This is a genomic window from Synechococcus sp. N5 (assembly GCF_900473925.1).
Taxonomy (GTDB): domain Bacteria; phylum Cyanobacteriota; class Cyanobacteriia; order PCC-6307; family Cyanobiaceae; genus Parasynechococcus.
This window is the reverse complement of the sequence record NZ_UCNI01000009.1, coordinates 1-40,641: the sequence shown is the minus strand read 5'-3', so window position 1 is coordinate 40,641 and position 40,641 is coordinate 1. Positions and strand designations below refer to the sequence as shown.

At 61.1% G+C, this 40,641-nt stretch carries 40 protein-coding genes and 1 riboswitch; of the genes, 25 read left to right on the top strand and 15 right to left on the bottom strand.

Annotated elements, in window-relative coordinates; genetic code table 11:
• The 5 genes from DXY03_RS11925 to lysA all read right to left on the bottom strand — a co-directional run.
• Nucleotides 1-1,684 (bottom strand): hypothetical protein (locus DXY03_RS11925; protein WP_198409841.1); only part of this gene is annotated, 1,684 nt, incomplete at its 3' end.
• Nucleotides 1,685-2,049: 365 nt separating this feature from the next.
• Nucleotides 2,050-3,033 carry a biotin synthase BioB gene (gene bioB / locus DXY03_RS09970; RefSeq protein ID WP_115010283.1) on the bottom strand — a complete coding sequence of 328 codons (984 nt, stop codon included), beginning with the start codon at nt 3,031-3,033 and terminating at the stop codon, nt 2,050-2,052.
• The gene (locus DXY03_RS09965) at nt 3,030-3,812 is read right to left on the bottom strand and encodes an isoprenyl transferase (protein ID WP_115010282.1); all 783 of its coding nucleotides are present in this window, start codon (nt 3,810-3,812) and stop codon (nt 3,030-3,032) included. The genes bioB and DXY03_RS09965 overlap by 4 nt, the downstream gene beginning before the upstream one ends.
• 5 nt (nt 3,813-3,817) lie before the next feature.
• Nucleotides 3,818-4,639, bottom strand: a complete 822-nt coding sequence (gene cdaA, locus DXY03_RS09960; RefSeq protein ID WP_115010281.1) for a diadenylate cyclase CdaA — start codon at nt 4,637-4,639, stop codon at nt 3,818-3,820.
• Nucleotides 4,640-4,661: 22 nt separating this feature from the next.
• Nucleotides 4,662-6,041: a diaminopimelate decarboxylase gene (gene lysA / locus DXY03_RS09955; protein ID WP_115010280.1), complete on the bottom strand. Its 1,380-nt coding sequence runs from the start codon at nt 6,039-6,041 to the stop codon at nt 4,662-4,664.
• 3 nt (nt 6,042-6,044) lie between these two features.
• Between lysA and rimI the strand changes: the two genes are divergently transcribed.
• From rimI to DXY03_RS09930, 5 genes are all read left to right on the top strand, one after another.
• On the top strand, nt 6,045-6,560 hold the full coding sequence (gene rimI, locus DXY03_RS09950; protein WP_115010279.1) for a ribosomal protein S18-alanine N-acetyltransferase: 516 nt from the start codon (nt 6,045-6,047) through the stop codon (nt 6,558-6,560).
• 177 nt (nt 6,561-6,737) lie between these two features.
• A complete protein-coding gene (locus DXY03_RS09945) occupies nt 6,738-9,278 on the top strand; it encodes an ATP-dependent Clp protease ATP-binding subunit (RefSeq protein ID WP_115010278.1) in 2,541 nt (846 codons plus the stop codon).
• On the top strand, nt 9,278-10,378 hold the full coding sequence (locus DXY03_RS09940; protein ID WP_115010277.1) for an iron-containing alcohol dehydrogenase family protein: 1,101 nt from the start codon (nt 9,278-9,280) through the stop codon (nt 10,376-10,378). The genes DXY03_RS09945 and DXY03_RS09940 overlap by 1 nt, the downstream gene beginning before the upstream one ends.
• Complete coding sequence (locus tag DXY03_RS09935; RefSeq protein WP_115010276.1) at nt 10,375-11,241, top strand: alpha/beta fold hydrolase; 867 nt, start codon at nt 10,375-10,377, stop codon at nt 11,239-11,241. Before DXY03_RS09940 ends, DXY03_RS09935 begins: the two co-directional genes overlap by 4 nt.
• Nucleotides 11,234-11,854, top strand: coding sequence for a DUF2993 domain-containing protein (locus tag DXY03_RS09930; RefSeq protein ID WP_115010275.1), 621 nt, complete (start codon nt 11,234-11,236; stop codon nt 11,852-11,854). Before DXY03_RS09935 ends, DXY03_RS09930 begins: the two co-directional genes overlap by 8 nt.
• A gap of 6 nt (nt 11,855-11,860) precedes the next feature.
• Here DXY03_RS09930 and DXY03_RS09925 read toward each other — a convergent pair whose 3' ends face one another.
• On the bottom strand, nt 11,861-12,727 hold the full coding sequence (locus DXY03_RS09925) for a phosphatidate cytidylyltransferase (protein ID WP_115010274.1): 867 nt from the start codon (nt 12,725-12,727) through the stop codon (nt 11,861-11,863).
• Between the two features lie 84 nt (nt 12,728-12,811).
• Entirely contained in the window at nt 12,812-14,215 is a 1,404-nt protein-coding gene (locus DXY03_RS09920) for an aminotransferase class I/II-fold pyridoxal phosphate-dependent enzyme (RefSeq protein ID WP_115010273.1), read from the bottom strand.
• Nucleotides 14,216-14,265: 50 nt separating this feature from the next.
• On the opposite strand from DXY03_RS09920, the gene DXY03_RS09915 reads away from it, so the two are divergent.
• The 6 genes from DXY03_RS09915 (at nt 14,266) to DXY03_RS09890 (ending at nt 20,066) form a co-directional block, all read left to right on the top strand.
• The gene (locus DXY03_RS09915; protein ID WP_115010272.1) at nt 14,266-15,915 is read left to right on the top strand and encodes an AarF/ABC1/UbiB kinase family protein; all 1,650 of its coding nucleotides are present in this window, start codon (nt 14,266-14,268) and stop codon (nt 15,913-15,915) included.
• 71 nt (nt 15,916-15,986) lie between these two features.
• The gene (locus DXY03_RS09910) at nt 15,987-16,406 is read left to right on the top strand and encodes a hypothetical protein (protein ID WP_006850033.1); all 420 of its coding nucleotides are present in this window, start codon (nt 15,987-15,989) and stop codon (nt 16,404-16,406) included.
• Between the two features lie 121 nt (nt 16,407-16,527).
• Nucleotides 16,528-17,256, top strand: coding sequence for a response regulator transcription factor (locus tag DXY03_RS09905; protein ID WP_115010287.1), 729 nt, complete (start codon nt 16,528-16,530; stop codon nt 17,254-17,256).
• Between the two features lie 7 nt (nt 17,257-17,263).
• Nucleotides 17,264-18,406 carry a cell wall metabolism sensor histidine kinase WalK gene (locus DXY03_RS09900; protein WP_115010271.1) on the top strand — a complete coding sequence of 381 codons (1,143 nt, stop codon included), beginning with the start codon at nt 17,264-17,266 and terminating at the stop codon, nt 18,404-18,406.
• Nucleotides 18,403-19,155: a pseudouridine synthase gene (locus DXY03_RS09895; RefSeq protein WP_115010270.1), complete on the top strand. Its 753-nt coding sequence runs from the start codon at nt 18,403-18,405 to the stop codon at nt 19,153-19,155. The genes DXY03_RS09900 and DXY03_RS09895 overlap by 4 nt, the downstream gene beginning before the upstream one ends.
• A complete protein-coding gene (locus DXY03_RS09890; RefSeq protein WP_244272415.1) occupies nt 19,131-20,066 on the top strand; it encodes a helix-turn-helix domain-containing protein in 936 nt (311 codons plus the stop codon). The genes DXY03_RS09895 and DXY03_RS09890 overlap by 25 nt, the downstream gene beginning before the upstream one ends.
• Here DXY03_RS09890 and malQ read toward each other — a convergent pair.
• Complete coding sequence (malQ, locus tag DXY03_RS09885; RefSeq protein WP_115010268.1) at nt 20,000-21,568, bottom strand: 4-alpha-glucanotransferase; 1,569 nt, start codon at nt 21,566-21,568, stop codon at nt 20,000-20,002. The genes DXY03_RS09890 and malQ overlap by 67 nt on opposite strands.
• Before the next feature lie 32 nt (nt 21,569-21,600).
• Entirely contained in the window at nt 21,601-22,629 is a 1,029-nt protein-coding gene (locus DXY03_RS09880; RefSeq protein ID WP_115010267.1) for an NAD(P)-dependent oxidoreductase, read from the bottom strand.
• A 79-nt stretch (nt 22,630-22,708) separates the two neighbouring features.
• Here DXY03_RS09880 and DXY03_RS09875 point away from each other — a divergent pair, with 79 nt between their 5' ends.
• A complete protein-coding gene (locus DXY03_RS09875) occupies nt 22,709-23,641 on the top strand; it encodes an LCP family protein (RefSeq protein ID WP_115010266.1) in 933 nt (310 codons plus the stop codon).
• On the opposite strand, the gene DXY03_RS09870 is transcribed toward DXY03_RS09875, so the two are convergent.
• Nucleotides 23,638-24,138: a hypothetical protein gene (locus DXY03_RS09870; protein ID WP_115010265.1), complete on the bottom strand. Its 501-nt coding sequence runs from the start codon at nt 24,136-24,138 to the stop codon at nt 23,638-23,640. The genes DXY03_RS09875 and DXY03_RS09870 overlap by 4 nt on opposite strands.
• A gap of 56 nt (nt 24,139-24,194) precedes the next feature.
• Here DXY03_RS09870 and DXY03_RS09865 point away from each other — a divergent pair, with 56 nt between their 5' ends.
• From DXY03_RS09865 to DXY03_RS09850, 4 genes are all read left to right on the top strand, one after another.
• Nucleotides 24,195-25,190: a ribose-phosphate pyrophosphokinase gene (locus DXY03_RS09865; protein ID WP_114987798.1), complete on the top strand. Its 996-nt coding sequence runs from the start codon at nt 24,195-24,197 to the stop codon at nt 25,188-25,190.
• 147 nt (nt 25,191-25,337) lie between these two features.
• Nucleotides 25,338-26,441, top strand: coding sequence for a glycoside hydrolase family 10 protein (locus tag DXY03_RS09860; RefSeq protein WP_371637739.1), 1,104 nt, complete (start codon nt 25,338-25,340; stop codon nt 26,439-26,441).
• A 38-nt stretch (nt 26,442-26,479) separates the two neighbouring features.
• Complete coding sequence (locus DXY03_RS09855) at nt 26,480-26,671, top strand: hypothetical protein (protein WP_115010263.1); 192 nt, start codon at nt 26,480-26,482, stop codon at nt 26,669-26,671.
• A gap of 188 nt (nt 26,672-26,859) precedes the next feature.
• Nucleotides 26,860-27,093 (top strand): hypothetical protein, encoded by a 234-nt coding sequence (locus DXY03_RS09850; protein WP_115010262.1) that lies wholly within the window; start codon nt 26,860-26,862, stop codon nt 27,091-27,093.
• A 198-nt stretch (nt 27,094-27,291) separates the two neighbouring features.
• Here the strand turns inward: DXY03_RS09850 and DXY03_RS09845 are convergent, their stop codons facing one another.
• Both DXY03_RS09845 and DXY03_RS09840 read right to left on the bottom strand, forming a co-directional pair.
• Entirely contained in the window at nt 27,292-28,083 is a 792-nt protein-coding gene (locus DXY03_RS09845) for a metal ABC transporter permease (protein WP_115010261.1), read from the bottom strand.
• Nucleotides 28,076-28,765 (bottom strand): metal ABC transporter ATP-binding protein, encoded by a 690-nt coding sequence (locus DXY03_RS09840; protein ID WP_115010260.1) that lies wholly within the window; start codon nt 28,763-28,765, stop codon nt 28,076-28,078. The genes DXY03_RS09845 and DXY03_RS09840 overlap by 8 nt, the downstream gene beginning before the upstream one ends.
• A 51-nt stretch (nt 28,766-28,816) precedes the next feature.
• Here DXY03_RS09840 and DXY03_RS09835 point away from each other — a divergent pair, with 51 nt between their 5' ends.
• Together DXY03_RS09835 and DXY03_RS09830 are read left to right on the top strand one after the other, a co-directional pair.
• A complete protein-coding gene (locus tag DXY03_RS09835; protein WP_244272413.1) occupies nt 28,817-29,788 on the top strand; it encodes a metal ABC transporter substrate-binding protein in 972 nt (323 codons plus the stop codon).
• 40 nt (nt 29,789-29,828) lie between these two features.
• Entirely contained in the window at nt 29,829-30,767 is a 939-nt protein-coding gene (locus DXY03_RS09830) for a hypothetical protein (protein ID WP_244272411.1), read from the top strand.
• Nucleotides 30,768-30,839: 72 nt separating this feature from the next.
• Here DXY03_RS09830 and DXY03_RS09825 read toward each other — a convergent pair whose 3' ends face one another.
• From DXY03_RS09825 to DXY03_RS09815, 3 genes are read right to left on the bottom strand one after another with little or no spacing between them, the layout of a single operon-like run.
• Nucleotides 30,840-32,162, bottom strand: coding sequence for a hypothetical protein (locus DXY03_RS09825; RefSeq protein WP_115010258.1), 1,323 nt, complete (start codon nt 32,160-32,162; stop codon nt 30,840-30,842).
• Nucleotides 32,159-32,812 carry a TIGR03943 family protein gene (locus DXY03_RS09820; RefSeq protein ID WP_115010285.1) on the bottom strand — a complete coding sequence of 218 codons (654 nt, stop codon included), beginning with the start codon at nt 32,810-32,812 and terminating at the stop codon, nt 32,159-32,161. Before DXY03_RS09820 ends, DXY03_RS09825 begins: the two co-directional genes overlap by 4 nt.
• A 13-nt stretch (nt 32,813-32,825) precedes the next feature.
• Nucleotides 32,826-33,782, bottom strand: a complete 957-nt coding sequence (locus DXY03_RS09815; protein ID WP_115010257.1) for a permease — start codon at nt 33,780-33,782, stop codon at nt 32,826-32,828.
• Nucleotides 33,783-33,901: 119 nt separating this feature from the next.
• Here DXY03_RS09815 and DXY03_RS09810 point away from each other — a divergent pair, with 119 nt between their 5' ends.
• The 7 genes from DXY03_RS09810 to DXY03_RS09780 all read left to right on the top strand — a co-directional run bounded on the left by DXY03_RS09810 (nt 33,902) and on the right by DXY03_RS09780 (nt 40,496).
• Entirely contained in the window at nt 33,902-37,555 is a 3,654-nt protein-coding gene (locus tag DXY03_RS09810; protein ID WP_115010256.1) for a hydantoinase B/oxoprolinase family protein, read from the top strand.
• Between the two features lie 25 nt (nt 37,556-37,580).
• A complete protein-coding gene (locus DXY03_RS09805) occupies nt 37,581-37,865 on the top strand; it encodes a hypothetical protein (RefSeq protein ID WP_244272409.1) in 285 nt (94 codons plus the stop codon).
• 131 nt (nt 37,866-37,996) lie between these two features.
• Nucleotides 37,997-38,302, top strand: a complete 306-nt coding sequence (locus tag DXY03_RS09800; RefSeq protein ID WP_115010254.1) for a hypothetical protein — start codon at nt 37,997-37,999, stop codon at nt 38,300-38,302.
• 81 nt (nt 38,303-38,383) lie between these two features.
• The gene (locus DXY03_RS09795; RefSeq protein WP_115010253.1) at nt 38,384-39,088 is read left to right on the top strand and encodes a 16S rRNA (uracil(1498)-N(3))-methyltransferase; all 705 of its coding nucleotides are present in this window, start codon (nt 38,384-38,386) and stop codon (nt 39,086-39,088) included.
• Nucleotides 39,089-39,122: 34 nt separating this feature from the next.
• Nucleotides 39,123-39,431, top strand: a complete 309-nt coding sequence (locus DXY03_RS09790) for a hypothetical protein (RefSeq protein WP_115010252.1) — start codon at nt 39,123-39,125, stop codon at nt 39,429-39,431.
• Nucleotides 39,428-39,676, top strand: a complete 249-nt coding sequence (locus tag DXY03_RS09785) for a hypothetical protein (protein ID WP_115010251.1) — start codon at nt 39,428-39,430, stop codon at nt 39,674-39,676. Before DXY03_RS09790 ends, DXY03_RS09785 begins: the two co-directional genes overlap by 4 nt.
• A 30-nt stretch (nt 39,677-39,706) precedes the next feature.
• A riboswitch (cobalamin riboswitch) is annotated at nt 39,707-39,856 on the top strand.
• 22 nt (nt 39,857-39,878) lie between these two features.
• Complete coding sequence (locus DXY03_RS09780; RefSeq protein WP_371637738.1) at nt 39,879-40,496, top strand: HupE/UreJ family protein; 618 nt, start codon at nt 39,879-39,881, stop codon at nt 40,494-40,496.
• The last annotated feature ends 145 nt before the right edge of the window (nt 40,497-40,641 follow it).

Below are 40,641 nucleotides of genomic sequence, written 5' to 3'. Positions count from 1 at the left end.
TAAGGGTTTCGATTTGCTGTGCCGACTTGCCTTTTCCAACTGTCAGTGATGACTCGGTGACTTGACCTGAGTATGTAAGTTCTGCTGAAGCCGCTACGGGTGCTTTATTTAGGAATTCATCAGGTAATTCGTAAGGTTTGTCTTCGATCCCTCCTCCAATATATGAATCTGACTTGACACATATTTCACTAATTGCAAGATTACTATTAACAGCTGTATCTCCTACGTCCATCACTCCAATAGCAAAGGACACCTCGCCATTTTTTACTTCATTTGATTTTAATTTATATTGAAACACTCCTGATTCGTCGCCGTAATCTCCGTTCTCTTTTATTGAGGCAAATGTTTTAGAGATACCATTAATTGTTACGAAGGCGAAGTCGTCATATGGCAGATAATCTCCCCCATCAAAGAAATACGAAAATTGAAGTAAATCACCTGGTGATGCACTTAATTTTCCGTAAATCGCTGACCCTTCAGTGGCATTAGCTTTGCCATTAATTTTGTCTAGTGTTCCATATTTTATGCCTAATGCATTTTCTACTTCAGATTGAGATGCTCCGTTGTTCGTAGATAATAGGTAATTATTTGAGGCTTCTCCGCTGGAAACATAGTAATCTCCTACCAAATTAAACGTATCTTCTGCTAGAGCATCTAAGTCCTCAGGTGGCTCAACAGGTTGTCCGATCAGGGTGTAATCAATATCATCATCTCCCGGTACTGTGTAATCATCATCAATATCATCATCTCCCGGTACTGTGTAATCATCATCAATATCATTATCTCCCGGTACTGTATAATCATCATCAGGAACTTGTTCTAGCGCGTTATCTGGATCATCAATTTCGTTATCGTCTTCTAAAGCATTGTCTGGATCATCAATGCCGTCATCGTCTCCTGGTAGTGTGTAGTCCTCATCTTGAATGTCCCCACCAGGAACTGTGTATCCTTCATCTTCTTCTGCGGACTCAAGTTTAAGCTCATAAACGGAGAACTTGTTGTCCGGATAATATTCAGACCCTGTGACTGAAATCTCTGCAGCACCAATTATTAGCTTTGCGGCAGTTATTGTTTCATAATTGGCAAGAGGTGCGTAGTCTACTTCAAAATAACCATATGTTTTTATGCTTCCAAACTCCTCTAAATCTGCTGCATTTATTGTGTAATTGCTATATCCGTTTTCGGCGGACATATAGAATCCGTTCTCTGCATAGATATTTCCTTCAGTTGTTGCCCAATCAGCAAAACCCACTGCGAAATCGAGCGCAATCCATTCTGTAGGTTCAAAATATGAATTTCCATTCTTTTTGAAGGATAGGCCTATTGTAGCAAAGTCATTTTCATAACTATCTCCGTTGCTTTCGAAGTCCCAATTGAATGAGAAAATTGTTTCACTTGCGCCTATATCGCTAAATTCAAATTCTAAAAAGCTTGCTTGATAAACGTCATCAAAATAATAATATAAACTATCCGTGTATTGATATAAATTGTCTGACAGATATGATTCGGAATTTGGAGCTAGAATTGCCTCTAGAGTATCAATGGGCTCTGTTCCGTAGGAAGGCAAATAAGTCGTGCCTTTCGAAAGCACGTATGCCTCTTCAAGAATGACATTGCCGTTTTGTTGCCACGTCGTGTAACCGGCATCGCCGTAAGCTTTGGGCTGCGAAGAAAGCGTTACCACGACAGCTTGCTAGAATGTGTGCAATATAATTATTTTACCATATTCCTATTTTTTTGCGTGTATCATCTGTGCGCGTATGCAAGCAAAATCACTGTGATCCCCCTGGCTGCAGCCTTTGTCGCCCATTTATTTATTGAACTAGTCTTTCCTATTGGGTCTATATCTGTTTTTTCATCCCTTTAATTACCCGCGTTAAATTCATGATAGGCCACGTGCCAATATTCTTATTTGTTGTTTCGGCCTTTCTTTTTTTCACCTATTTGCGCATTAATAGGTTGAAAGCTTTTCATGATTCTGTTTTTTTAGGTCAAATATTTTCATGAATTTCTCTTTCTGCGCTTTGTCAATATTTAATTATTTTTTGTTTAATCTTTTGATATGCTTATTTGGGAATCCCAGCTTGTTTTAACCCCAGCGTCATTTAGCAATTTTAAGTCTTCCTCGACGTTTGGGTTTCCAGTTGTTAGTAACACATCGCCGTAAAAAATCGAATCTGCGCCCGCCTGAAGGCAGAGTATTTGTGCCTCACGATTCATGGACTCACGACCAGCACTTAGCCGTACTCGTGCCCGGGGCATCAATATCCTCGCAGTTGCAACCATCCTCACTAACTCTAGTGATTCAAAGGGAACCTGTTCTTCCAAAGGTGTTCCCTCCACAGCAACGAGCCCGTTCACTGGAACACTCTCTGGATGAGGTTCCATGTTGGCTAGCACTTTTAGCATTGAGGCCCTGTCGCGCAATGTTTCGCCCATTCCGATAATGCCTCCGCTGCAGATATTTACGCCTGCATCTCGCACTCTTTGCAGAGTTTCAAGACGTTCTTGATACGTTCGCGTTGAAATGATTTTGTCGTAGTGCTCGGGGCTGGTGTCGATGTTGTGGTTGTAGGCCGTGAGGCCGGCTTCGGCCAAACGTTCCGCCTGCTGGCCGGTCAGCATCCCAGCGGTCACGCAGGCTTCCATCCCCATGCCGCGCACTCCCCGCACCATGTCGAGCATCGCCTCAAAGGGAGCGCCATCGCGGATCTCCCGCCAGGCCCAGCCCATGCAGAAGCGATCCGCACCGGCGTCCTTGGCGGCCCGGGCACGCTGAAGCACCGGCTCCACCTGCATCTGGGCTTCAAAGGCCGTCACGTCACTGCTGTTGTGGATCGACTGAGAGCAGTAGGCACAGTCTTCTTCGCAGCCCCCAGTTTTCACGCTCAGCAATGAGGCCAGCTGCACCCGGTAGCCCGGGTTGGCTTCCCGATGCACGGTTTGGGCCTGCCAGAGCAGCTCCATCAAGGGAAGTTCCAGCAGGGTCTGGATCTCCTCGGTGGTCCAGTCGTGGCGGATGTTGAGGGTCATGGGCGGATCGGATCAAGACCGCCGAAGCGGCGGTGGCGGCGTTGGAAATCGAGCAGGGCGGCTTTCAGTGCATCGGCATCGAAGTCAGGCCAAAGCACATCGGTGACGTGAATCTCGGCGTAGGCCAGTTGCCAGAGCAGGAAATTGCTGATCCGGTGTTCGCCGCTGGTGCGGATCAACAGATCGGGATCCTGTTCGCCAGCCGTGAACAGTTCGGCGGCGATGCTGTTCTCGTCGATGCTGTCGGGGTCTAGCTCCCCGGTAGCAGCGCGTTGGGCCAGACGCTGAGCGGCTTGCACCAGCTCCCGTCGGCCGCCGTAGTTGGTGCACACGTTGAAGTGAATGCCGTTGTTGCCCTCAGTCCGGGCCGTGGCATCGGCAATCAGCTCCTGCAGTTTCTGGGGCAGGGCCTTCAGATCGCCGAGAAATCGAATCCGCACCTCTTCGGTTTCGAGCGCCTGCAGTTCGGCCTGCAGCACCCGTTCGAACAGGGTCATCAGGAAGTTCACTTCCTCCCCTGGGCGCGACCAGTTCTCCGTGGAGAAGGCGTAGGCCGTGAGGGCTTGGATCCCCCAGTCGCTGCAGAGTCGCAGGGTGGCTTTCAGCGCTTCAACCCCAGCCCGATGCCCCATCACGCGGGGCAAACCGCGGGATTTCGCCCAGCGACCATTGCCATCCATGATCAGGGCCACGTGCTGTGGGAGCCGACCCGGGTCGAGGTCCGCAGGCAGAAGCGAACGATCGGCCGTGTCAGTGCTGGTGGCCGGAGGGCGGCTCAAGACAGCTATTCGGACGGAGCGCTACCCACCGTACGCCGTGCTGGGGGCATCGATTCGGCGGTGCTGAACAGCTCCCTGAGCAGTTCCTGAAGGCGTGAACTGGTGATCGGTCGTTCCAGCTTGCCCTGGTTCGCCAGAGACAGCGTTCCAGTTTCTTCCGACACAACTATGCAGATGCAGCGATCGAAGCGCTCCGTGATCCCGAGGGCCGCCAGATGGCGGGTGCCGAAACGGCTCACGCTGTCCCTTGACAGGGGAAGAATCACTCCCGCCGATTCGATGCGATTGCCCCGCACCAGCACGGCACCGTCGTGGAGGGGGGTGTCGGCGGCGAACAGGTTGAGCATCAGCTCGCGACTCAGCACCGCACCAATGGGGATGCCGGGATTGAGAAAGTCCTCAGGCCTCAGGTCGCTGCCCAGGTCCACCACGATCAAGGCTCCACGCCGCAACTGCGACAGCCGGCCTGCTGCCTCGGTGATCTGGCTGACGGTGCCTGCCGAAGCGCTGAACTCTTTCTGGGGATTGCCCAGCAACACGGCCAGACGGCCGGTGCCTAGAAGTTCCATCAGACGCCGCAGCTCCCCTTGCCAAAGGATGGCCAGCGAGAGCGAACAGGCCATGACGAGCGCGTCCACCAGCTTTGTGGTGAGGGGCAGGTTGGCGAAGCGCTGGACGAACCAGGCCATCGCCACCAGAAACAACCAACCCCGGAGTAGCCAGAGGGTGCGCTGCTCGTTGACGCGGGAAAAAAGCAGAAAGCCGATGGAAGAGGCAAAGAGAACGTCGAGCACAAGGCGCGGATCCACCACCGCCAACACGTTCACTCCGCTCTTCTCATCACTGCTGTCAACGTAACGCGTTGAATCGTTCTGGCAAAACGTCGTAGCGCAGCAGGTCATCCGGCTGCTCTCGCTTCTGCACCAGTTCAGCTGCCCCGTCGTGCACCAGAACGGCAGCGGGCCTCGGGATCCGGTTGTAGTTCGAACTCATCGAGGCGTTGTAGGCACCGGTGGCAAACACGGTGACTATGTCACCGCTCTCGGTGGTGGGAAGGGGCAGGTCCTTCAGCAGCACATCGCCAGATTCGCAGTGCTTGCCCACCAGGTTCACGCTTTCGTCTGGCTTGGCCAGGGGGCGATCGGCTAGGCAGCAGGTATAGAGCGACTGGTAGGTGATAGGGCGAGGGTTGTCGCTCATGCCACCGTCGATGGCCACGTAGGTGCGCACGTTCGGGATCGTTTTGCGCGAGCCCACCGAGTACAGGGTCACGCCGGCGGTCGCCACCAGGGAACGGCCCGGTTCGCACATCAACCGCGGCAGCTCGAGGCTCCGTTCCTGGCAAGCGGTGGTGACGGCTTCGGCTACCACCTGGATCCACTTCTCAATGCTCGGGGGGTCGTCCGACTCCACGTAGCGAATTCCCAGGCCGCCGCCCACGTTGAGGTCGCTCACGGGATGGCCCAGGTCACGGGCCAGTTTCAGCTTGTCGGCCATCACCGCCGCCAGATCCCGGTGGGGCTCGAGTTCAAAAATCTGGGATCCGATGTGGGCGTGCAGCCCGGTGAGTTGGGCCCAGGGCTGTCCCACCAGGCTGCGCAGCACGGATTCCACCTGGTCGGGATCGAAGCCGAACTTGCTGTCCAGGTGACCGGTGCGGATGTATTCGTGCGTGTGGCACTCGATGCCTGGGGTGAAGCGCAGCATCAGGCGAGCCGGTTCGGCTCCAGCGGGCACCAGTTCGGCGAGGCGATCGAGATCGTGCTGGTTGTCCACAACGATCGTCACCTTGTTGGCGTACGCGAGCAGCAGCTCCTCGTCGGATTTGTTATTGCCGTGCAGCACCATCCGCTCTCCGGGCATCCCACCGCGCAGTGCGGTCAGCAATTCACCGGCTGACACCGCATCCAGACCCAGCCCCTCGGAGGCCGCCAGGCTGCTCATCACCAGAGAGCTGTTGGCCTTGGAGGCGTAGATCGGCAGGGATGGCCCGGCGTAATGCTTTTCCAGGGCCTGGCGGTAGGCCCGGCACGTGGCCCGAATGGTGGCTTCATCCAGCACATACAACGGTGTGCCGTAACGCTCGGCCAGATCGCTAAGACGACACCCGCCCACAACAAGACGGTCGGTGTCGTCGAGTTCTGTGGTGATCGGGGTCAGGTTGCGATTGGGGCTCTCCGCATCCCGGTTGGCCTCGAAGGGCCGTTGACTGGTGATGGTTTGGGTCACGGAGTGGCGGCGTCGAAGGGCAATCTAGGAATCGACCCTGCAGGGGGCGAACCGACTGCGCAGATCCTGCGCCTTGACCCGTCCTGGCAGCAAGCCTGTCTGGCACTGGATCAACGGGCGCTCAACGGCCTCTGGACTGCAGAACAATGGCGGCGTGAGCTGGACGACCCCCGGCGCCTCTGCATCGGTCTTGTGCAGCCCGAAGCCCTATTGGGGGTGGCTTGCGGCTGGATGGTGGCCGATGAACTGCACATCACGGCGGTGGCTGTGGATCCCGACAGGCGTCGCAGCGGCCATGGAGGTGTGCTTTTGAAAGCACTGTTGCAACGGGCACGACAGCACGGTGCCGTGCACGCCACCCTCGAGGTGGCCAGCGACAACGTTGCCGCTCTGGCGCTTTACGCCAAAGCCGGTTTCCGCACCGCAGGCAGCCGTTCCGAGTACTACTCCGATGGTCGCGATGCCCTCATTCAGTGGTGTCGCATCCCGTCAGCGCCGTCGCCCACGTCGGCGGCTTGAAGTTGTTCGGTTTCCCGTCCCTGGGAGACAAAAAAAAGCGGTGAATCTTGTGGGATTCATTGTTATTTTTTGTGCGCTTCAGGCCAGTCTCAGACTGGAAAGTGACCGAACAAACCGAACACTCGCAGCAGTCCCTCAACCCTGATAGCTTGGTCACATCACTGCATTGGCCCAGCGATGTTTGAACGCTTCACCGAGAAGGCCATCAAGGTGATCATGCTGGCCCAGGAAGAGGCCCGCAGACTTGGTCACAACTTCGTTGGTACCGAACAAATCCTCCTCGGCCTGATTGGCGAGGGAACGGGGGTTGCCGCCAAGGTGCTCAAGTCCATGGGGGTGAACCTCAAGGATGCCCGGGTTGAAGTTGAGAAAATCATCGGCCGCGGATCCGGCTTTGTCGCTGTTGAGATCCCCTTCACACCCCGCGCCAAGCGCGTCCTGGAGCTGTCTCTGGAAGAGGCCCGCCAGCTCGGTCACAACTACATCGGCACAGAGCACCTGCTGCTCGGTTTGATCCGTGAGGGCGAAGGTGTTGCTGCCCGTGTGCTGGAGAACCTTGGCGTCGACCTGGCCAAGGTGCGTACCCAGGTGATCCGCATGCTCGGTGAAACCGCTGAGGTCTCCGCCGGCGGCGGTGGCGGCGGTGCCAAGGGATCCACAAAAACCCCCACCCTCGACGAGTTCGGCAACAACCTCACCCAGCTCGCCACCGAAGCCAAGCTCGACCCGGTGGTGGGTCGTCACAACGAAATCGATCGCGTCATCCAGATCCTGGGCCGCCGCACCAAGAACAATCCCGTTCTGATTGGCGAGCCCGGTGTCGGTAAGACCGCCATCGCTGAAGGTCTGGCCCAGCGCATCCAACAGGGCGACATCCCAGACATCCTTGAAGAAAAGCGCGTCCTGACTCTCGATATCGGTCTGTTGGTGGCCGGCACCAAGTACCGAGGTGAGTTCGAAGAGCGCCTCAAGAAGATCATGGAGGAGATCAAGGCGGCCGGAAACGTGATCCTCGTGATCGATGAGGTCCACACCCTGATCGGTGCCGGCGCTGCTGAAGGGGCGATCGACGCCGCCAACATCCTCAAGCCGGCCCTCGCCCGCGGTGAGCTGCAGTGCATCGGTGCCACCACCCTCGACGAGTACCGCAAGCACATCGAACGGGATGCCGCCCTGGAGCGCCGTTTCCAGCCGGTGAATGTGGGCGAGCCGTCCATCGACGACACCATCGAAATCTTGCGTGGCCTTCGCGAGCGTTACGAGCAGCACCACCGCCTCAAGATCACCGACGACGCCCTCGTGGCAGCCGCAACCCTCGGCGATCGCTACATCTCGGATCGTTTCCTGCCTGACAAGGCCATCGACCTGATCGATGAAGCCGGTTCCCGCGTGCGTCTGCTCAATTCGAAGCTGCCCCCCGCGGCCAAGGAAGTGGACAAGGAACTGCGTTCCGTCCAGAAGGAAAAGGAAGATGCCGTCCGCGATCAGGACTTCACCAAGGCCGGTGAACTGCGCGAGAAGGAAGTGGAACTGCGGGAGCAGATCCGCTCACTGCTTCAGGCCAACAAGGACGAGGTCAAGGCTGACCCCACTTCTGAATCCGGTGAAACAGCTGCAACCGAAGCGCCTTCTTCAGACAGCTCACCGATGGTGAACGAGGAGGACATCGCTCAGATCGTCGCCTCCTGGACCGGTGTTCCGGTGCAGAAGCTCACCGAGAGCGAGTCGGTCAAGCTGCTCAACATGGAGGAAACCCTCCACAAGCGCCTGATCGGTCAGGACGAAGCCGTCAAGGCGGTGTCCAAGGCCATCCGCCGTGCTCGGGTCGGCTTGAAGAACCCCAACCGTCCGATCGCCAGCTTCATCTTCTCCGGCCCCACCGGTGTGGGTAAAACCGAGCTCACCAAGGCTCTGGCTACCTACTTCTTCGGTAGCGAAGAGGCGATGATCCGCCTCGATATGTCGGAATTCATGGAGCGCCACACGGTCAGCAAGCTGATCGGCTCGCCTCCGGGCTATGTGGGCTTCAACGAAGGCGGTCAGCTCACCGAGGCTGTGCGTCGCCGGCCTTACACCGTGGTGCTTTTCGATGAAATCGAAAAGGCACACCCCGATGTGTTCAACCTGCTGCTGCAGCTTCTGGAAGACGGCCGTCTGACCGATTCCAAGGGCCGCACCGTCGACTTCAAAAACACCCTGATCATCATGACCTCGAACATCGGTTCGAAGGTGATTGAGAAGGGTGGCGGCGGCCTCGGCTTCGAGTTCTCCGGTGAAAGCGCGGAGGAGTCTCAGTACACCCGGATCCGTTCCCTGGTGAATGAGGAGCTCAAGCAGTACTTCCGTCCTGAATTCCTCAACCGTCTCGACGAAATCATTGTCTTCCGCCAGCTCAATCGCGACGAGGTCAAGGAGATCGCCGAGATCATGCTCAAGGAGGTCTTTGGTCGCATGGGCGAGAAGGGCATCACCCTCACCGTGTCCGATGCGTTCAAGGAGCGCCTGGTGGAGGAGGGCTACAACCCTGCCTATGGCGCACGTCCGCTACGTCGGGCTGTCATGCGTCTTCTCGAGGATTCCCTCGCCGAAGAGGTGCTGTCGGGTCGGATCAAGGACGGCGATCACGCCGAAGTTGATGTCGATGAGAACAAGAAGGTGGTGGTCCGCCACAAAGGTCAGGTGGACACGGCACCGCAACTCGCCGGTGCCAGCGTCTGATGGTTCGATCCATCTCGTCCCACTCCATTGCCCCCGCCAGCGTCCTTCGGGGGGATGGAGCCTGGGATGAGGCCTTGCCTCAGATCAAATCCCTCAGCACACGTCCGCTGGTGCTGGGTCGCAGTGCGTCCACTGCGGATCAGCGTCAGCGTTTGGTGTCGGATCTCCAGGCCCAGGGGATCCAACCCCTCAAGGCTCAGCTCCAGTTTGACTGCTGTGAGCAGGATCTCCAGAGGGTGGCTACTGAAGCCCAGGGCTGTGACGCCGTTCTGGCTGCCGGGGGCGGAAAGGTGCTGGATGCCGGAAAGTTGCTGGCCCATCGCCTTTCCCTGCCCTGCATCACCGTTCCACTGAGCGCCTCCACCTGTGCCGGATGGACGGCTCTCTCCAACATTTATTCCCCTAAGGGTGCTTTCGAGGGTGATGTGGCCCTTGATCGCTGCCCAGATCTTCTTGTCTTCGATCACGGGCTGGTGCGTCAGGCCCCACCGCGCACGCTGGCCAGTGGTGTCGCTGATGCCCTCGCCAAGTGGTACGAAGCGTCAGTGAGCAGCGGCGACAGCATCGATGGTCTGGTGCAGCAGGCCGTACAGATGGCACGGGTGCTGCGGGATCAATTGCTGATCGACAGCCTCACGGCGGTGGAGGATCCAGACAGTGAAGCCTGGGTGCGCACCGCCGAAGCCTGTGCTCTCACTGCTGGCGTGATGGGGGGACTGGGCGGTGCCCGTTGCCGCACTGTTGCGGCCCATGCCGTTCACAACGGCCTCACCCAGCTGGAGGCCTGTCACCACGTTCTGCATGGCGAGAAGGTGGGCTTCGGAATTCTTGTGCAGCTTCGCCTGGAGGAACGTCTGGGCGGCAACCGGCTTGCAGGCCAGGCACACCGCCAGCTGTTGCCGTTGCTGCGGCAGCTTGGTTTGCCCGTCAGCCTTGATGATTTGGGTCTGGCGCAGGCCAGCCTCAGTGAGTTGCAGGCGGTGTGTCGCTTCGCCTGCCGCGAGGGTTCCGATCTGCATCATTTGCCTTTCGCTGTGACGCCTGGTGCTTTGCTGGAGGCCCTTGTGGGCGCTGCCGAACTCAGCCCCAGCAGCCTTTGAAGACGCTTCTGGATCAATTGCGGCCGGCTCTGCTTGACCCGCAGGCCGAGTCCCTGGCCGCTGAGGTGGAGTGGTGGACGTTGCCGGATCTGGGTGTGGATGATCCGTTCCCGGTGGCTGTGCTCGGCCAGGGCGCACCGTTGTTGCTGCTGCATGGTTTCGACAGCAGTTTTTTCGAATACCGGCGCCTGGCTCCCCTACTGGCCGATCGCTTTCAGCTGTTCATCCCCGACTTGTTCGGTTTTGGTTTTTCGCCGCGTCCCCTGGGCCTGACCTATGGGCCAGAAGCTGTGTTGCGGCATCTCGATGCCCTGCTGCAGCGGCTTCCCATGGACGCTCCCCTGAGCCTGATCGGGGCCTCCATGGGAGGGGCCGTAGCCGTGGAGCTGGCCCGGCGTCATCCCGAGCGTGTGGCTTCTCTGCTGCTGCTGGCTCCTGCCGGTCTCACGGGGCGTCCGATGCCTGTTCCGCCCCTGTTGGATCGTTTTGGTGCCTGGTTCCTGGGGCGTCCTGGTGTGCGGCGGGGGCTGTGTCGCCAGGCTTTCGCTGATCCCGATGCGGATGTGGGTGCACCGGAAGAGCAAATCGCCTCGTTGCACCTGCAATGCCCCGGCTGGGCGGAGGCCTTGGCGGCCTTCGCCCGCAGCGGTGGTTTCGCCGGATGTGGGGACCCCCTGCCCTCCCAATCACTGCACGTGATCTGGGGTGACAACGATCGGATTCTGCGTGCTCCGCAGAAGCAGGCGCTTCAGGCCTTGTTGGATCAGCCTGTGGAGACCTTCCCCTCCTGCGGTCATCTCCCCCATATCGATCAGCCCCGCAAGGTGGCTGAGCGGTGTCAGGCGCTGTTGAACCATGGCTGATCCTGTTCTCAATGTGCTGGCAGGGGCCCTGCGCCTGTGGATTCGCAGCCAATGCGACAGCATCGGCAGCCTCGAACTGGCCCTGAATGGCTCCAGCTGGTCATTGCTGCGGGGGCGTCTGGATGGTGTGACCCTCACGGCGAGGGATGCCTGTTTCCAGGGGCTGCCCTTGCAGCATGTTGATTTGCGCAGCGGTTCGATTGCGGTGGACATGAAGCTGCTCAGTCCCGGTCAGATGCTGGCCCTGAAGCAGCCGTTCCAGGTGGCGGGCGAGGTGAGTTTCAACAGCCGTCAGCTCAACAGCGCGTTGCTGGCCGAACCCTGGCGCTGGCTCGGGGACTGGATGGCTGAACAGCTGATGGGGCTCAGCCCGTTGGGGGCGCTGCGCATTGACGTGGATCTGCTCGAGTTGCAGGTGCCCGTTGCGGCCCATCAAGACCCTGTTTGCCGTCGCTTCCGCCTCAATGCGGAGCAGGGAACACTGTGCTTCCGGCCGGAGACCGCCGATGAACCGCGCACCTTGCTGCCGATGGACCCCGCCATTCGAATCGAGCAGGTGCAGCTGGCGGGTGGACAGCTGGCCCTCAAAGGTCAGGCCAGCGTCACCCCATAGCTCTGCTTATGGGGCCAACAGTGGTTGGCACAAAGCGATCGCGTAAAAGACCACCGCTGGGGTGAACAGATAGCTGTCGATCCGGTCCAGGATCCCGCCATGGCCGGGCAGCACGTCACCGGAGTCCTTCACGCCTGCATCGCGTTTCATCATCGATTCCGTCAGGTCTCCCACCAGGGCGAACAGAGCGATCAGCGCCCCCAGCAGCAGGCCCGGCAGGCCATGCAGTGCCCAGCCCATCAGCTGGCCGCAGATCAGGCCGATCAGCATGGCCGAGATGAATCCCCCGATCGCCCCCTCGATGGTTTTCCCAGGGGAGATCGGTGAGAGGGGCCGTCGCCCGTAACGCCGTCCCACGGCCCAGGAGCCGATGTCGGTGGCCACGATCATCAGGCAGGCCGACAGAGTGATCTCCAGACCGTTGTCCAAACCGCGCAGACTCAGCCAGTGGCTGGGCAAAAAACCCAGGTAGAACAGCCCGAAGATCGATGCCGCAATGTCGGCGATGGAACCCGTCACCGGTTGCAGCAGCAGCCAACCGCAGATGGCGGCTCCAGAGAGGGGCAGAACAGCGTGGGCCACATCAGCCGGCAGCCCGCCCTGGATCGCCCACTGGGTGGTGAACAGCAGCAGTTGGCAGGCCACCAGGGTGGTTTTGGTCGCGGGGCGAATTCCCTTGAATTGCGCCATCCGGAAGAACTCCAGCAGGCCAAGGTGCACCATTCCCCCCAGGGCGGCGGTGAACCACCAGCCCCCCAGGCTCACGACAAGCAGGCCAAAGCCCCCCACACCGAGGCCACTGATCAAGCGCTTGCGCAGGGCTGCTCGGGCTGCTGGTGCTTGGTTCTGATCGAGGACAACCTCACGGATCACGCTGATTGGAGGCGTCCTGGATTCACAGTATCAATCGCTGTTGGTCGTGATCTCGAGGCTTGCGGGCACCTCTGCCGTCCCAGATCAGCCCCCGCTCACCACAGTTAGTGCGTCTGGGATCTGGTCTCCCCAGAACAGTTGCTGGCGTTCAAGCCAGCGCTGCCGCTGGCGATCGAGGCGTTCGCCGGGAATCAGCAGGGGGATGCCCGGTGGGTAAGGGCACAGCAATTCAGCCGCGATGCACCCCTCCGCATCCTTCAACGCCACCTGTTGATGCTCCGCCGTCCAGGCCTGGGTCGGTGACTGGGCTGGGGAGGTGACCAGCGGAAGCGGTGGGGCTTCGAAGGCTGGCAAGGGAGTCCGATCGGGGAAGCTCCGCAGCAGGTTCTGCCAGTGGTGCCGCATCTGCCGTCCCAGCCCGCGGTGGCGTGCCAGCCCCAGGCAGAGGGTGAGGCTGGCTGGTTCCGGCAATTCGCCCACCAACCCACGGGGCAGGAACCAATCGTCGGCATCCAGGCCGGTGATGCCCGCCTGACCCGTGTGCAGGATCAGGCGCAGCGGATCCTGGTTGCTCAGCAGAGGCATGCCGCTGTGGCGCAGGCCATCGGCGAGCGCTTCCGCATCCTGCAGCCGCTGCAGCAACTGACGGCGTCCCTTGGGCCTCTGCCAGTGTTGAAGGGCTTCTTCGCAGGAGGCCAGCAGCAGTGCACTGGGGCTGGTTGTTTGCAGCAGTCCAAGGCTGCGTTCCACGCGCACGGGATCCAGACGCTCCCCCTGCAGCCAGAGCACCGCTGTTTGCGCCAGTGCTGCAGCCGACTTCTGCAGGGAATGCACCACCAGATCAGCGCCGCAGTGCAGAGCGCTGGGGGGGAGGGGATGGTCCACCCCAGCGGCGAAATGACAGCCGTGGGCTTCATCCACCAGCACGCAACAGCCCTGTTGCTGCAGCCGCTGAATCACCGCCGTTGGGTCATTGGCATAGCCCTGGTAGGTGGGATGCACCAGAACCGCAGCACGGATGGGGGCTGCATCTCTGGGCAGGGCCTGAAGCACCCGTTCGATCCAGGCCGAATCCGCCGGTGCCGGCTGGCCCCGGTCGCTTTGAAAGGGGAGATCGAACAGCACCGGCCGCAGGTCCCCAAGAACGCAGGCCTGAATCAGGCTGCGATGCACGTTGCGGGGCAGCAGCACCCGCTCTCCGGGCCGGACCATGGCCAGCAGTGCGGCCTGCAGCAACCCCGTGGCCCCGTTCACCCCGTACCAGCAGCGCGCCACCCCCATCGCTGCCGCGGCGGAGCGTTGGCTGTCTGCGATGGCGCCGTTCGCCTCCAGCGGACCGCCAAGGGCTGGCAGTTCCGGCAGGTCCCAGACGCCGGCGCGGCGTCGCAGCAATTGACGCAGTCCATCCGGAAGGGCAGCCCCCCGTCCGTGGGCCGGCAGAAACAGGGGCTGACCGAGGCGACGGGTGAGCTGGGGCAGAAGCGCCATCAAATCCCCCTGATCTCCTTAAAGTCTCTCTCTGTACTCAGTGCGATGCGATGCGTTACGACCCCGGGGGGGATCTCGGCTGGCTGCTGCTGCGTCCCTGGGTCGCCGTTCCGCGCCTTGTTCAGGTGCTGTGGTCCCTGGCGGGGCTGGTGCTGGTGCTGCTGCTGCGTGGAGGCAGCAATGACCCCGCCGTTCAGCAGGGGCTGGCGCGTCGCATTCTCAACACCCTGACGGGTCTGGGGCCCTGCTTCATCAAGCTGGGACAGGCCCTCTCCACCCGACCTGATCTGGTGCGTCGGGACTGGCTGGAGGAACTGACACGCCTGCAGGACGATCTGCCGGCCTTTCCCCATGCCACCGCCCTGGCTTGCATCCGCGAGGAACTCGGTGCGCCGGCAGAGGAATTGTTTGAGGAGTTTCCTGATACGCCGATCGCCGCCGCCAGCCTGGGCCAGGTGTACAAGGCCCGTCTGCAGGGCCAGCACTGGGTTGCGGTGAAGGTGCAGCGGCCCAATCTCACCTTCATCCTGCGGCGGGATCTGGTGTTAATCCGGGCTTTGGGGGTGATGACGGCGCCGCTGCTGCCGCTCAACCTCGGTTTCGGGCTGGGCGGAATCATTGATGAGTTCGGCCGCAGCCTGTTCGAGGAGATCGATTACGGCCTGGAAGCGGCCAATGCCGAGCGGTTTTCGTCGCTTTTCGCAGATAACGATGCGGTCTACATCCCGAAGGTGGAGCGGATGCTCAGCTCCACCCGGGTGCTGACCACCTCCTGGATTGATGGCGCCAAGATGCGTGACAGCGAGGAGCTGCGTTCCCAGCGTCTTGACCCAACGGCGTTGATCCGCACCGGCGTGATCTGCGGCCTGCAGCAACTCCTGGAGTTCGGCTATTTCCATGCCGACCCCCACCCCGGCAACCTCTTCGCCCTGCCGGGTCGTACCGGCGATCTCGGCCATGTGGGGTATGTCGACTTCGGGATGATGGATTCCATCAGCGACAGCGACCGGCTCACCCTCACCGGTGCTGTGGTGCACCTGATCAACCGTGACTTCTCAGGGTTGGCCAAGGACTTCCAATCCCTCGGGTTTCTCAGCCCTACGGCCGATCTCACGCCGATCATTCCTGCCCTTGAAGAGGTGCTCGGCGGCAGCCTCGGCGACTCGGTTGGATCGTTCAACTTCAAGGCGATCACCGACCGTTTTTCGGAGCTGATGTTCGATTACCCCTTCCGGGTTCCGGCGCGCTTCGCCTTGATCATCCGGGCCGTCGTCAGCCAGGAAGGCCTTGCCTTACGGCTGGATCCGAACTTCCGAATCATTGCTGTGGCCTATCCGTACGTGGCCCGTCGACTGTTGGCGGGTGACACCAGCGAAATGCGCGAGAAGCTGCTGGAGGTGATCTTTGATGAATCAGGCCGCCTGCGCCTGGATCGGCTCGAAAGCTTGCTGGATGTGGTGGGTCAGGACGCTCCCGCTCCTGGGAAGGAATTGATCCCTGTGGCTGGGGCAGGTCTGCGGCTGCTGCTCAGCCGAGATGGTGCCGACCTGCGCAAACGTCTGCTGATGACGCTGATCCGTGACGATCGTCTGCACACCGACGACGTGCGTGCCCTGGTCGGCCTGCTGGGCCGCACCTTCGGCCCAGGGCGTCTGGCCGGCGGCCTGTTGCAGCGCCTCAACCCTTTGGCGGCAGCGTGATCCTGAAATCACGATTTCAGCGAGATTGTGGAACTCACCGCTAAGGTCTCAGCTCTTTGAGATCGGCGTCGATGCCTGAGGAGATCAGCGCCCAGGAGCTTGAGCAGCTGCTCCAGATGATGACCCTGCCCCAGCCCCCCTACCTGCTGGCGGGCATCGGTCTGTTGATGGGTGTGCTCTGCGGCCTCACCTTCGGCCGTCAGGTGCAGAACAAACTGGATGGCTGGAAGCAGGACCGACTCCCTCTGATGCCCCTGGGGACTGCCGAGATCAACCTCAGCTATGCCGGCACCCTCATCGGGGTCACCCTGTTCATCGGTTGCTGCCTTCAGATCTTCGGGTTTGCCTCTGGCGCTGCCCTGCTGGTGGCCCTGCTGCTCTCGCTGCTCACCGGTGGTGCCTTGTTCTCTCAGCTTGAGCGACTGATGCAGCAGGTGGAAGCGGGCAAGTTCAAAGCGGTTGATTTCGACAACTTCGACGAATTCTTCTGAGCCTTTTCTTCTGAACGTTGTTTCGCCGGGCCTGTTTCTCTGAGATCTGGGCCATTAAGCGAAGCTGCTGTTCTGCTTTGTCGGGTTTCGTCCTCGGTCAGGATGGATGCGCTCCCGCCTCATGGACGTGACAACCCTGTCTGCGGCTGTCTCCACCCGTGGTCTCCTCGTGGTGGAAGACGACGACAGCATCCGGGAAACAGTCGGAGAGGCCCTGCGCGCGGAAGGTTTTGAGGTGCAAACCTGCGCCGATGGCGCCTCAGCCCTCAATCTGATCACCGCTGAAACTTCAGATCCGGTGGATCTGATCGTGCTCGATCTGATGCTCCCCGGCTTGGGGGGGCTTGACCTTTGCCGCGAGCTCCGTCGCATCAACAACACCACCCCGATCCTGGTGATCAGCGCCCGAGACAGTGAGACCGATCGGGTGCTGGGGCTTGAGGTGGGCGCCGACGATTACCTGGTCAAACCCTTTGGGCTGCGCGAACTGGTGGCCCGCTGCAGGGCCTTACTGCGGCGATCCAGTCAATCGGAGACGTCGCCCTCCCAACAGCATTCCTTTACTCACGCCAACCTGTGCCTGTATCCCAGTGAATGCAGGGTCACCCGGGATGGAACAGACCTCACACTCTCTCCCAAGGAATACAAGATCCTCGAGCTGTTCATCCAGAACCCCAAGCGCGTCTGGAGTCGCGATCAGCTGCTGGAGAAAATCTGGGGTGTCGACTTCATCGGTGACACCAAAACCGTGGATGTTCACATTCGCTGGCTGCGGGAAAAGGTTGAGCAGGAGCCCTCATCGCCTCAGTTGATCCGTACGGTTCGCGGCTTCGGGTATCGCTTCGGCTGAGGGTGCTGTGGTGATCTCCGCCGCACTCGGTTTTGCAGCTGGCATTGGGATCACGCTTCTGCTGCAGCGTCGACGCCGCGTTCTGGCGTCCAGGCGAACGTCGAAGCGAACGTCCAAGGATCGCTCCATCGTCTTGAACGCTCCTCAGCTGCTGGCCTGGATTGATGCGGCCACCCAGGGCTGGATGATCCTGGCCCCGGACCACTCCATCGCCTACATCAACGATCGGGCCGAACGCCTTCTTCATATCCCCTCCAATCGCCTGGTTCGTGGCATGAAGGTCCGGGATGTCCTCGACATTCCTGTCTTGGAGGAGTTGATCTTCAGCAGCCGCTATCAGCTGCGTTCCCAGCGTTGTGAATGGGATCAACAGGGGACCCCGCTGGAGGCGGTTGTTCTGCCGGGCAGTGACGAATGCTGGCTGGTGCTGATCCAGAGCCGTCAGTCCCTCGAAGCCCAGCAACAGCAACAGGAACGCTGGGTGAGTGATGTGGCCCATGAGCTCAAGACCCCCCTCACCGCCCTGATGCTGGTGAGCGATCGGCTGGAACTGGCCGTCAAGGAAGAAGACACGGCTCTGGTGCAACGGCTGCAGAAGGAACTCCGGCGTCTTCAGCTGCTGGTGGAAGACCTGCTGGAGCTGTCGCGGTTGGAAAACAGCCTGCCGCAGGACGACAGCGAGCATGTGCCCCTCACCCTGGAGGATCTGGTGGACAGCGCCTGGGGATCCATTGGCCCGATCGCGGAGGAACGGCGGGTGACGCTGCAGCTGGACCGCAGCGAATCAGGCCCCCTGCGTGGTGATCAGCGCCGGTTGCACCGTGCGGTGCTCAACCTTCTCGACAATGCCCTGCGCTACTCCCCTGATGAAAGCAGCATCGACGTGTCCGTTCGCCAGAGCGGCGGCTGGTGGTTGCTCAGCATTCGTGACCATGGCCCTGGCTTGAGTGAGGCCGATCTCACGCGCATGTTTCAACGCTTCTACCGGGGGGATCCCTCCCGCACCCGCTCCAACCGCAGCGGCAGTGGCCTGGGACTGGCGATCGTGCAGCAGATCGCCGTCAACCATGGCGGTCGCATCGAAGCCCGCAATCATCCCGCCGGTGGAGCCTGCATGGATCTGCTCCTGCCACGGGAACCTCTGCAATGACGCGCCAGCGCCTGCAGAAACTGATCGCTGCTGCCGGCCTCTGCTCCAGGCGCCGGGCTGAGGAATGGCTGCAGGCCGGCCGCGTGACGGTGGATGGTCAGGTCGCCCGCGTTGGCGACCAGGCCGACCCGCAGCAGCAGACGATTCATGTGGATGGTCTGCCGTTGCCGTCCCGTGGGGTGGCGCGGGTGCTGCTGATCAACAAGCCGGTGGGGGTGATCTGCAGCTGTGATGACCCGCAGGGTCGCCGCACGGTGCTGGACCTGCTTCCCCCGGAGCATCGGGCTGGTCTTCACCCCGTTGGCCGTCTGGATGCCGACAGCCATGGTGCGCTTCTGCTCACCGATCTGGGTGAGCTCACCTTGAAACTCACTCACCCGCGTTACAGCCACGCCAAGACCTACCGGGTGTGGGTCAAGGGTGTGCCGCCAGAGCCGGTCCTCGATCGCTGGCGGCGGGGTCTGCCTTTGGACGGTCGCTTGACCCGCCCCGCTCGGGTGCGCCGGTTGCGGGCCTGGGGTGACCGCTCGCTTCTGGAGATTGAGCTGCGGGAAGGGCGAAACCGACAGATCCGCCGGATGGCGGAAGCCCTTGGCCATCCGGTGCTGGACCTGCAGCGCACGGCCATTGCAGGGTTGCCGCTCGGTGATCTGGCCGAGGGGTGCTGGATCTGGTTGAGCGAGGGAGAATGGAAGCCCTTGCTCGAGCGGGCTGACCCGATGGAGTGGCCCAACAGCCCATGCGACTGAAGCGTCCAGGACTTTGGTGGCGACGTCCCCGCAAGGGTTCCAGCCCTGATGCCGGCACGGTTGAGGCCCAGGAGCAGCAGCGTCAGGATCTGGGGCTGCTGCTGCGAAGGCGCCGCGAGGAGCTTGGCCTCTCGATGCGTGATCTGGCCAATGAGACCCGGATCACCACCCCCGTGATCGAGGCCCTGGAGCGGGGCTGGAGTGATCGCCTGCCCGAGCGGGCTTACCTCGCCTCGATGCTTCCTCAGATCGAGCGTCGCCTGGCCCTGCCCGGAGGATGCCTCGACCCCCTGCTTCCACCGCCGGTGTTGCTCCGCCGCGGACCCGCCAAAGCTGGCCTGGGTCGCTTCACCCTGGGCAACATCGATGTGTTCACCACCTGGCAGGGAACGGTCGTTTATGCGGCGGTGATCGCCTTCAGCCTGCTGGCCATCAACCGTCAACAACAGGACCTGGCCCTGCGCAACAGCCTCAGCCTCGAACCCGTGCGTGCTGATGTGGAGGCGATCAGCCGTGGTCCGAACCCGGTGGGTTCAGACGAAGGCATCGCGGCCCTGCGCCCCCTGGAACAGGTTCAGAAACGCACGCCTCAGCAGTGGCTTGATCTGGTGCGGGATGCCCTGCCGCAGTCCCAGGGGGTGCTGGAGGTTGTTGTGGCTGAGCCAAGAGAGCTGCAGCTCTCCAGCGGTGGGGGAGATCGAGTTCAATTCGCAACGAGCGCCGGCATGCTCACCCTGCAGTTGATGGCCCCGATCGAGGTGCGCCTGGACCCTCCGGCTGGTGCTGAGGATCAGGTGCTCTGGAATGGAGATCCTCTGCCCGTGGATCAAGAGCGGCCGGGGATCTACCGGGTCAACAAATTGCCGGCTCCGGAGAGCGACCTCCCCCAGACCGCTCCCCTGCTCCCGTAGCCGCCCAGGGCATTCCCCAGCGCGGCATCAAAGCTGCCCAGCCTCCAGCTCCAGTTGCCTTCGCAGGTGCCGGGGGTGTTGAACCTGGCACGGTCGTCGAGGTGCATCAGGTCCTGCAATGGGGCGATCACCAGGCCTGCGGTTGTGGCAAAGGCCATGTCGAGCAGATGCCAGGCCGGAGCACTGATCTCACCATTCACCCGCGTGGCGATGCGGGCGCGGCTGTCGGCATCCAGCCCGTTCCACCAGCCCAGCGTTGTGGGGTTGTCGTGGGTGCCGGTGTAGACGACCCAGCGATGCCCATCGGTGTTTTCCGGCAGATACGGGTTGTCGGATGCGCCGTCGAATGCGAACTGCAGCACTTTCATGCCCGGCAACCGGAAGGCATCGCGGAGTTGTTCCACATCCGGTGTGATCACGCCGAGATCCTCGGCAATCAAGGGGAGAGAGCCACCGGCATCCCTGCGCAGCTTGCGCAGCAGGGCGTGACCCGGCGAGGGCTGCCACTGTCCGTTCTCTGCGGTGCTGTCTCCACCGGGGACAGCCCAGAAGGCCGCAAGGGCCCGGAAGTGATCCAGGCGCAGCAGATCCACCATCTCCCGCTGGCGCGCAATTCTTTGCCGCCACCATCGGAAGCGCGTGATCCGATGCTGTCCCCAGCGGTACACCGGTGAGCCCCACAGCTGTCCGGTTTCCGAGAAGTAATCGGGCGGAACACCGCTCTGGGTGGTGAGCTGGCCGTTCTTCTTGACGGTGAAGAGCGAACGGTTGCTCCAGACATCGGCGCTGTCACTGCTCACATAGAAGGGCAGATCGCCAAACAGCTGGATGCCCAGGTTGGTCGCCTGGCGGCGGATCGCCTGCCACTGCCGGTCGAGCTGCCATTGGATCAGCTGTTCCCGCAGCAACGCGTCTTGGTGTTGCTCCGCCCAGGTCTTGAGGGCTTTGTTGTCATGCCGGGCCAGCGGCAGCGGCCACTCCCACCAAGCGGTGTTGTGTTGGTCGTGCAGAACCTGGAAACGGGCATGGTCCTGCAGCCAGCTGCGCTGTTGTTGCGCCCAGCGCTCGAAGGCGGCATGTCGCGCTGGATCCTGCTCAGGCCAGGCGGCAAGCAGGGCATCCCCCAGGGCATTGGCCCGTTGCTGGGCCAGGTTGAACTCCACACGCTCTGCGCCCTCCAACGGTGCATCAGCCCCTGGAGCGGCCCTCAGCGCTTCTTCGCCGATGAACCCCTCGTTGGCCAGGTCCTGGCCGTCGAGGAACCAGGGGTTCAGGGCATTGCAGGAGGGAGAGCTGTAGGGGGACCCGGTGGGATCCGGCGGGGACAGGGGCAGCATCTGCCAGACGCCGATGCCATGGTCGGCCAGCAGCTGGATCCAACGGCGGCAGGGCTCACCAAAGCTGCCGCAGACGGGGCTGCCAGGCAGAGCGGTGGGATGCAGCAGCACCCCGGTGCTGCGCCCCCTTCCGGCCTTGGCCGGGTCAACGGTGGACTGATCCATGGGGGGGGCTTGGTCACCCAAGGATGGCGGCTTCAGAACAGCGCCGCATCCCCCAGGTCCTGCCCGGCCATGCCCTCCCTGGCCACGCGCTCAAAGAACTGCTCCAGCGTGTCGGTTCCATAGGACGGCGTGGCATCCGCGTCGTAGCACTGCTTCTGCTCATCCCAGACGAGCATCGATTCGCTGGCGTAGTAGCGGCCGATCCGACCAAATTCCGCCGTGTCGTTGATGCCTGGGAACACGCGAGCCAGGGCGTCCAGCACGGCGATCGGTGCATCCATCAGGGCAATCGGCACCGACAGCATCCGTTCGGGCTTGTTCAGAGCGCGGAAGAGCATCTCTCCCTGCTCCCGGGCGCTCAGCGCCGGACCCGGCCCCCCAATCGGCAGCACCTGGTTGCGTTTGGACGCGTCATGGATGCAGTCGGCCATGAACCGGGCCAGATCGGCTTCGCTGATCGGCTTGCAGCTGGCCAGGGTTCCGCCTCCGAACATCACGTAGGGGCCGCCCTTGCGGCAGCTTTCCACCTGTCCGCCCAGGCTTTTGAAAAAGGCGGTGGGGCGAACGATGGAGTGGCTCATCTCCTCATCCGCCTGCAACACGGCTTCGAAGGCCAGCTTCGCCTTCTGAAATTCCAGCAGCGGCTTCTGCACGCAGATGGCCGAGAGCAGCACGTAGTGGGCCACCCCGGCCGCCCGTCCCTGCTCATACGTGTTGAGGGTGGCTGCGTGGTCAATCGCCCAGGAATCCTTGCGGCCGCCGGTGCGGGACGCCAGGCAACTCACCACCACATCCGTGGGTTGATCGAAGGCCTCGGCGGCGATTGAGGCTGGATCGGTGACATCCCCGAAGCGCACCTCAGCTCCCGGGAAATCGGAGATCACCTCGTCCCTGCTCTGACGACCACCGATGCCGCTGCGCTCGCGGGCGAAGGCGATCACCTGGTAGCCCCGGTCCACCAGTTCCTTCACCACAAAGCGGCCGATGTAGCCCGTGGCTCCGAACACCACCACGCGCACCTGTTCGGGTGGTCGGCTGCGGTAGTCGTGGCGGAGGGACATCGATGACGGCTTCACGGGGACCAGGCTAGGAACTGGAGATCTGGGCGAAACTAAGCGCCATTGCGGTTCGTCCAGCGAAATGAACTGGTTGTCGCCATCCCGAGTTCGCGGTGCGCTGTGTGTCGGTGCTGCCGTGCTGGGGATTGGTGTGACCGGGTGGTTGATGGCGACCCTCTGGCCAAAACCCGATCGCGTTGCGGCGGGCGCTCCGCTGAGTGCGGATCAACCTGAAACTCTGGCCCCCTTCCCGGAGGTCCCGGTGACGGTGTTGGTGATCGGTGTTGATGCGGATCGGCTGGGTGCCGCCTCCAACCAGGCCGCGCCCAAGGGCCCCCCCAATGCCGATGCACTGCTGTTGCTTCGCATTGCCGCCCAGGAGCCGCTTCAGATGCTCCAGATCCCCACGGAGCTCGGAGTTCAGCTCCCTGGCGAAGAGAACCCGGGCCCCTTGGCTCAGTTGTGGCGACGGGGTGGCGTCAGTCTTCTCGGCGATGCCATCCGCGACATTGTTGGTCTTCAGCAGGGTGATCCCAAGCGCTATGTGGTGATGCCCCGTGCGGCCCTACGCCGCCTGGTGGATGGTCTGGGCGAAGTGGAGGTGGTGTTGAGCGACTCCTACAAACGCCAGGACAAGACGCAGGACTACACCGTCATGCTCCAGGCCGGACGACAGCGTCTCAACGGTGCCCAGGCGGAACAGCTGGTGCGCCATCTGCCCGATCCCAAGGCTGTCTCCCAGCGTCGCCGGCGCCAAAATATCCTCGTTGAGGGTCTGATTGAACAGGTCAAGGCTCCCAGTGGCATTGAGGTGATTCCTGGTTTGGTGAACCAACTGAACACTGAGGTAGAGACCAACCTCAGTCGTTCGGAGCAGCTGAGCCTAGCCGCGGCGATCATCGCCAGCCCTGAACCCGCACGCATCAGCCGGCTGCCCTTGGCCGAGCGGGCTGGTGAGCAGACCTTGCGCCAGATCGACGGCGGCGCCGGCCTTCCCCTCTGGCCCCAGCGTTAAGCGGGGCTGCGGAGTTGCAGTCTCCGGGCGAGGGCGTCGACGCATTCGGTCTGTTCCGGATGCTGTTCATCGGGGATCCAGCCCAGCCAGCTGAGGCCGTCCCGGCGTCGCGCTGGGCCATTCCAGGGGCCCTGGAGCTGCACCAGGCCGAGCAGGGGCACCTGCAGTTCCCGGCAGAGGGCGGCGTAGGCCGCGGCTGCGCCAGAGATTGAACCGTCCTGTTCAGCAGTGGTCAGCAGCAGCACCGGCTGACGCCAGTCGGCTAGGGCCTGCAGCCAGCTGGCATCACCCTGCGGGGTCGGCCGGGCTGCGTCGCCGCTGAGCCGCACCAGCCCTGTTGCCGCCGGGTTGGTCTGCAGAACCTCAGCCGGTGATGCACCACTGGCCACCGTGGTGAGAGAGCATCGGCAAGCCCGTGCCAGGGCTTCGCAGGCCTGATGCATTTTGAGTTCAGGCAGGGGGCCCGCACCCACCAACAGTGGGAAACCTGTGGACATGGGGGCACTGCTCACCTCTACCATCGGATTACAGCAGAATTCGTTCCGCGGGCGCCGTGACAAGTTTCCTGACAGCAGCCCGTTCCGAACAGGAGCAGATGACCCCGGACAGTCGCCGTCTGCGCCTGTTCAGCGGCACCTCGAACTCTGCTCTGGCCAAGGAGATTTCCGCTTATCTCGGGGTGCCTGATGGTCCCCGCGTCTGCAAGCGTTTTGCCGACGGTGAGCTCTATGTGCAGATCCAGGAGTCGATCCGTGGCTGCGACGTGTTCCTGATCCAGCCCACCTGCGCACCGGTGAACGATCACCTGATGGAGCTGCTGATCATGGTGGATGCCTGCAGACGGGCCTCCGCACGGCAGATCACTGCAGTGGTGCCTTACTACGGCTACGCCCGAGCCGACCGCAAGACCGCTGGTCGTGAATCAATCACTGCCAAGCTCACGGCCAACCTGCTGGTGACGTCGGGCGTTGACCGCGTGCTGGCAATGGACCTGCACTCCGCCCAGATTCAGGGCTATTTCGATATCCCCTGCGATCACATCTACGGCTCTCCCGTGCTGGTGGACTACCTCTCCACCCAGGATCTGGGAGATGTGGTGGTGGTGTCTCCTGACGTTGGGGGCGTGGCGCGGGCCCGGGCCTTCGCCAAGCAGATGAACGATGCCCCGCTGGCGATCATCGACAAGCGCCGCACCGGCCACAACATGGCTGAAAGCCTCACGGTGATTGGTGATGTGGCGGGGCGGACGGCGATCCTGATCGACGACATGATCGACACCGGCGGCACGATCTGTGCCGGTGCACGCTTGTTGCGGGAGCAAGGGGCCAAGCGGGTGCTGGCCTGCGCCACCCACGCCGTCTTCTCTCCCCCCGCCAGCGAACGTCTGTCCGTTGAGGGTCTGTTTGAACAGGTGGTGGTGACCAACAGCATCCCGATCCCGCAGGACCGGGTCTTCCCTCAGCTGAAGGTGCTCTCCGTGGCCAACATGCTTGGGGAAGCGATCTGGCGCATCCATGAAGAGAGCTCTGTGAGCTCGATGTTCCGCTGATCGTTGGCCGCGGGCCCATGGACTGTTGAACGAGCGGGCTTGGTTCGGCTTGATCACGGTTGATCCGCGCCATCCTTGAGGCCCGGTGCTTCAACGGCGTTGGCTCAGCGGTGGAAGCCTCTGTTTGGTCTTGCTCTGGCCAGCCTGATGGCGGGGTTTCCCGCACCTCTGATGGCGGAGTCCCGATTGGACCGGTTGCTCCGCAACCGCAGCACGATGGGGGTGTGGCTGACCAACAGCCCCAGCCAGCTCTATTACGACCGGACGCGCATCAGCGCTGCGATGCAACAGCTGCAGGATGCGGGCTTCAATCGCGTGGTGCCGAACGTCTGGAGCCGTGGCACCACGTTTCATCGCAGCCGCTTCGCTCCAGTGGAGCTGCCGTTGCAGAAGGCTGGGGTCGGTCTTGATCCCATCTGCACCCTGGCGGCGGAAGGTCGGCGCCGTGGCATCAAGGTGATGCCCTGGTTTGAGTACGGCTTGATGGAGCCGGCCGATTCATCCGTTGTGCGCAACAACCCCAGCTGGGTGTTGGCCAAAGCCAATGGCCAACGTTGGATGGCGATGCATGGCAACCATCGGATGGCTTGGCTCAATCCTGCCCATCCGGAGGTTCGTGCCCGCTTCATCGGTTTGGTGGTGGAAACCCTGAAGCGCTGTCCGATGCATGGCCTGCAACTGGACGACCACTTCGCCTGGCCGGTTCAGTTCGGTTATGACCCCACCACCGTGGGGTTATACCGGCAGGAGACGGGACTGGTGCCTCCTCGGGATCACAGCAATCGGCAGTGGATGAAATGGCGGCGCAATCAACTCACCACTCTCTTGCGTGAGTTGCGGCAACGTCTCAAGCAAGAGCGCCTTTCCACCCGAATCAGCCTGTCTCCAGGTCCCTTCCGTTCGGCCTACAACCTCTGGTTGCAGGACTGGGAGCTCTGGGCTTTGGGCGGACTGATTGAAGAGTTGGTGGTTCAGAACTATGCCTATTCCGTTCGAGGATTCGCCAAAGACCTGGATCAGCCGGCGCTGCGTAAAGCCCGCAGCTGGGGCATCCCCGCGCAGATTGGCGTGTTGGCGGGATTCGGCAAACGCATCACCTCGATGGCCGTTCTGGAACAAAAAGTCCGCCTGGCCCGGCAACGCGGTCATGGCGTGATCTTCTTCTACTGGGAAGGCTTATGGGGCAAGCATGTGGCGGAGCGGTATCGAGATCCTCGCCGCGCAGCATTCACCAGGCTTGGATCTGATTGACCAGCAGACCTGGCTCGACACGATCGTTATTGAGTTGCATGAAACAGTTCACCGAAACCAGTTCCGACCCCTATGACCGTCACCACTACCGCGTCTGGTTGTGTGATGGGTCGTTCAAGGATGTCGAGAGTTACGACGCAGCGCAACGCGTTTGGTATTCCAGCAAGACACGGCCAACAACAATTGAGGTGATGCAACCGAAGGGGCGAAGACGTGCCAAAGGTTTTTAGATATTTGGTTAAAATTGCTGTGAATAAATTGGATTAGGATCGATGATTTAGCCAAGCGCAGTGAGATTTTTTCCCAGAAGGACGCGCTGAAATAACTGGCTCGCTAAAATACTGGATAGTACGGTACAGGTTTGTTGCGAATGTCTCCTCAATGCTTAATTGACCGCCAGGTATTGAGATTTTGAGCAATGACTCAGTTTGAACTCAACCAGATTCGCTCCAAGCTGCGGCGGCTTGAAATCGATGATCAATTCATCGAGCTGTACATCGATAAGTTAATCAGAAATAAAGAACCGTTTGTGACGGCATCGAAGGCCATTGATCGTTGGGACAAGAAAGATTCAGGGCAATTTGTGCTTCAAGCACTTGCCTGTGGCTTGATTGCAGCCCTAGCTGGTGGTTGGTTTGCCGTTGTTCAGTAGCTGGGTGAATGGAGTCATGAGTGATGCAAGTTTGATCGTCCTGTTCAGCTTGGGGATGGCCTCAACGCTGACTGTGTTGTTCCTGGCCTTTCGGCGTACCTTCCGACTGGAGCAAGAACGCACATTGATGCGGACAATACGGCGCCGCCTTGACGGGATGTTCTTGCAGCAAAAGCCATAAAGAAGGCTTCCTTATCACTATTGCTCTTCGGTGTTGGCCCTGTAGGTGAACAGAAGTGCCAAGCACAGTGTTCCGATCAGTGGGCCCGGTGGCAGGTCAACAGCAATCGCCAGCATCATTCCGCCACCACACAGAAGCAGCCCTGTGCTCGCGCTGCGCAGCATGAGTTCCTTCAGGCTTCGGCTGCGCTCCACGTGCATCAGCACTGGAGCGCACAGCAGGCCAATCACCAGAATCACCCCCACGGCAGTAATGGCGCTGATCACCACCAGGGCGGTGATCAGGCTGCAGATCAGCCGAATCAAGAGCACCGGTCGTTTGGCGATTGCTGCTCCCTCGGGGTCGATGCCAACGAAAACCAGGTCGCGGTAGCCCCAAATCAACAGCGCCAATAGAGATCCGGCTGCAAAAGCTGTTCGCAGCAAATCTGTTGTGTTGGCGGCAAGCAGGTCGCCGAACAGAATCGTTTCCAGGTCCACCCGAGCGTCCAGCAGGGGAACCAACAGAACTCCAAGAGCCGTGAAGCCGGCCAGCACGGTGTTCATGGCGCCTTCTTCTCTGCCTTTGAAGCGCCGGTTCAGGCGTTCAGCCACCAGGGCCCCTAGCAATCCACTGATCAGGCCCCCGATGCTTGGGTCGATCCCGATGGCCAGGGCGACCACCAAGCCAGGCAGAACGGAATGGGCCATCAGGTTGGCCAAAAGCACCCGGCGTTGGGTGATCAGCAACGCTCCAGTTGCTGGACAGATGGCTCCGATCAACAGCGAGATCGTCAGTGGAAGAAGCCACCAGATATCGGTTTCAACCACAGCAGTGGCTCCCCATCATGCAAGTCAGGTCGCTGAGTTTTTCTCGAACCGTGTCGGGTGATCCGTTGGCCAGGATCTGGCCGTCCATCACGACCACCTGGTCGTAGCTGTCGAGAGCGCTGCCCCAGTCGTGGCTGCTGACCAGCAGCGTTTGCCCTGCTTCTGCTTGGTCTCTCATTACCTTGATCAGGTGCTCGCGCGTTGGTGGATCAATAGCGCTGCAGGGTTCGTCCAGAAGCAGGATCTCGGTCTGCTGCATCAATGCTCTGGCCAGCAGGACGCGTTGTTGCTGGCCGCCAGAGAGCTGGTTGAGGCGTCGTGATCCCATGGCTCCCATGCCGACCCGCTCCAGCAGCTGTTCGCAGTGGTTCACTGCTGTGGCTTTGCCCTTTTTGGGCTCCCCCAGCTGAACCATGTCGCGGGCGGTGATCGGAAACGACCAGTCAATGGCGGCCCGCTGGGGCATCAGGCCAATTGGTTTAGTGGAGTTGACCGTTCCCTGGCTGGGTTTAAGTCGCCCCTCCAGCAGGTGCAACAGCGTTGATTTGCCGGCTCCATTGGGGCCAACGAGTGCAGTTAGCGTTCCAGCCCGGAGTTGCAAGTTGACGCGGTCGACGGTCTTACGACTCCCGTAGCTGAAGCTCAGTTCGGTTGTGCTCAGTACAGACAAAGAATCGTTCATCAGCCCCTTGGTGGCCTGAAGTGGGCCTCTTGTCGTTTTGCACACCCAATGGTGGCAAAGGATCATGCGATCACCAAAATGATAATCATTCTCATTTCGTCGTCCATGCGTCTTCCCTTGGCTCATTCGGCAGGGGTTTGTGTTGCTCTGGCCCTTGGCGCTGGTGTTGTTCCGGCCAGTTCGGCTCAACCTGTGCTGGTGGCCGTCGACGGCACGCTGTGCGATCTCACCAAGACACTGGCTGCCGCTGCAGCCTCGGTGACGTGCCTGATCCCCCCTGGTGGTGATCCCCATTCCTATCGCTTAAAGCCCAGTGATCGTGCAGTAATCGCCAAGAGCGATCTCATTTTCCATATTGGTTTTGGGCTGACCCCTTCCGCCAAAAAGCTCAAGTCACCGGGAACGGTGGTGGCGGTCGGTGAAGTCGCCTTGCCGTCCTATGGCGGTAGCGACCCCCACGTCTGGCACGATCCAGTCAATTCTGCTCGGATGATTCGGGTTGTCTCCAGTTCTCTGGCACCTCTTTTGGGGGACAGCGATCGTGCGGCTTTGCAGCAACGAACAGCTAAGGCTGTAGCTGTATTCGAGGCTCTTCAGGCATGGCAAGCAAAGCAGTTCAGTTCTTTGCCCTCGGCGCAGCGAGTTATGGTCACTGATCACAAGACCTACAGCCATCTCGCCGATCGCTTTGGACTTGTAGAGATTGCGATGTTGGATAGCCACACAACAGGTGGAGTATTGCGGCCCTCCAGTCTCAAAAAAATCACTGAAGAAGTGACAAATTCTGGTGCAAAAACAATTTTTTCTCCCGCTGCATTCCCGAATAAAACTCTAAAGCGCATAAGTAAGAGCACTGGTTTGCCCATTGCGAAATCGCCGCTCTATGGAGAAGGTATTTCTGCAGGTCGTAATGCTGTTTCGACTGCGACTGTCAACGTCTGCACGATCGTCAATGGTCAAGGCAGTTCTTGCGATGTCTCAGGTGCCAATCAACTAAATGCTGAATGGTCATCTATTCGTTGACCAAACTCTAATTTGACTTTTACTTCCACTTTTCTCTTCCATGATCCGTTCTCGTCTCCTTTTCCTGGCTCTACTTTTGAGCCCTTTCGCTTCCATGGCTCCAGTTCATGCGCATGGTTCACATGGTGGTGGCTCTGAATTGGAAGCTGGTGAGTTTGATTTCACACCACTTTTCACTGTTGAAGGTCATGCAGGTTTTGACAGTAATCTTGCAAATCCAGCGAGTCACTATGCTGGAGATTTTTTAATTGGTGCAGAGTGGGCTTGGGGTCTTGGTAACGATCAGCAAATCTCTTTCAGCGCTTTTATTGGACCTGCTTTGGTACATGGTGGCGCAGAGCATTTTTATGGCGAAATACATATAGAAGATGGGCAAGCTCATGAAGAAGCTCACCCTATGCGTACAAGATTTGATTTCAAGGCTCTTTTTGAAGCAAATTTCAAGTATTCTGATTCTTTGAGTTTCCAGGCTTTTTGGAATCCTTATGTAGTCACAAGTAATGAGATTGTGATTGAAGATGGTGATACGGAAACCTTTGAATCTAAAGGAGTTAAAAATGAAGTTGGTGTAAAAGCTAAATATGCCTTTGGGGACGGCGATGTGGATTTTGGTTTGGGTGATTCATTCTCAGACCTAATCGATGGTTTATATGTCTCGGTTGACCACCGTCAGGGTTGGGGAGTAGATGGAGTTCATATTGGTAATTACACGGATCCACGTTTGGGAATTGCATTTAACTACGGTGCGACAGCATTTCAGGTCGATCTAGGTCCACGTTTTTATAGTCCAGGTAGCTATGCGAATGGCTTCATCAATTCTCGTACTGATCTGGCAGGAGAAATGATGATTTCAAGGCCTGTCAGTGAGAAAATTGACTTTTTTGCTCATTGGAAATTTGTCCAAACCTGGGATGATAGTGCGGGATGGGGAAGCGGGCTCCAGCATCACATCGGTACTGGTATTACCTACAAGCTTTAATTATTAATATTTAAGTTTATGCCTCGTCATTTTCACTGACGAGGCTTTTTGTTTCAGAATCTGTTGTGTTTTTCAGCCTGAAGAAAGCCACTGTGCCTCGTTGATAGGTGTGTTGATCACCTCGATGATCTTCAAACTTTCGCCATCGAACAGGCCTGCACGGGCATTTGATTGGTTCGGTCGCGTCAGTGTTACCAACAGCTGTTTCGTGACTGCGTTCCATTGGATGGGGCTGCCCGCCTTGAGCGTCCACGGCTCCAAGGCCCTGCGTTGTGTCACCTCCCCCGCGTCGCTGATCAGCACCAGTTCGTGATTGCCCCGTTGCTGCTCCCAGCGCCCCAGCACCGCCCAGATCCGTTTGCCGCGGTTGTCGCAGGCCACCCCCAGCACCGCTTGATCACCGAGGTGCAGTTGCTTTGGTGCCCGCCCTGGAACCACCAGCTCGATCGAGCGCCTGTAATCAGGCCAGTGCCGGATCAGCACGGCCCGTCCTGAGGCACCGCAGAAGGCCCCCAGCTCCCTGCTCCCCGGCAGCATCTGCGCTTTTTGCTCGGTTGCTTGCAGGGGGCGGAGGCTCAGGCCGTTGCTGGTGGGCATCACCACGCCCCCTCCCGCCGGCAGCAACTGCATCGGCCCGGAGGGTTTCAGTGCCAGAGCCTTGCGTTTGCCATCGGCCTGCAGCAACAGGGCTTGGTCGCTCCCCGGTTGGAACCCTCCGCTCTGCACCAGCAGATCACCATTGAGATTGCTGCTGAGATGGGCGAAGAGCACCTCGCCTTTCAACAGGGGTTCTGTGCGGCTCAGCGTTGGTGGCCCCAAGGCGGCCAGACGGTTGGCGGTGCTGCGGGGCGTCAGTTGATCCCACCACACCTGTTCGGTGCCGTTCTGATCGCGTCCCACCAGGGCGATACCCCGGCCATTTCCAAGGGGGACGACGCTGGGGATGGCGGGCCAGACCCGACTGATCGGTATCCATGCTCCCGATCGCGTCTGCAGTTGAACCTGTTCACCTCCCGGCACGGGCCGTGTTGCGATCAGCCAGGGTCTTGGGTCCCACCACCATTGCTGCTGCCCCAGCTGCAGCCCGCGCTGGTCCTCCCCTGCGATCGATAGCTCGAGCGGAGCCGTGGGCACGACATCCGCATCAATCACCATTCGCAGTGCTGCCGTCTCCCCCAGCCACTGATGGGGCACGGCTGGAGTGATTCGGGTGGCCTCGCTGACCCTCGGCCGAGCCATCGGGCGACTGAACTGCAGATCCAGGGCCGCGCTGCCGCTTTGCACCTGCTGGGGCACCAGGCGCAACAGCCGCGGAGGCTGTCGCAACAGCAGCTGTTGCTGCGCCAGAACTGCGGCGCAGGCCATCAGCATCAGCAGCAAGGGCCGCCGCGTCATGGTTCCAGGGGCCGCTCGGGCCTGGCAATCGGCGTGATGTTTTGGGGAATCACGACGGGGATGCGCCGTTCCTTCCGCGTCTGCACGCTCATCGTTCCCTCGATGGCCAACCACTGGTTGGTTTGAGGGATGAACGACTCCGGCCACTTCACGGCCAGGCCAGCGGGTGTGGCATCGGCCAGGCAACAGCGCACCGTGAGCCGGGCGATCAGCGGTGGGCCTTGGGGTTGCCTCCAGACAAAACCGCTGATGCGCACAGGATTGCCAGCCACAAGGTCGGGATCGGGCTGGCTGCGCAGCAAGCGCACCCATTCCGTGAGGCTGCGTTGTTCGGGGGGCAGAACAAAGGCCAACTCCGGTGGATCGGGCAGGCCCTGGGGGCGGTTGCTGGCCAGATCGCTGAAGGAGGGACTTGGCGGAAGAACCAGCACCAGCGCAGCCATCACGCCACTGAGCAGCCAGGGCCAGCGCCAGCGTTCGGCTTGCTTCTCTCTTTTCAGCAGAAGGGCCACGCCCAGCATCAGCAAGACCAGGCCGGTGACCCCCACCAGGCCATGGAAGACCCCGCGAAGCAGCAGATCGAGGCGTCCGCTGTGGAAGCTCCACAACAGCGTCAGGCCCCAGAGCAGCAGTAGGGTTCCGCGCTTCAGCACAACCGGCCCCTCACAGCAGCCACAGGTTGATCCACTGACCGATCAGCAGCACGCCAAGACTGGCACCGATCGCCGTGATCAGGATTGCCCTTGGCCGCATCAGCACGGTGAACAGGCCCGCGAGTTTGAGGTCCACAACGGGCCCCAGCAACAGGAAGGCCAGCAGGGCTCCGGGGGTGATCTGAGCGGCAAACCCCAGGGCCAGAAAGGCATCCACGCTGGAGCAGACCGACACCACCACCGCCAGCAGCATCAAGGCCAGGATTGATGCGGTCGGCGCGCCCCCCACGGCCAACAGCCAACTGCGCGGCAGCCAGGTCTGCACCAGGGCCGCAATCACGCACCCCAGCACCAGCAGAGCCAGCAGATCGAGAAATTCACGGCAGCTCTGATCCAGCACCTGCCAGGCCTTGAGTCGCCTGCCGCTCAGGGATCGGGTGGGGGTTGGTGATCCGCCGATCACACCACTGCTGCGCTGCAGCAGCCCCAGGTTGCTGAGGGGCTGGCTCATGCGGCGTTCCTCCAGAAGCGCAGTGGCCAGGAGCTGCGTCTCGGGCAGTTGCACCAGCAACAAACTAAGCAGGATCGCCAGCAGAAAGGCCCCCAATGGCCGGGCCACCAGCAGCCAGGGCTGATCGGGAAACGCGGCCCAGGTGCTGGCCAGCACGATGGGATTCAGCACCGGAGCTGCAAACAGAAAGCCGAACGCCGTGCCCATCGGTGCACCGCTGGCCAGCAGACGGCGAGCGACGGGGACGTTGCCGCATTCGCAGGCCGGAAGGGCGAAACCCATCAGGGCCCCGATGATCGGTGCCAGCACTGGGTTCTTGGGGAGCCGTTCGATCCAGGCACCCGGTGGCACGGCCCATCGGGCCAGCCCTGCGATGGCAACGCCGAGCAGCAGAAACGGAACGGCTTCCAGCAGTAACCCCTGAAAGATCGCCCAGGCCGTGGCGAGCTTGTCCAAGCGTTCGGGCAGCAGTTGCTTCTCAACGTTCTCAGTTCAGCTCGCCCATCGGGGGGCGTCGACATGGTTTGTTGATCGGCCTGCGCGGCAGGCTGGTGCGACGTTGGCCTGGGTAGGAGATGGGGTGGTGCTTCTGGATTGATCGCGGTGGCACCTTCACCGATCTGATCGGTCGCGATCCAGGAGGCCAGCTGCACGTGCGCAAGGTGCTCTCGGAGCAGTCCGGGGCTGGAGACCCTGCGGTGTCGGCCATGGAAGCGGTGTTGGCGTCGGCTTCACCGCCCGTGGATCTGGGGGACGTCGACGACGTGCGCCTCGGCACCACCGTGGCCACCAATGCGCTGCTGGAGGGGGCTGGTGCTCCTTTGCTGTTGCTCACCAATGCCGGGCTGAGGGATCAGCTGTGGATCGGCGATCAACATCGCGATGATCTTTTCGCGCTCGAGCAGCCCCAGCGCCCCTTCCTGGCGCAAACGGTGTTGGAGCTGACCGGTCGGCTCGATGCCCGGGGTGAGGAGGTGGAGCCCCTGGTGCTGGACCAGCCGCTGCGGCGGCGTCTTGAGGAGCTGCGCCGTTCCGGCCTGGACGTCGCCGTGGTGGCGTTGTTGCATGCCCAGCGCAACCAAGATCATGAGCAGCGCTGTGCCGCATTGCTGCGGGAACTTGGCTTTCGCACCGTGGTCTGCTCCCACCAGGTGAGCGTGATGCCCCGCCTGGTGCCGCGTGGGCAGACGGCCCTGGTGGAGGGGGCCGTACATCCGGTGCTGGATGGCTACCTGCAGCAGGTGCAGGGGGCGTTGGGCGCCGCCACGCCCCTGCGGGTGATGACCTCCAGTGGAGCGTTGCAGGCTCCAGACAGGCTGCAGGCCAAAGACACCATCCTTTCGGGGCCGGCGGCGGGGATGGTCGGGGCGATCGCCGCAGCGCGGATGGCTGGCTTTGACGGGGTGCCAGTGCTCGGCTTCGACATGGGGGGCACGTCGACGGATGTGTTCTGCGTGGCTTGCGCCGATGCGCAGGCCCTGCGGCAAGTGAAGGAGCAGACCGAGATCGCCGGCCTGCAGTTGCTGGCCCCACGTCTGCCGATTGAAACCGTGGCGGCCGGTGGCGGATCAGTGCTGGAGCTCCAGGGGGGGCGGTTGCGGGTGGGGCCCCGCTCCGCCGGAGCGCAACCGGGCCCGGCCTGTTACCGCGCCGGCGGACCGCTCACCATCACCGACGCCAACCTGCTGCTGGGGCGTCTGCAGGTGGACCGCTTCCCGGCGGTGTTCGGCCCGTCCGGGGATCTGCCACCGGATGGGGAGGTGGTGCGGCATCGCTTCGCGGAGCTCGCGGCAGTGCTGGGGCAGACCCCGGAGCGGGTGGCATCCGGGGCGTTGCAACTGGCCGTGGAAACCATGGCCGCTGCGATCCGCCGGGTGTCGCTGCATCGCGGTGAGGACATTCGTGGCGGGGTGTTGGTGGCCTACGGGGGGGCTGGTGGTCAGCACGCCTGTCGCCTGGCGGATGAACTGGGGCTGAACACGGTGCTGTTGCATCCCATGGCCGGCGTCCTCTCCGCCTTCGGCATGGGTCAGGCCCGCCAGCGCTGCCGGCGGCAGGTGCATCTCGGCGCTGCCCTCTCGCCTGAACTCTTGGCGGATCTGCCGGATCAGGTGGAGCGGCTGATGGCAGAAGCAAAGCAGATGTTGTATCGCCAGGGGGATGGCGCTGATGCCGATGCGGGGGCGCCGGAGGTCTGGGTCAGCCTGGCCCTGCGTTATCCCTCTGCCGAGCAGACCATGGTGCTCCCCTGGTCCGTTGAGCAAGGCGTTGATGCCGTGATCTCGGCCTTCCAGGCGAGCCATCAGCAACGCTACGGCTACTGCATTGATGCCGATCAGGCCCTGATCGTCGAACAGCTCAATGTTGAGGTCACAGCTCCCCAACAGTTCGACGCCACAACCGCAGCCACAACAACAGCCGCAGCTGAGAAGGCCGAACCAACGCCAGAGGTGCAGCCATCGCCGCAGGTGTCGATGCACCTGGAGTCGAGCGGCTGGATGCAGGTGCCGTTGCTGAACCGCAGTGCCCTGCGGCTGAACCAGCGGCTTGCAGGCCCGGCCCTGATCGCTGAAGCCACGGGCTGCACAGTGCTGGAGCCGGGCTGGCAGGCCCGGGTGGCGGAGGGGGGCACGCTGTTGCTGGAGCGCTCCCATCCCGCAGACGGATCACTGGAGCGTGCCCAGGCCGGTGAGCACGACCCGGTGCAGGCGGAACTGTTTCGTCATCGCTTCATGGCGATCGCTGAACAGATGGGGGAACAGCTGCGCCAGAGCAGTCGCTCCGTGAACATCCGCGAGCGCCTGGATTTCTCCTGTGCGTTGTTTGATGCCACGGGGGCCCTGGTGGCCAATGCCCCCCATATTCCGGTCCACCTCGGATCAATGGGCGACAGCGTCCGCGACCTGTTGGCCCAGGTGGCGAGTGGTGATGTCGCACCGCTGCAGCCCGGCGACACGCTGCTCAGCAATGACCCGTTCCATGGCGGCACCCACCTGCCCGACATCACCGCCATCTCGCCGGTGTTCTGCAACGGGGATCAGCCCAGCTTCTTTGTGGCCAGCCGTGGCCATCACGCCGATGTGGGTGGCATCGCTCCCGGATCAATGCCGTCCTTCAGTCGCACCATTACCGATGAGGGCCTGCTGCTGCGCAATCAGCTGTTCGTGCGCCAGGGCCGGGTTCTCGCCGCTGATCTGAAAGCGCTGTGGAGCGGCATGGCGACGCCGCCCCGCAACCCTCCGGAACTGCTGGCCGACCTGCAGGCGCAGGTGGCGGCCAATCAGGCGGGGATTGTGGCGCTGCAATCCCTCGTGGAGCGGGAGGGGCTGACCCTGGTGCAACGGCAGATGACCCTGCTGCAGCAGGACGCAGCCCGCAGTGTTCAGCGGCTGCTGTTGCGCCTTATGGACGCCCGGCATCAGTTGGCCCTGGATGACGGTTCCTGCCTGGTGGTGCAGGTGAGCCTTGATCCCAAACGCCAACGGTTGCGTTTGGATTTCAGCGGAACATCGCCCCAACGGCCGGGTAATTTCAACGCCCCCCTGGCGGTGACACGGGCGGCTGTGTTGTACGTGATCCGTTGTCTCCTCGACAGCGACATTCCCTTGAATGAGGGCTGTTTTGCGCCGCTCGATCTGGTGGTGCCAGAGGGCTGTTTGTTGAATCCGCGGCCCCCCGCCGCTGTAGTGGCCGGCAACGTGGAGGTGTCCCAGGCTCTCTGCAATCTGCTGTTTGCGGCCTTCGGCGCCCAGGCGGCCGGCCAGGGAACAATGAACAACCTCAGCTTCGGCAATGGCCGCTGCCAGTACTACGAAACGGTGGCCGGGGGTGGCGGCGCTGGTGATGGCTTTGCCGGATCGGTGGGGCTGCAGTCCCACATGACCAATTCGCGGCTGACGGACCCCGAGGTGCTCGAGGGCCGTTATCCGGTGCGCTTGGAATCTTTCGCGGTGCGCTCCGGCAGTGGCGGCCAGGGCCGGTGGCCAGGAGGCGACGGACTGGAGCGCACGATCCGCTTTCTCGAGCCGATCAGTGTGTCGCTGATCAGTGGCTCGCGGCAGGTGGCCCCGTTCGGTCTCAAAGGTGGGGCCAGTGGTGCCTGTGGCGAGAACCTGCGGCTGGATCGTGAGGGGGTGGCCCATCCCCTGCCCGGTGCCGTGCAGCTGGAGCTCCAGGCGGGCGAGGCCATTCGCATGCTCACCCCAGGGGGAGGCGGCATGGGACGTTGAGGGGGGGATGCCTTCTGGTGGTGAGATGCCGATGCGATCACAGGGTTGGTGGTTGAGCGTGCTGCTGGGCTGCAGCCTCAACGGGGCTGCCCATGCCGGAAGCCTCGATCAGCAGATGTTCCAGTTGCAGCTGGTGATGGATCAGATCCGTCTGGCCCGTTCTGTTGGTGATCGCGTTGGCGTTTGCGTTGAATCCCGCCGGGCCAACAATCTTGTTCTCGATCTTCTTCCGGCCCTGCAATTGCACCGTCCCGGCCTCAATCACGCTGCCTTGCAGGACAGGATTCTTTTGGGATTTGATCAGTGTTGATCGCCTGAGTTGATCGAGCCTTTGATCGATCTTTCCTGATCGGCTTTGGAGCTGCTGTTTGAAAACCAGCATGACGACCCATTGTCGATCGGCATCTGCGGATTCAATCTGAATGCAGCAAAGCTGATGGCATGGGTTTGCTTCAAACGATCCAGGGACGGTTGCTTCAGTACGACTCACCGTCGCGGCAGTTGCAACAAGCCCATTTCGACGCAGCCCGCCGCCTGGCCCAGGCTCAATTTCAGCTGGCTGATGCTGAATTAAGCCAACGCCTCTGGCAGGACGTGGCTGATCGTGATCTCGATGTTGATCGGATCCTGAATCTCCTTTATGGCTGCTGTTTCCAGGACGATCCTGCGGCGCTGCGTGCTGCCGACGCTGAGTTTCAGGCGCGCCGCGAGCAGGAGTTGATACCCGGGGTGTTCGAACACTGCTGAGGATTGTTGGCCGTGGGGATGGTTGTGCTGAACTGACGGATCTGTTGCTGGCGGCGTGCTGTTGATCCCAGAGATCCAGCCATGAACATCGTTGTTCTCAACCGTTCGGATTGGCTTGATGAACGGAGGGTTCGTCTTGTGGATCGGCGGGCCGATCACATCCGTTCGGTGCTGGGGGCCGCAGTGGGCGACAGCATCCGGGTTGGTCAGCTGAATGGCGATCTGGGCCAGGGCAGCATCTGTGCCCTGGATGCCGATGCCGTGGTGCTCGAGGTGGACCTCAACCAGCCACCGCCGCCTCGCCATCGGTTCGACATTGTTCTGGCCTTGCCGAGGCCCAAGGTGCTGCGCCGTCTGTTCCGCACCGTGGCCGAATACGGCGTGGCCAACCTTCACCTGATCAACTGCGCCCGGGTTGAAAAGAGCTATTGGCAATCGCCTTTGCTCGCACCCGAGAAGGTGCACGAGGCCCTGCTTGCGGGGATGGAGCGCGCCAGCGACACGGTGGCGCCCCGGGTGCATCAGCACCGGCGCTTTCGACCCTTTGTCGAAGACCAGCTCAAGGATCTCTGTGCCGGACGGCCCTGCTGGATGGCCCAGATGGGGGCCTTCCTTCCCTTGCGCGACACCCCAGCGGGGGCCGCTGTGGTGATGGTGGGGCCGGAGGGCGGTTTTGTTCCGTTTGAACTGGAGTTGGCCCAGGCGGTGATCGCGCAGCCCGTGCATCTGGGATCGCGCACCTTGAGCGTGGACACGGCCCTCACCACCGCTCTGGCCCAGGGATGATGGTGCTGCGTGTGTTGCTTCAACGGCGACGGCAATGAACGATCTGGCTGGCTTGCAAGCTCTTGTGGAGGACGTCGGGTCCGGCAACGTCATCGATGCCGAACTGCTCGATGGTTGTCCGGTGGAAGCCCACGAACTCGATGAAATGGATGCGTCCCAGGCCGCGCAGGTCGCCGCCCATTGCTTCGGCCTGCTCTTCGATCACAAGGTGGATCAGCTGGAGGGAATCGAGGCGGATCTCGATGCAGGCCTGTGGACCGGAACCGTGGATGGCTTCGGTTTCCAGATCAGCCGCGATGAAGTCGGCGATCTTGTCCTCGATTTCTCGAGTCAGCAGGCGTGACGGTTGATGAGCTGCGCAGCGACCTGACGGCCCGGCTTGGTGAGCAGGTGGAGCAGGTATTCAGCCGGGATGGAGCCCCTGTTGACGACATCACCGAGCTCTATCAGCCCTCTCCGGCTGGTTTTGGCGGCCAGCTGCGACTGAAACGGAGCGGACGCCGTCTGTCCTGGGAGCTCTGGCTGGAAGACGGTGATCGCTGGAATTTCCACACCACTGACCTTGCCGATGCACCGCCACAGGCTTAATAGGCCTTGAACTGACGCGTTGTGGTGGCGCCGGTAGGGTGGGGTTCTGGTTTCAGCGGGGAACAGCCGCTGAAGGAAACGGGGAAAGAGCAGTGAAAATCTGCCGCTGTCCCGCAGCTGTGAAACGTTGGCTTTCCGCCCACGTCAGTCAGAACGCCCGCCAGCTCAAACCGACGAGGATCGACTTTTGAATTCTTTGCCACTGGCCCTCCGCAGGCCGCTGCAAATCGCCGGCCCATTGCTTCTGGCGGTTCTTCTCCTGGCCAGTCCAGCGTTCGCCCACCACCCCTTTGGCATGGGCGACAGCGCTGAACTCACCCCCCTGCAGGGATTGTTCAGTGGCATTGGTCACCCGCTGCTGGGTCCTGACCATCTCCTGTTTCTGCTGGCCATCGCCTTCATCGGCCTGCAACGTCCCCGCGCCTGGGTGATTCCTCTGCTGGCTGCTGGCCTGGGCGGCAGTGTTCTGTCGCAGTTCATCCCTCTGCCGGATGCCGTGGCTCCCTGGGCCGAAGCCATGGTCTCCCTCAGCCTGGTGGTGGAGGGTTTGATTGCTCTCACCGTGGCCTCCACCCATTGGTTGCTGCCGCTCGTGGCCCTGCATGGTTTTCTGCTCGGCAGCACCATCATTGGAGCTGAACCCACACCGATGTTCACCTATTTCCTGGGCTTGCTGATTGGCCAAGGCGCGCTGCTGCTGCTGGTGAGCAAATGGTCCAGGCCTCTTGTTGAGAGCCTTGGCTCCCAGGGGCAACGCCTTGGTGCAGGCATCTGGATGGGAATCGGCATGGCCTTTGCCTGGGTGGCTCTGATCGACTGATTACGAGCACGTCGTTTCACAGCTTCTGACCCCAGGGATCACCTCTGGGTTTTTTTTATCTCTTCCCAGTCATGAAGTTTGTTCAGCAACTGCTGGTGGCTCCTGCCGCCCTTGGCCTTCTGGCCACCGGCGTCAATGCCGCCGA

What these genes read in the sequence shown, in the direction of transcription:
- bioB (WP_115010283.1), bottom strand. Translation starts at nt 3,033, where the DNA reads ATGACCCTCAACATCCGCCACGACTGGACCACCGAGGAGATCCAGACC.
- DXY03_RS09945 (WP_115010278.1), top strand. Translation starts at nt 6,738, where the DNA reads ATGTTTGAACGCTTCACCGAGAAGGCCATCAAGGTGATCATGCTGGCC.
- DXY03_RS09940 (WP_115010277.1), top strand. Translation starts at nt 9,278, where the DNA reads ATGGTTCGATCCATCTCGTCCCACTCCATTGCCCCCGCCAGCGTCCTT.
- DXY03_RS09930 (WP_115010275.1), top strand. Translation starts at nt 11,234, where the DNA reads ATGGCTGATCCTGTTCTCAATGTGCTGGCAGGGGCCCTGCGCCTGTGG.
- DXY03_RS09920 (WP_115010273.1), bottom strand. Translation starts at nt 14,215, where the DNA reads ATGGCGCTTCTGCCCCAGCTCACCCGTCGCCTCGGTCAGCCCCTGTTT.
- DXY03_RS09915 (WP_115010272.1), top strand. Translation starts at nt 14,266, where the DNA reads ATGCGTTACGACCCCGGGGGGGATCTCGGCTGGCTGCTGCTGCGTCCC.
- DXY03_RS09910 (WP_006850033.1), top strand. Translation starts at nt 15,987, where the DNA reads ATGCCTGAGGAGATCAGCGCCCAGGAGCTTGAGCAGCTGCTCCAGATG.
- DXY03_RS09905 (WP_115010287.1), top strand. Translation starts at nt 16,528, where the DNA reads ATGGACGTGACAACCCTGTCTGCGGCTGTCTCCACCCGTGGTCTCCTC.
- DXY03_RS09895 (WP_115010270.1), top strand. Translation starts at nt 18,403, where the DNA reads ATGACGCGCCAGCGCCTGCAGAAACTGATCGCTGCTGCCGGCCTCTGC.
- malQ (WP_115010268.1), bottom strand. Translation starts at nt 21,568, where the DNA reads ATGGATCAGTCCACCGTTGACCCGGCCAAGGCCGGAAGGGGGCGCAGC.
- DXY03_RS09880 (WP_115010267.1), bottom strand. Translation starts at nt 22,629, where the DNA reads ATGTCCCTCCGCCACGACTACCGCAGCCGACCACCCGAACAGGTGCGC.
- DXY03_RS09875 (WP_115010266.1), top strand. Translation starts at nt 22,709, where the DNA reads ATGAACTGGTTGTCGCCATCCCGAGTTCGCGGTGCGCTGTGTGTCGGT.
- DXY03_RS09870 (WP_115010265.1), bottom strand. Translation starts at nt 24,138, where the DNA reads ATGTCCACAGGTTTCCCACTGTTGGTGGGTGCGGGCCCCCTGCCTGAA.
- DXY03_RS09860 (WP_371637739.1), top strand. Translation starts at nt 25,338, where the DNA reads ATGGCGGGGTTTCCCGCACCTCTGATGGCGGAGTCCCGATTGGACCGG.
- DXY03_RS09855 (WP_115010263.1), top strand. Translation starts at nt 26,480, where the DNA reads ATGAAACAGTTCACCGAAACCAGTTCCGACCCCTATGACCGTCACCAC.
- DXY03_RS09850 (WP_115010262.1), top strand. Translation starts at nt 26,860, where the DNA reads ATGACTCAGTTTGAACTCAACCAGATTCGCTCCAAGCTGCGGCGGCTT.
- DXY03_RS09840 (WP_115010260.1), bottom strand. Translation starts at nt 28,765, where the DNA reads ATGAACGATTCTTTGTCTGTACTGAGCACAACCGAACTGAGCTTCAGC.
- DXY03_RS09830 (WP_244272411.1), top strand. Translation starts at nt 29,829, where the DNA reads ATGATCCGTTCTCGTCTCCTTTTCCTGGCTCTACTTTTGAGCCCTTTC.
- DXY03_RS09825 (WP_115010258.1), bottom strand. Translation starts at nt 32,162, where the DNA reads ATGACGCGGCGGCCCTTGCTGCTGATGCTGATGGCCTGCGCCGCAGTT.
- DXY03_RS09810 (WP_115010256.1), top strand. Translation starts at nt 33,902, where the DNA reads ATGGGGTGGTGCTTCTGGATTGATCGCGGTGGCACCTTCACCGATCTG.
- DXY03_RS09805 (WP_244272409.1), top strand. Translation starts at nt 37,581, where the DNA reads ATGCCGATGCGATCACAGGGTTGGTGGTTGAGCGTGCTGCTGGGCTGC.
- DXY03_RS09800 (WP_115010254.1), top strand. Translation starts at nt 37,997, where the DNA reads ATGGGTTTGCTTCAAACGATCCAGGGACGGTTGCTTCAGTACGACTCA.
- DXY03_RS09795 (WP_115010253.1), top strand. Translation starts at nt 38,384, where the DNA reads ATGAACATCGTTGTTCTCAACCGTTCGGATTGGCTTGATGAACGGAGG.
- DXY03_RS09790 (WP_115010252.1), top strand. Translation starts at nt 39,123, where the DNA reads ATGAACGATCTGGCTGGCTTGCAAGCTCTTGTGGAGGACGTCGGGTCC.